The following is a 55,730-nucleotide window of genomic DNA, read 5'->3' on the forward strand; positions in this document are numbered from 1 at the left end:
CGAGGTCGAACAGGCCTACTACGCTGACCTTGATTCAGCCCAGCCGGCGACCGCCGGACAGGGAAACCGATAGGAACGAAACCCAGGGCGAATCACTTCTCGAACCACCTCCTCGCGATCGGCCGGCGACCTTAGGAGGGTGAGTCACGCTGGGCGTGACTCACCCTCCTAGGGTTCTGGGCCTTTACGTGGGATAACTGGAGTGTGGAGGACTCGGGTGTCACCAGCGGTCGAGTAGATGTCTGGGAGCGGGAGCACGCGGCCAGGCTGATGGACGCGCAGCGACGTCAGCAGGATGGTGTGCTCAGCCATGCGCAACTCGCGGCAGGTGGGCTGACGCGCGCTGACATGATCAGGATGCAGCGGCGCAAGGAGATCGTGCGGGTGCATCCGCGGGTGTACGTCGATCACACGGGTCCGCTCACCTGGCACCAGCGCGCCTGGGCAGCCGTCCTCTACGCCGCACCCGCCTACGTGTGCGGCCCGAGTGCGGAGGCGCCCCGCACAGAGCGGCCGATGGTGCCGGGTATGGTCCCCGACCCGATCCATGTCGCCGTCGACCAGACCCGGAGGGTGGCGCCTCAGCCCGGCATCGTGATCCACCGCCTCACCAATCTCGAGACCCATGCCCACGGTGGCGTCCCGCCTCGCCTGAAGCTGGAGGACAACGCGCTGGCGATGGCGCACGACGCCCGCTCGGAAATCGACGCGATCGCCAGTCTTGCCGACGTTGCTGGGCGGGCTCATGTCACCGTCGGCTCGCTCCGTGGGGCGCTGAGTCGTTTCCCGTCCCTGCGCCGCCGTGCCTGGATCGCCAAGATCATCGACGATCTGGAGTCCGGCACGAACTCCGTACTCGAGCATGGCTATCTCACCAAGGTCGAGCGCGTCCACGGGCTGCCACGGTCCGAGCGACAGGCGGTCCGTGCGACGTCGAAGGGCAGTCAGTTCCGGGACGTGGAGTATGCCGCGTACGGGCTGGTCGTCGAGCTCGACGGAGCGTTGGGCCATGACACCTGGCGCGACCAGGCTCGCGATGCCGACCGGGTGCTCGACGACCTCGCCGCCACCGGCACCGTCACCGCGCGACTGCGCTGGCATCAGGTCTTCGAGACGCCCTGCCGGACTGCGCGGAGCATTGCGAGAGTCCTGGCAGCGCGCGGCTGGATGGACTTCCCGACGGCGTGCGGCGACGCCTGCCTCCTAGGGTCATCGAGAACGACGGAGCGGATCACCTGATTCCACCTATCGTTGAACCGTGGAGAGGCCCACCCTCAAGGAGCTCGCCGTCCAGGCGCTGTCGTCGGTGGAGCGCGGCTATGACCTGCTGGCGCCGAAGTTCGACGCGACCCCGTTCCGGACGCCGGACTGGACGCTGGCGGCCACGATCACGGCGCTGCGGGAGTACGGGCCGTTCGAGCGTGGCCTCGACGTGTGCACCGGCACGGGGGCGGGGCTGGAGCTGCTGGCGGAGGCGACCGCGGAGCCGCCGACGGGGGTCGACTTCAGCGTCGGGATGCTCGAGCGGGCCAGAGCCGCTCACCCGGACGCCGATCTGGTGCGGGCGGATGCTCGTGCGCTGCCGTTCGATGCTGCGTACGACCTCGTGGTGAGCTTCGGGGCGCTGGGGCACTTTCTTCCGGAGGAGCGTCCGGCCCTCTTCGAGGGCATCCATCGGGCGCTGCGGCCGGGCGGGATGTTCGCGATGCCGGTCAGTCGGGCGCCGGGGCCGACCCACGCGGCCTACTGGCTGCTCTCCGGCTTCGACCTGGTGATGCGGGTGCGCAACGCGGTGTGGCGGCCGAAGTTCGTCATGTACTACCGCACTCATCCCAGACCAGCGCTGTTCGCCGACCTGGCCGACGCCGGATTCACGGTCGAGACGGCGCCGATGCCCGGTGTCGGCGAGCTGATCATCGCTCGCCGGCCACCGGGCTGAGGTGTGCAGGACCTCAGGCGCGGCGCGGGTTCCGCTCCGCCAGCCGGGCGGCGATGACGGGGACGATCACCACCGCGGCGATGAGGTGGGAGATCACCAGCATGATGTTGGTGGCGTAGGAGTCGGTGACGGCGACCAGGCTGGGCACCAGCGAGAGCGCCGTCAGCGTCCAGGCGGTGCGCTTCCAGGTCGAGCGCGGACGCTTGGCGAAGCGGTCGAGGCAGACGGCGATGACGATGCCGATCAGGCCGAGCTCGGCGACGGCCCAGGCGAGTCCGGTCGCAGGGACCGCGGCGGGTGCGAGGCCGGTGCCGGGTAGCGCGACGTTGAACGGCACCCCGACCGCGCGGGCGAGGAACTCGTAGACGCCGGTGACCAGGGCGCCTGCGACGACGGCGGTGACGCTGACGAGCCAGACCGGCAACCGCCCGGCGAACTGGTGGGTGGTGGTCGTGGTCTGGGTGTAGGTGCTGGTGCTCATGGTGGTGCCTCTCGTGGTGGTCGTCGCGGTCCGTACGACCGCTTCTCACCCTCTCCACGAACGCCTCGACGCCGATACGACAGGTTCCCGGAAAAAAGATTCTGAGGGGTGAAGATCACACCCTCCGGGGCTATCCAACGGAAGCAAGTTAGGTGAGCCTTGGTCGGCATGACCCGCACACCTCGGATCGCGAAGCTGCTGGGCCCGTGATCGGGCTGCTCGGCCTCCTGTTCATCACCAGTGGCGCCGCCACCTACTACCTGGCACACACCCAGCTGAAGGTGCAGGAGATCACCGTCGCCGACGACGCCTCGTTCCTCGCCGGAGACAACGTCGACGGCCCCTTCTCGGCCTATGCCCAGGCGGCCACCGTCGAGAAGCACGCGCTGGGGATCACCAAGGGCAAGACGTACGCCGAGCTGGACCAGGAGGACCCGATCCGCGCCGTTGCCGCGGAGTCGTCGTTCGTACGCGCCTCGCTGCTGACCGCGGTCACCGCCTTCGGTCTCTCCGCGCTGGTCGCGGGCCTGGGCGTGGCACTGCTGTTCGTCGCCTTCGCGCTCGGGTCGCTGGCCCGCGCGGTGGCACAGGCGAAGGAGAAGGCCTCGGCGGGGACCGACGGCCTCGAGCCGGCCACCGCCTGACCCTCACCAATCGTCAACGGGCCCGGGAAGGCATCGCCTTCCCGGGCCCGTTCTCCCGTTCTCAGCCCAGTCGCCGGAATGCGCGGACGGAGAGCGGCACGAAGATCGCCAGCAGGACCGCGGGCCAGGCCAACGCCAGGAGCATCGCATGGTCGGCGAGGACGCCGGAGGTGATCCCGGTCGGGTTGCCGAAGAGGTCGCGGCAGGCGGTCGCAGTCGCCGAGACCGGGTTCCAGGCCGCCAGGAAGCCGAGCCAGCCGGGCATCGTCTCGGGCGAGACGAACAGGGCCGAGCAGAAGCCCAGCGGCCACACCAGCACCTGCACCATCGTCAGGGCACCCTCCATCCGCAGGGTCAGCCCGAGGAAGATGCCCAGCCACAGCATCGCCAGCCGCAACCACAGCAGGAGGCCCACCGCGGCCGCCGCCTCGAGGAACGAGCCCTCGATCCGCCACCCGATCAGCAGACCGCCGAGCATCAGTACGCCCACCTGGACCGCCGAGTTGCCCAGATCGGCGGCCGCGCGCCCCAGCGGCACCGCGAGCCCGCTCATCGGCAGCGACCGGAACCGGTTGGTGACACCGCGCTTGGTGTCCTCGGTGACCACGGCCATGGTGCCGTCGATGCCGAACATCATCGTCAGCGCGAGCACGCCGGGCAGCAGATAGGGCAGGTACGTCCCGCCGCCCGGCATCTCGATCGCACCGCCGAACAGGTAGCCGAAGATCAGCAGCATCATGATCGCGAACAGGATCCCGAACACGGGCCCCCACGGCTCGCGCTGCCAGTGCTTGAGGTCGCGAAGCGTGATCACCCAGGTCTGGGTCGCGGTCTGTCGCAGGGTGGTCATCGGTCGGCTCCTTCGGGTGCGGTCAGGTGGAGGAACACCTCGTCCAGGGTCGGCCGGCGCAGCAGCACGTCGTCGACCGTGATGCCGGCGGAGTCGAGGCTGCGTACGACCTCCACGACCGCGGCGCCGCCGCCGGCCGAGCCGGCCTCGACGGTGACCTCGAGCCGGTCCGGGTCGATGACCGCAGCGGAGCCGAGGATGCCGGCGATCAGGGCGAGGTCGTCCGGCCCGGTCGCGGTGATGATCACCCGATCGCCGCCGAGATCGCTCTTGAGCGCGGACGGTGTGCCCTCGGCGATCACCCGGCCAGCGCCGAGCACGGTGACCATGCCGGCGAGCTGGTCCGCCTCGTCCAGATACTGCGTGGTCAGCAGCACCGTGGTCCCATCGGCGACCACCTGCCGCACCATCTCCCAGACCTCGTGGCGACCGCGTGGATCCAGCCCCGTGGTCGGCTCGTCGAGGAAGAGGATCTGCGGGCGGGTGACCAGGCCGGCGGCGATGTCGAGCCGGCGGCGCATCCCGCCGGAGTAGCCCGAGACCTCCCGGTCGCCGGCCTCGGTGAGGCCGAAGGCGTCGAGGAGGTCGCTGGCGCGGCGTACGGCATCGGGCTTCGAGAGGCCGTGCAGGCGGCCGAACATCACCAGGTTCTCCCGGCCGTGGAGGGCCTCGTCGAGCGCGGCGCTCTGCCCGACCAGGCCGATCGTGGAGCGGACCCGGGCGGGGTGGCGTACGACATCGTGGCCGCCGACGCGCACCTCGCCGGCATCGGGCCGGGTCAGGGTCGCGAAGACGTTCACCGCGGTCGACTTGCCGGCGCCGTTGGGCCCGAGCAGGGCGTGCACGGTGCCGGCGGCGACCTCGAGGTCGAGGCCGTCGAGCGCCTGGGTGTCGCGGTAGCGCTTGCGCACGTTGCGCGCGGACAGGGGAGTCATCGGCCCACCTCGATCCGGAACACGGCGCAGCGGCCGGCGACCGCCTCGAAGGCCTCCGGCGTCACCGCGGTGACCACCCCGGCGTCGGCCATGATCCTCGCCCCGTCCGCCATGCGCTCCGGCCACAGCCGGAGCACGGTCAGTGCCTCGTCCCCCTCGACCTCCACGAGGCTCACCGCCTCGGTGGACCGGCCGACCCGCAGCGTGGCGCGACCGGACGCGGCACGTACGTTGCGGGCCCAGTCGGCTCCCGGGAACCCCTCGAGCAGGTAGCGCCGTCCGTCCAGGTCCAGCACCGAGAGCGGGGTGCTGCGGGGCTTGCCGCTCGTGCGGCCCGGCACGGTGAGCACGGGCAGCTCCTTCATCCCCAGCCCGGTTCTCGACAGGGTCACGAAGACCTTGTTCATCGGCTTGAGCCAGCGCGGTGGCACCGGTTTCGCATCGTTCGGCATCCACGTTCCTCCAATTTCGTACGCTGTACGAAAATGACAACGGAGCGACTCTAGCATTTGTTCCGTACGACGTACGAAATTATTTCTGATGAGGTTACGATGAACGACGTGCCGGATCAGCCAGACCAGTCGGACCCGTCCCTGCGCCTGCTGTGGCGCCATCGGACCGGGGCGCGCGAGGAGCCGAGGGCGAAGCGGGGGCCGAAGCAGAAGGTGAGCGTCGACGAGATCGTCGACGCCGCGATCGATCTCGCCGACGCCGAGGGTCTGGCCGCGGTGACGATGCGCGCCATCGCCCAGCGCTTCGGCCTGGGGGCGATGACGCTCTACTCCTACGTGCCCAACCGCGACGCACTGCTGGTGCTCATGGCCGACCAGGTGACCGGCCGCACCGAGCTCCCGGAGCTGCCCGCGGACCCGCGCAAGCGCCTCGAGCTGGTCGCCAACCTCGCGCACGACGAGCTCCGGGCCCATCCGTGGCTGCTCGAGGTGCAGGACGTACGCCCCTGGCTGGGGCCCAACATGAGCGACCGCTACGAGTGGCAGCTGAGCGCCGTCGACGGGATCGGGCTCACCGACCTGGAGATGGACCAGACGGTCGCCGTGCTGATCGGGTTCGCCGGCAACATCGCCCGCAGCGAGCTGATGAAGCGCCGCGCCGAGCAGGTCACCGGGATGACCGAGTCGCAGTGGTGGGAGGCCAACTACGACACCCTGAGCGAGGTCATGGCGGGCAGCCACTACCCGCTGGCCAACCGGGTCGGCACCGCTGCAGGTGAGGCCTACCAGGCGGCCACCGACCCCGCGCGCGAGCTCGACTACGGGCTGGCCCGGATCATCGACGGCGTCCTCGCGCACGTCGGCCGTTAGCCGAGTCGGCTCGTTCTGACGACAAACGCTGCCGAGTCGGCTCGTTTTGACCGAAGACGTCGCCGAGTCGGCTCGTCAAGACGAGCCGACTCGGCGTTGCGGGGGGTTCAGCCGGCGGTGCGGCGGGCGGGGGTGGCCAAGTGCTGGGAGAGGTGTTCGACCAGGTCGGCGGAGTCGTCGCGGGCGCCGTCGATGTAGGTCGAGCGGCGACGGCGCAGGACGGGCAGGCCGGTGACGTAGAGGCCGGGCAGGTCGGTGATGCCGCCGTGGTGGCGGATCGCGCCCTTGTGGTCGAAGACATCGGCGTCGAGGAAGCCGTGGTCGGGCTTGATACCGGTCGCCCACACCACCGAGCCGATCTCGCCGGAGGTCAGCGAGAGCGACAGCAGCGGCTCGGGCACACGGGTCGGCTCGAGCCGCTCGCCGGTGCCGCCGAAGGTCTGGTCGATGCCGCTCAGCAGCCGGTTGGCCTTGAGGTCGGCCAGCGCCGCCAGGTTGGCCAGCGAGCCGGAGAAGAGCGCGGAACCGTCGCGCAGCCCGGCCAGCTTGCCGACCACGCGGACCCCTGCCTCCTGGAGTGTGTTGAGGTCGAGCGTGGTGGTGCCGCCGACGAGCTGGAAGGAGGAGAGCCGCCGGGCGCGGGTGACGTCCTCGAGCTCGTCCCAGCGCTCGTCGAGGATGCCCGCCTCCTCGATCCAGGCGAAGATGTCGCGCCCGCGGTAGCGGCGCGGCACCCGGACGTGCTCGCCGACGGCGAGGGTGACCTGGCGACCCGAGGCCTGCAGCTCCGCCGCGATCTGTACGCCGCTGGCGGCCGCTCCGACCACCAGCACCCCGCCGGGCGGGAGCCGGGAGGGCCGCCGGTAGTCGATGGCGTGCACCGAGGGCAGGCCGGGCGGCAGGTCGGCGGCGAGGGTGGGCACCACGCCGCGTACGGAACCGGTGGCGAGCACGACGTGCTCCGCCGTCCAGGGACCTGCGGAGGTCTCGACCAGAAAACCGTTCTGACCGGGGGAGACCCGGTAGACCTCGACGTTGTCGTGCACGGGGGCCGCGATCACGTCGGCATAGCCGGCGACCAGCGAGGCGACCTGGGCCGCGGTGAGGAACTCGTCGGCCTCGGCGGGGCCGAGCAGCGGGTCGGCGAGCCCGGGCAGCCGGTTCATCCAGCCCGGGGTGAGCAGGCGGAGCGAGTCCCAGCGCTGCGTACGCCACGAGTGAGCGACCTGCCCGCGCTCGAGGACGACATGGTCGATCCCCTCGGCACCGAGTCGGTGGCTCACCGCGAGGCCGCTGTGCCCCGCCCCGATCACCGCGACCGTGGTGCGGCGAGACGGGACACTCATGGTCACGAGACCGAGACGCTGACCGCGGTCGGGTTGGTGAGGATGTCGAAGACGGCCGAGCGCTTCTGCGACTGCGCGACCAGTGCCTCCACGTCCTCGGGGGAGGCGTCGGCGTCGATCGAGTAGTTCACGCGTACGCCGGTGAAGCCGTTGCGGACGTCGGCGTCGGCGCCGAGGATGCCGCGGATGTCGCGGTCGCCCTCGATCGTCGCGGTGACGGAGTTGAGCTGGATGCCGCGCTGCTGGGCGACGGCGGCGACGCCGGCGGTCAGGCAGCCGCCGAGGGCCACCAGGACCGTCTCGACCGGGGTCGGGCCCTGGTTGTCGGCGGCGAACTGCGGCGGGTGGTCGCCGTCGGACTCGAAGGAGCGCCCGGCCTCCTGCTCCTCGCCGAGGCCGAAGAAGCCCTCGACCTTGCTCTTGGAGTGGGTGCCCTTGACCCAGGTGTTGGTGGCGCGCCAGGTGAACTTGGCGGCCTCCGGGGTCTCCTGCAGCGCGGCCCGCGCGCCGAGCAGGGCTTCGACGTTGACGCCGTTGTCGACGGTGGTCTCTGTCATGGTGATTTCCTCGTTTCGATGGGTGTGGATGGGGCGTGGATGGGTGGTGGGGACTGTCAGGCCAGCGAGACGTTGACCGGGACCGCGCTGTTGAGTGTGTGGCCGACGGGTGAGCTGGCGAGCACCTTGGTGTGGAGCGCCTCCAGCTCCTCGCGAGGCGCCTCGGAGGCGATGGTGACCACGGCGTCGATCGCGTCGAAGCCGGCGTGGCCCTCGGCGAGGCCGAGGAAGACCTTGAGGTCGACGTCGCCCTTGAGGTCGATGCGCAGGTCGTCGAGCTCGATCCCGGCGACCGAGGCGTTGGCCGCGTAGCCGACGGCGAGGCAGTTGCCCAGCGCGCCGAGAAGCTGCTCGACGGGGTTGGCCGCGGCGTCGCCGCCCCCGAGACCCGCGGGCTCGTCGGACTGCGTGGGCTCGAAGGAACGGATCTTCGCCTCGGACGCGAAGGCGCCCTTCCAGGTCACGTGGGCGGCCCAGGTCGTACGTGCCTTGGCGGGATCGTCCTGGATCGCCTGGACGAGGTTGCCGACGGCGGCGAGGTCGACATCGTTGAGCTGTGTCTGTGAATCGATGCTCATGAGAACACTCCGGGGTCGAGGGACTGTCTTACTTGATATAATAGACTAACTAACTCGACTAAGCAGGAGGTCTCATCGCGCGGTCCGGCGTGCCGAGATCACGCCGGTGTCGAAGCCGGCCAGGTGCAGGCCGCCGTGGAACCGGGCGTGCTCGATCTTGAGGCAGCGGTTCTGGGCGACCGTCAGCCCGGCGTCGCGCGCTGTCGACGCGGCCTCGTCGTTGGTCAGCCCGAGCTGGAACCAGACCACCGGCGAGCCCAGTGCGATCACCTCCTCGACGACGGCGGGCAGGTCGCTGGCCCGGCGGAAGACGTCGACGATGTCGGGGGTCTCCGGGAGGTCGGCCAGGCTCGCGTAGACCGGCAGGCCCAGCACCTCGCGGCCCGCGGCGTTCGGGTTGATGAAGTAGAGCCGGTAATCGGTGTCCTGGGCGAGGTAGGTGGCGACGTAGTAGCTCGATCGGGCGGTGTTGGGTGAGAAGCCGACGATCGCGATCGACCTCGCGGCCCGGAGCAGCCCCTGGCGTTCGCGTGCGGTCGGCTCGTGCGGGATCTGGGTGATGGTCATCAGGAGTCCTTCCTGGTCGAAGCGGAGCCCGAGACCGTTGGTACGGCGGCGGTGAGCGCCTGGTCGAGGTCGAAGACGATGTCGTCGGCGTCCTCGATGCCGACGCTGATCCGGACCAGGCCGGGGGAGACGCCGGCCTCGGTCAGCCGCGACTCGCTGAGCTGGCGGTGGGTGGTCGAGGCGGGGTGGATGACCAGGGTCTTGGCGTCGCCGATGTTGGCCAGGTGGCTGGCCAGCTCGACCGACTCGATGAACCGCTCGCCGGCCGCCCGGCCGCCTGCGATGTCGAACGAGAAGACGCTGCCGGGGCCCTGGGGCAGATACTTCTGGGCCCGCTCATGGTGCGGATGAGAGGGCAGCCCGGCCCAGCGGACGTGCTCGACCCGTGGGTCGGCGTCGAGCCACTCGGCGACGATCCGCGCGTTCTCGACGTGGCGCTGGACCCGCAGCGCCAGGGTCTCGACGCCGAGGGCGAGCTGCCATGCCGACTGGGGTGACAAGGTCGCGCCGACGTTGCGCAGGTGCTCGGCGCGGAGCCGGGTGAGGAAGGCGTACTCGCCGAAGTTGCCCCACCACGAGAGCCCGCCGTAGTGCTCGACCGGTTCGTGAAAGAGCGGGAACCGCTCGGGTGAGTACTCGAAGCGGCCGGACTCGACGACGACGCCGCCGAGCGTGGTCCCGTGCCCGCCGAGGAACTTGGTCGCCGAGTGCACCACGATGTCGGCGCCCCACTCGATCGGCCGGGACAGGTACGGCGTCGGGATGGTCGAGTCGACGACCAGCGGCACTCCGTGCGCGTGGGCGACGTCGGCCAGCCCGGCCAGGTCGGCGATGTCGCCCGACGGGTTGGCGACGGTCTCGGCGAAGACCAGCTTGGTCTCGGGGCGGATCGCCGCTGCGTACGCCTCGGGGTCCGAGGAGGACACGAAGGTGGTCGACACCCCGAAGCGGCGCAGGGTGACGTCCAGCTGGGTGACCGAGCCGCCGTAGAGCTGTGCCGAGGCGACGATGTGGTCGCCCGCGCCGGCCAACGAGGCGAAGGTGACGAACTCGGCGGAGAGACCGGACGCGGTGGCGACCGCCCCGATGCCACCTTCCAGGGAGGCCACACGTTCCTCGAACGCGGCGACGGTCGGGTTGCCGACGCGGGTGTAGATGTTGCCGTACTTCTGCAGCGCGAAGCGCGCCGCGGCATCGGCGGTGTCATCGAAGACGAACGACGCCGACTGGTAGATCGGCAGTGCCCGGGCGCCCTGGGCGGCGTCGGGGATGTTGCCGGCATGGATCGCACGGGTGTTGAAGCCGTACGTGTGGTCGGTCATGAATCTCCTAGGCGTTATCGGACAGGAAGGTTCGGACGAGGTCGAGGTAGCCCGGTGGGTCGAGCAGGAACGAGTCGTGGCCCCAGGTCGAGGCGATCTCGTGACGCTCGACGTCGACGCCGGTGCGACGGAGCTCCTTCTCGATCAGGACCGAGTGGGAGGTCCCGAAGCGCCAGTCGGAGTCGAAGGAGATCACCTGGAACCGGGTGTCCCGGATCGCCTTCGCGAAGCCGTCGTCGGCGAAGGGGTCGAAGTAGTCGAGGAGGCGGGAGAGGTAGAGGTAGGAGAGCGCGTCGAAGCGGTCGACGAACGAGCTCGCCTGGTGGTCGAGATAGCTCTCGATCTCGAAGTCGATCCCGAAGCCCGGAGCCGAACCGCCCCGCCGGGAGCGGCCGAACTTCGCCTCCAGTCCGGGCTCGGAGACGTAGGTGACGTGGCCGAGCATCCGCGCCACCGAGAGCCCGTTGACGGGGACGACGCCGTCGTCCGGGTAGCGCCCGCCGCGGAAGTCGGGGTCGCGCAGGATCGCCTGCCGGGCGATGTTCGAGAGCGCGATGTTCTGCGTGCTCAACCGGGCGGAGGCGGCGACCAGGACCGCTCGCTCGATCTGGCCGGGGGCGTCGGCGGCCCACTGCAGGACCTGCATGCCGCCGAGCGACCCGCCGACGGCGGCGTAGAGCTTCTCGATGCCGAGGTGGGCCAGCAGCCGGCGGTGGACGGTGACCAGGTCGGCGACCGAGATCATCGGGAAGCCGAGCCCTCGAGCCCGGCCGGTGGCGGGGTCGGTCGAGGACGGGCCGGTGGTGCCGCGGCAGCCGCCGAGGAGGTTGGCGCAGACCACGAAGAACCGGTCCGTGTCGACCGGCCTGCCCGGCCCCACCATGGTCGGCCACCACTGCGCGGCCTCGGCGTCGCCGGTGAGCGCGTGGGCGATGAAGACGACGTTGTCGCGGGCGGGGGCGAGCTCGCCGTAGGTCGCGTAGGCGACCTCGACGGGCGCCAGCGTGCCGCCGCCGGAGAGGCGCAGCGGGTCGGACTCGTCGAAGAGGGGCGTACGCAGCACCACGCTCATCAACCCCTCTCTCCATTAAGTCGAGTCGTTAACTCCAGAATCTAGCGCGTGAGTCGAGCGCGCGGGCGGATGTCCGGGATCCAGGCGTCGAGTTCTCATGGAGGGCTGGTTGACTAACGCCTGTGACAACCAGTCCTGACACTCCCGAGATCGACCTGACGACCGACGTGGTGACGCTGACCCGGCAGCTGATGGACATCAATTCGGTGAGCCTCGACGAGCTGGAGCTGGCCGACGCGGTGGAGCGGGCGCTGACCGCGTACGACCACCTCGTCGTCGAGCGGCGCGGCAACTCGATCGTGGCGCGCACCGACCTCGGCCTCCCTGAGCGGGTGGTCATCGCGGGTCATCTCGACACCGTGCCGGTCAACGGCAACTTCCCGAGCCGCCTCGACGAGGCCACCGGCATCCTGCACGGCCTCGGCGCCTGCGACATGAAGTCCGGTGACGCGGTCATCCTCAAGCTCGCCGCCACCCTTCAGGCGCCCAACCGCGACGTGACGTACGTCTTCTACGACGCGGAGGAGATCGAAGCCGTCCACAACGGCCTCGGCAAGCTCGCGGCCGGCGAGCCCGACCTTCTCGCCGGAGACTTCGCGATCCTGATGGAGCCCTCCAACGCCGGCGTCGAGGCCGGCTGCCAGGGCACGCTGCGGGTCGAGGTGCGCACCACCGGCGAGCGCTCCCACAGCGCCCGCGCCTGGCGCGGCGTCAACGCCATCCACAAGGCCGGCGAGGTGCTGCGCCGCCTGGAGTCGTACGTCCCGCGCAAGCCGGTCATCGACGGGCTGGAGTACCACGAGGGCCTCAACGCGGTCTTCGTCGCCGGGGGAGTGGCGGGCAACGTCGTCCCCGACGAGTGCGTCGTCACGGTCAACTACCGCTTCGCGCCGGACCGGAGCGAGGAGGAGGCGCTGGCGTTCGTGACCGAGTTCTTCGAGGGCTACGACGTGACCCTGACCGACTCCGCGCCCGGGGCGCTGCCGGGCCTCGACCGGCCGGCGGCCAAGGCCTTCATCGACGCGGTCGGCGGCGAGGTCGGGCCCAAGTTCGGCTGGACCGATGTGGCGCGGTTCACGGTCCTCGGCATACCGGCGGTCAACTATGGTCCAGGTGACCCGATGTTCGCCCACAAGGCCGACGAGCACGTGCGGATCTCCGAGATCACCACCTGCGAGCAGGCCCTTCGTGATTGGTTGACCGCATGACCCGACGCAGCGGCTCCGGCCCGCGCCCCACCAAGTGGCGCCCCGCCGGTAGCACCACCGACCAGCGACTGCTGGACAGCTCCGGCCACGGCGACTGGGTCCACACCGACCCGTGGCGGGTCATGAAGATCCAGGCCGAGTTCGTCGAGGGGTTCAACGACCTCTCCGAGATCGGCCCGGCGATCAGCGTCTTCGGCTCGGCGCGCACACCCCAGGACCACCCGACCTACGCCCAGGCCGAGGCGATCGGCCGCGGCCTGGCCGAGGCCGGCTTCGTGGTGATCACCGGCGGCGGGCCGGGCACGATGGAGGCGGCCAACAAGGGCGCCCTCGAGGCCGGCGGCGAGTCGATCGGCCTCGGTATCGAGCTGCCCTTCGAAGCCAGGCTCAACGACTACGTCAGCTTCGGGCTCAACTTCCGCTACTTCTTCGTGCGGAAGATGATGTTCGTGAAGTACTCCCAGGGCTACGTCGTCATGCCCGGCGGCCTCGGCACCATGGACGAGCTCTTCGAGGCGATGACGCTCTCCCAGACCAAGAAGATCACCCAGTTCCCGATCGTGCTGATGGGCGTGGAGCACTGGCAGGGGCTGCTCGACTGGATGCGCGAGACGATGCTCGCCGACGGCCGGATCAAGCAGAGCGACCTGGACATGATCACGCTCACCGACGACGTGGACGAGGCGGTCGAGCTGATGCTGAAGGCGCGTGACTGAGGCGATGGGTTGGATCTTCGCGGCACTCATCGTGCTGGCTCTCGGCGGAGTCGCCCTCGTAGCCGCCGGGGCGGGCGCGCCGATGGGGGAGGAGTACGGCGACCAGCCCGACGCCCTGGTGCCCCGCGACCGCGTCCTGGAGGCGGCAGACCTGCGCCGCGTACATTTCTCGGTGGCCCTTCGCGGCTACCGGATGGACGAGGTGGACGCGCTGATCGCCCGCCTTGCCGAGGAGGCAGAATGGCGTGAGTCGACCGCGGCCGGCGATGCCGATGCCGAGGTCGGAGTCGGGGGACTCACATCACATACGCCCGAGCCCGATTCGGGCTCGCCCGACGTCTAGGACAGAATCGCTGCCGTGAGCTTCGCTGCCGTACTCGTCTACGCCGTGACCGCCCTGGTCGCGGTGATCGTCGCGCTCACCTACCTGAAGCCGCATCTCCTGCAGCCGCAGGAGCCGGGGCTGCCACCCAAGATCCACCTGTACGCCGGCGCAGCCGGTCTGCTCGTCTGGGTCCTCTTCCTCGTCTCGCCGCCCTCGTTCTTCCTCGGCGGTGACGTCCCGGGGGTGATCGGTCTCTTCGGGATCTGGCTCGCCGCCATCGCGGGCCTCTACCTGCTCGTCCGCCGACTCAAGGAGCAGCGCGCCGCGGCCGGCGTCCACGACGACTACGGCTACGACGAGGGCTACGACGGCTACGGGGATGGCTACGAGGAGGAGTACGCCCAGGGTTATGCCCAGGGATACGCAGAGGACGGCTACGGCTACGACGAGACGGGCTACGCCGACTCGGCCGACTATCCCGAGCTCGACGACCGGTCGGGGTACGCCGACCCGCGCAGACCGGTTCAGCAGCCTGTTCCTCAGCCCGTCGCCCAGCCCGCGGCTCAGCAGGGGCGCGCGGCCGAACGCCGGCCCGAGCCCCGGCGAGCAGCGTCCGGTGTCGAGGAGACCGCCGTGATGGCGCCGGTCGAGCGTGACCCCTCACCTGCTCCGCCGCCCGCTCCGGCTCCCGCACCTGCCCCGGCACCAGCACCTGCTCCCGCCCCGGCCCCGGCCCCGGCCCCGGCACCGGCGCGGGACGGGCAGATCGGTCGACGGGTGGCCGGACGCCAGGCACCGCCGCCGCCCGCACCGCAACCTCAGCCCTCCCAGCAGCGGCCTCCGCGACGGGCAGCCGCACCTCAGCCGCCGGCCCCTCAGCAGCCCGTACGTCACCAGCCCAGGCCCCAGCCCGGACCCCAGCCTGCCCCTGAGGCTCCGGCTCGGCCGCGGCAGGACCGCCCGGCTCCCGTGCGACCCGCACCGGAGCGGCGAGCCCCGGAGAAGCCGATGCGAGAGCGTCCGGCTCCCCAGCGTCCGGCCACTCAGCGTCCGGCCCCGCAGCGCCCCGCTCCCGAGCAGCCTCAGCCGGGTCAGGGCGGGCCGGGCCGCAGCCAGAGCGGCCAGGACCCGTGGGGCCGCCGTCAGGAGCCGCCGCAGCGCCGCTCGCGCGGCTACGACGATCGCTACGACGACCGTCGCAACGACAGCCACGACGAGTTCGCCGACCGCCGGTACCGGCGCGACAGCAGCTACTCGGACTACCCGGGCCAGCAGCAGCCGAACCCGCCGCGCGCGCCGCGTCCGGCACCCCGGCCCGCCCCTCAGCCCGCGCCCCAGGCCCAGCCTCAGCCCGCGCCGGCTCCGGCGCCGAGCCGGCAGTCCGGCCGCCGGGCGGAGCAGCGGCCCGAGACGTACGATCCCTACTCCTTCGAGTCCTACGGCCCGCAGGACCGGGAACGAGCCGAACCCCCTGTCCAGACTCCGCCCGCGCCCGAGGCGCGGCCGCGTCGGCGTCAGCGGGACGCGGGCTACGACGAGGCGGCTCACGCGGGCTATGAGCCGGGATATGAGCCGGGATACGAGGAGGGTTACGACCAGGCGTATGCGCCGGGTTACGACTACCCTCCGGCAGGCTCAGGACATCGCGACGAGGCCTACGACCGCGGCTACGACGAGCGCTACGAAGACGCCTACGACCGGCCCGTCGGAGACGACCCGCGCGACCGCGGTGACGCCTTCCACGAGTCCTCCGGAGCGGTGATCGTGGTGCACCTCACGCTGGTGATCCTCGCGATCTGGCTGACCTGGGCCTATGGGACCTCGGTCATCTGACAGGTTCGAAGGCAGGTCAACCCGCCGAAACTCCCACCTTGCCGTCAGGTCTGCTGACCTGATGAGGGATAATGGACGTGCAAAGCGCGCTCCGAGGCCATCCGGCAGGTGAGCGCCGACACGCGAGACACGGAAGAAGGTGCCGCATGGCGGCGATGAAGCCGCGGACGGGAGACGGTCCGCTGGAGGTCACCAAGGAGGGTCGGGGCATCGTGATGCGGGTCCCGCTCGAGGGTGGTGGCCGGTTGGTCGTCGAACTGAACGCCGAAGAGGCCGCTGCGCTCGGCGAAGAGATCAAAGGTCTTGGGCTGAACGCGTAGATGACCACAACGCTGCCGTCACCGGCTCTGCCGTCCCAGGTCACACCGCCCACCTTCACGCTCAGCCCGCTCGGTCCGGAGAGCCTCGATGCCGAGATCATCGCGCTGCCGGTCATCCCGGGCGAGGATGCATTGGTCATCGGCCCCGGTGCCGCCGACCTCGGCGACCGACACGACCTCCTCGGTCACCTCGAGTACGAAGGTGCCACCGGTAGTGCCGGTGAGGTGACGACGTACGCCGTCACCGGCTCGGGCACCCTGCGTCAGATCCTGCTGATCGGTGTCGGCGCGCAACGGCGCGACGACTTCCGGAGGGCGGGGGCCGCGCTGGCACGCGCTGTGAGGGATCGGTCCGAGGTGGTCACGACCATTCCGGCGGCCGACCCGGAGGTCGGGCTGGAGCCGTTCGTGGTCGGTGCGACGCTGGGGTCCTTCCTCTTCCACTGGCGCTCCGAGGGCGCCCCGTGGACACCGGTGGAGACGATCACGCTGGCCGACCTCGGCGACGACCAGGCGGCAGCGTTGGACCGGGCTCAGGCGATCGCGCGCGCCGGCTGGCGCGCGCGGTTCTTCTCCTCGGTCCCGAGCAACCTCAAGAACCCTGTCTGGCTCGCCGAGCAGGCGACGTCCCTGGCCGCCGAGAGCGCCTTGAAGGTCACCGTCTGGGACGAGAAGGAGCTCGCGGCGGAGGGTTTCGGAGGCATCGTCGCGGTCGGCCAGGGCTCGGTGACCCCGCCGAGGCTGATCCGGCTCGACTACACCCCGCGCAAGACGGGGCGGCTGAACTCGTTGAGGTCGACACCGACGGTGGTGCTGGTCGGCAAGGGCATCACCTTCGACACCGGCGGGCTCAACATCAAGCCCGGTGACGGCATGCTCAACATGAAGCGCGACATGACCGGGGGCGCGGTGGTGCTCGCGGTGATGTCGGCGCTGGCCGAGATCGGCTGCCCGGTCAAGGTGGTCGGGCTCATCGCCTCCGCGGAGAACGCCATCTCCGGCTCGGCGCTGCGCCCCGGCGACGTGATCACCCACTACGGTGGCCGCACCTCCGAGGTCACCAACACCGACGCGGAGGGCCGCCTGGTGCTGGCCGACGCGATGGCGTACGCCGTGGACAAGATCAAACCGGCCGCCCTGGTCGACATCGCCACCCTCACCGGTGCGATGCGGGTCGCGCTCGGGCAGACGATGGCCGGCTACTTCGCCGACGACGACGCGCTCGCCACGCTGCTCGCCGAGGCCTCCGAGGTCTCCGGCGAGACCTTGTGGCGGATGCCGTTGACCGCCGACTACGAGGACAAGCTCGCTTCGAAGGTCGCCGACGCCGACAACGCCCCCGGTGGGCCCGGTGCGATCACCGCCGCGCTCTTCCTGCACCACTTCACCGGTGGCATCCCGTGGGCCCACATCGACGTCGCCTGCGGTGATGCGTACGCCGACGTCCACGAGCTCACTCCCGGCCCCACCGGCTTCGGTGCCCGGGTCCTCCTCACCTGGCTCGCCGACGCCGACCCCCTGGCCGGCGTCGGTTCCTGACGAGCCGTCACCCCCGTCGGCCGAGAGGTCAGTCAGGTCGGCCGAGTTGGCACGTACGTGACCACTCGGCCGACGCGAGTGACGCCTCGGCCGACGTAGGTGACGTCTCGGCTAGATCTTGCGGGCGAGCAGGAGTCCGTCGCCCACCGGGAGCAGCAGCGGGATCAGGTCGTCGTTGTCGGCGACCTGCTGGTTGAGCTCGCGGATGGTGGCGGTCTCCTCGTCGCGTACGGACGGGTCCGCCACGCGGTCGTGCCACAGCGCGTTGTCGAAGGCGACGACGCCGCCCGGCCGGAGCAGACGCAGGGCCTCCTTGAGATAGGCGGCGTACTCCGTCTTGTCGCCGTCGACGAAGACGATGTCGTAGTGGTTGTCCGTCAAGCGGGGGAGGACGTCGAGGGCGGCGCCGGCGATGCATCGGGCCTGCCGCTGACCGAAGCCGGCCTCGGTGAAGCTCTGGCGGGCCAGCCGCTGGTGCTCGGTCTCGATGTCGACGGTGGTCAGGACGCCGTCGGGACGCATGCCGCGCAGCAGCCACAGCCCGGAGACGCCGGTGCCGGTGCCGACCTCGACGACGTTCTTGGCATCGAGGACGGAGGCGAGGAAGCGCAGCGCGGCGCCGCCGCCGGACCCGATCGGCGCGACGCCGACCTCCTCGGCCCGGGAGCGGGCGGCAGCGAGGAGGTCGTCCTCCGCGACGAACTCGTCGGCGTAGGTCCAACTTGCGGTCGAGACAGGGCTGGTCACACCGCAAAACCTAACCTGTTTCGCGTAACGGTGCGGGAACGCCTGATCCAACTCGTGCGTTGGAAGAGCACAGGAAGAGGAAAAATAGGAGCCTCACAGGCAACTCTCAGCCCTTCCGGCCCCAGGCGATCTACCGTAGGAGATGTCAGCGATCAGCGAGACAGTCGACAGGAGCACCATGACCGCGGAACCCACGCAGGCCCCGACCGTAGAGCCGGGAATTCCGACGTGGGACGAGATCGTGGAGAAGCACTCCGACCGGGTCTACCGGCTCGCTTACCGTCTCACCGGCAACCGCCACGACGCCGAGGACCTCACCCAGGAGGTCTTCGTGCGCGTCTTCCGCTCTCTCGACACCTACAGCCCCGGCACCTTCGAGGGCTGGCTGCACCGGATCACCACCAACCTCTTCCTCGACCAGGCCCGTCGCAAGCAGCGGATCCGCTTCGATGCCCTCTCCGACGAGCGCGCCTCGCGCCTGACGAGCAGCGGCCCGACGCCGGACGTGGCCTACACCGACCAGCGCTTCGACGACGACATCGAGCGCGCGCTGGCCACACTGCCGCCCGACTTCCGGGCCGCGGTCGTGCTCTGTGATGTGGAGGGGCTCTCCTATGAGGAGATCTCCGAGATCCTCGGTGCCAAGCTCGGCACCGTCCGCTCGCGTATCCACCGCGGCCGGGCGATGCTCCGTGACGCTCTCGCCCACCGCGCCCCGCGCGGCGGACGCCTGCGTCACTCCGGGCCCAAGGTGTTGTGGGGCGGGGCTTCATGAGCGAGCGCCAGCGAGCGACCAGCCTCAGGCCGGCAGGTCCGTATTCTTCGCTCTCCTCGACGGAGGTGCCGGCATGAGTCTTCTGGGCAACCACCTCGGGGCGCGCACCAGCGCCCTTCTCGACGGCCAGCTCCCGGCGGCGGAGGAGGAGCGGGCCTGGTCGCACGTGCACGAGTGCTGCGCCTGCCGCCGCGCCGTGGAGCGTGAGGGCTGGCTCAAGCGACGCCTGGCGGGTCTCGGAGTCGATCCCGGTGTCACCGCACCGGCCGACCTGAAGGGCTCGCTCCGCGGCGGCGCCCTGGCCGCCTCGGTATGGCCGGCAGACGACCCTTCGACAGGTTCAGGACATCGCCTCGAAGAGCCCTACACCGACCCCCGGTCGATGCGGCGTACGTTGGTGATGGTCGCCGCCGGTGGCGGTGCCGTCGGTGCTGCCGTCTTCGGCATGTTCACCTTCGCCGCCGCGCCCGCCGACGCGCCGGTCCCGAGGAACCTCCCGGTCACCGCGGTCACCCAGCTCCCGGGAACCCCGGGCGCCCCCGTCGTCGCCCACGTACGCCGCTGAGCGTCGGCCCAGCGACACGACACGAGACCCGGGCTGCCCATTGTTGGGGCGAGTGGGAAGAATGGGTGTCGTGACGCAGGAACCACAAGACGACCAGTCGCGGCCGATCTCCCGCTGGGCACCACCGTCCAGCGTGCCTCCGGCCGGACAGTCGTCCCCTGACGACCTTGTCGAGGACGAGCGGGACACGGCCGAGGTGCCGTTGCCGGGGATGCCCCGGCCTGCCGCCGCGCCGGCTCCAGCCGCCGACACCGCTCCGCTGCCGCCGATGGTGCCGCCACCGCCGGGCGGGTCCCTGCCCGGGTTCGAGGGACCGCCTGCGCCGCCACCGTCCTCACTCCGGACCGACTCCTCGCAGCGCCGCCGCGTCCCCGGCCCGATCTGGGCGCTCGCGGCCGCCGTCGCGTTCCTGCTCGGGGTGCTGGGAGGCTATGCGGGCGGAGTGCTCGAGGACCAGGACGACATGTCGAGCCTGGCCGGCGGCGGGCTCGAACCGGGCTCGATCGAGACCGACGCGCCCCTGGCGGGCGACGACGCCAGCATCGTGAAGGTGGCCGCGACGCTGCTGCCCTCGACGGTCCAGATCTTCGCCGAGTACCAGGGTGTGGAGGACGCCGCGACCGGCTCCGGTTTCGTCTTCGACCGAAACGGCCACGTGGTGACCAACAACCACGTGGTCGCCGACGCGGCCAAGGCCAAGGGCAGCATCGAGGTGGTCGACCACAAGGGTCGCCGCTACAAGGCCGACGTGATCGGGCGCAGCGCCGTCTATGACCTCGCGGTCCTCGACGTTCCCGAGGTCAAGGAGCTCGAGCCTGCCTCGCTCGGTAGCACCTCGCGGCTGAGGATCGGTGAGGGCGTCGTCGCCATCGGCTCGCCGCTGGGCCTCAGCTCCACGGTGACCTCGGGCATCGTCAGCGCGCTCCAGCGCCCGGTGAGCACCGGGCAGACCGAGGACGACACCTCCTACATCAACGCCGTCCAGACCGATGCGGCGATCAACCCCGGCAACTCCGGCGGTCCGCTGGTCAACCTGGTCGGCCAGGTCATCGGGGTCAACTCGGCCATCGCGACCGCAGGTGGCGGCGAGGGCGGAGAGGGCGGCAGCATCGGCGTCGGCTTCGCGATCCCGATCGACCAGGTCAAGGTGACCGCCGCGCAGATCCTGAAGACAGGCAAGGCCACCTACCCGATCGTGGGCGCCTCCGTCGACGTGCAGGCCGCCGACCACAACGGAGCACTGATCTCGGTGGTCGAGGCCGGCTCGCCGGCGGCCGCCGGTGGGCTCAAGGACGGCGACCGGGTCACCAAGGTGGGAGACGTCACCGTCACCGACGGGATCGGCATGATCGTCGCCATCCGTGCCCACCAGCCGGGGGAGACGGTCGAGTTCACGGTGATGCGCAACGGCGCCCGCCACCAGCTCAAGATCAAGCTGGAGGCGCAGACCGAGAACCTCGCCTGACGGCAGGGAAAGACGCGAAGAGCTGCTCGGCACATGCCTGGCAGCTCTTCGCGTTGTTGTGGGGAAGGTTTAGTTGTGGGGGGTTGAGGTTGCTTTGACTCAAGAAGCGTCCGGCGTGGCAGCGGGCGTAGCGGCCTCTGCCTCGACGAACGGGTGGTCGGCCACAAAGGCCTTGGTCTGCGAGTACATGTCATCGATGAACTTCTCGAGGACGCTGGACTCAACGCGCCACTGGCCGCGTCCGCCGATCTTGATGGCAGGGAGCTCACCACGGCGGACAAGGGCATAGACCTGTGCGCTCGAGGTGTTGAGCACCTCGGCGACGTCGGCAAGAGTCAGGAAGCGGGGGGTACCAGACATAAGGATCAGTCTCCCAGACTCTGCAAGCGGCCGTAAACCATCGAGCCAACCTGTTAGTCCGCATTAGGTACTGTTGCGCTGCTTTGTGGATGCGAGGTGGGTGAACCGTGAAGCAGCGAGGTGCTAGGCAGCGAAGAGCAGGTACAACCCACCGACAGTGAAGCCGACCATCGTGAGCAGAAGCGGAATCTGCCCGGTCACCAGGTGCTGCTTCGGGAGAACTTGCAGCGCCCGAATGTGGGCAGACCAGACTCCCAGCACGTGTCCGGTGATCACCGCGGCCACCTTGATGACGGCCAGCAGCGTGGCGTGGAAGGCGAAGAAATAGGAGACCGGCAGGTCCGCGGTTCCGAACCAGTCGCTTCCGTTTCCGAACGGATCCGAGGCGTTGCGCAGCGTTGCCAGCCCGCTCTCCCAGAAATAGCTGAGGTAGTGGGCCACGACGTAGCCGACGATGATCGGTACGAGCGAGGGCGCCAGCTCGCCGGGCAGCGCCCGGCGCGGCACGTCACCGACGCCGGTCAGCATCGTTCCCGCGCAGTAGAACCCGGCCACGAGCAGCGGGAACGCGACCAGCGCGATGTTGCTGATCAGATAGGCGGTGCCGGCCGACATCTCCGGGTTCTGCACGAACTGGAGCCACGTCGGCGACTCCCGGTAGGAGTCGTAGACGATGGTGCCGAAGAGCACCGAGACGACCGCGACCAGCCCCGGGGTCGGACGCAGGGTGTCCAGGTTGCCGAGCGGGGTCCGCAGGACCAGGTTGCCGGCCTGCGTACGTCCCCACACCGACAGGCGCGCGGTCAGCGAGGAGTAGACCTCGAACGGGTCGCAGCGCTCCAGGAACTCCTCGCCGAAGAGCACCCCGCCGAGGATCATCACGGCCAGGTAGAGGGCCAGCCACAGGCGTACGGGGCCGAGGTAGTTGTTCTCCGGGTAGACCAGCTCGAGCCAGGCGAAGGCGAGCAGCGCGAACGCTGCCGGCCAGTAGCCGAGACGCTCGGGCAGGCGCAGCGGCGGATCGCCGGCACCGCGCAGCCACGTCAGTCCGGCCACGATCGTGCGCGCCGGGCTGATCGCCCTCCAGACCCGTCCGAAGAGCAGGGAGAACGGGACGAGGCCGACCCACAGCCAGACGTACGTCATCCCGAAGATCGGGTTGTTGGCGTTGTCGGAGCCGGCGAAGGCGACTAGTACGAAGTAGGCGAAGATCAGCAGGCCGACGACGCGCCACAGTGCGATCCAGGCGGGGGAGTCGACGACACGCCCGAGACGAGGCAGCGGCCAGCCGCGTGGGTTGCGGCTCTGCGGACTCTCTGGGCCAACCACCTGGCCCTCGGCGGCGCGCTTGGTGGTCAGCACCAGCAGCCCGAAGGAGACGAGGAGGGCGAGGACGGCGCCCGCGATGACGTACTCGAGTGGCAGGGGGAGGTCCTGGCGACCCCCCACTCCGTGGGTGAGGATCCCCGAGGAATGGTTCACTGCACCTCGAGGGTGACGATGGTCTTGCCGAGAGTGTGTGACTCCACCTCGTACTGACCAGGGATCTCGAACGAGCCCAGGCTGATCCGCGTGGTGCCCACGCCGTAGGCCGCGGACTGCTCGGGGTCGGAGTGCACGTGGATCTCGCCGGCGGCGTCGGCGGTCACGTCGAGCTCGACCCCGTGGCCGACGGGGACGTCGACCTGGCTCCCGTGCGGGTCGACCGAGTCACCGGAGAAGTTGATCTCGACGACCACCGGGTCGCTGTCTTTGCTGGGCTCGGTGGCGACGTCGTTTCCGCAGGCTGTCGCGACGGACGCGATCCCGCAGATTGCTGCCACGACCGCGATGATCCGGGTCGTGAGGCGCATTACTCCCCCGTTTCGTGGGCTAAGTTCAAGCTGGCTTCTGCCACAATCGCACATGAACCAAAGAGGGGGCTGAGAGGGTATGAGCGATCGGTTGGGTGCACGGGATGTGGCCTTCCTGGACGGGGAGACGCTGTCCGTTCCGCATCAGGTGGCGAGCATCGAGCTGATCGAGCCGAGGGCGGAGGGCTTCGACTACGGCGCCTTCCTCGAACACGTCGAGGACCGGCTCGCGTTCGTGCCGCGCTACCGCCAGCGGGTCCGGGTCGTTCCCGGCCGCATCGCCTACCCCATCTGGGCGGATGACGACCGTTTCGACCTGACCTACCACGTACGCCGCTCCGCGCTGCCCCGCCCGGGCTCGATGGATCAGCTCCTCGACCTCGCCGGCAGGATCGTCTCCCGGCCCCTGGACCGCTCCCGGCCGCTGTGGGAGCTGTACGTCATCGAGGGGCTGGCCGGTGACCGGGTCGCGCTGGTCACCAAGACCCACCAGGCGCTGGTGGACGGCGCCGAGACCGTCGATCTGGTGCAGCTGCTGCTCGACGACAGGCCCGAGGTCGGACCGGTCGTACCCGACCTGTGGGAGCCGCCCGAGCCGCAGTCGAGCGCGCGCCTGGTCGCGGGCGCGGTCTTCGACGCGGTCACCTCGGTCGACGGCCTGAGCGGCACGGCGCGCAGCCTGGGTGGCTTCGCGCTCGGGCGGGTCACCGGGGTGGCCAAGGACGTCCAGAACGCCGGCGCAGGCATCGCCCGCGCGCTCACGCGCCGGGCTCCGGAACGGCCGACGCCGCTGAAGGGAACCCTCTCCCAGCAGCGGCTCGTGGTCACGCTCCAGGCCGACCTGGCCGACTTCCGCCGCATCCGGGACACCCACGGCGGCACCGTCAACGACGTCATCCTGGCTGCTGTCACCGGCGGTCTGCGCGCCTGGCTGATGACCCGGCAGCAGTCCCTGGCCGGCGTACGCCAGGTGCCGGCGCTGGTGCCGGTCTCGGTCATCGACGAGGAGCTCGACCCGACCCAGCTCGGCTCCGCGGTGGCGCCCCACTTCGTGGTGCTCCCGGTCGTGGAGCCGTCGCCGGTGGTCCGTCTCCACCAGGTGTCCTACTCCTTCGAGCAGCACCAGGCCAACGCCCGCACGGTCAGTGCGCAGCGGCTGGCCGGGATCAGCGGCTTCGCCCCGGCGACCTTCCACATGGTCGGCTCTCGGGTCGCCGCCGAGAGCGAGCACGACTACCTGCTCTCGGTGTGCAACGTGCCCGGCCCGCAGGAGCCGCGCTACGCGGCGGGCTCGCGGCTGGTGGCCTCCTACCCGATCCACCCGCTGGCCGAGGGGCACACCCTCGCGATCGGGGTGACCTCCTACGACGGCCAGGTCTTCTTCGCGATCACCGCCGACCGCGACCTGGTGCCCGACGCGTCGCTGGTCGGACAGTGCATCACCGAGGCCCTCGACGAGCTGCTCGACACAGCCTCGGGACGCCGCTTCCGTGCGCCCCGAGGTCTGCGCGTCGTCAAGAACACCGGAGAATGACCTCGTGACCCGCATCTACGTACCCGCCACGCTCGAGCTGCTCGCTGACTGGTACGCCGCGGGGGAGCTGCCCGGCACCGCCGACGGCTACGCCGCCCCCGACGACAGCGAGGAGGCCGAGTACGCCGCCCTGATGAGCGCCGCCGACGACTCGGCGAAGCTCCTGGCCGGTCCCGGGCGCAGGGTCGTGGTCGTCGTCGACGCTCCCGCTGCGCTGGGCGACCAGGTCGTGCCGCTCAAGCTCGTCGCCGCGGTCCACGCCGACCTGGCAGATCGCCCGGCCGACGCGGACCCCGATGAGGATCTGGGCTGGTTCGCGACCCAGGAGATCCCGAACCTGATCTAGGTCACTCCTCGTTCCACCAGGTCTCGGTGTCGATGCCCTGGTAGGGCGGGACCTTGACCGTGCGGGCGCCGGCCTTGCCGCCGATGGTGATGGTGCGGTAGCTGACGTTGTTCGACCGGGTCCGCTCGTAGAGGTTGCCGTCGGGGTTGACGGTGACCTTGATCCGGTAGGTGCCGTTCTTGACCTTGCTCAGGTCGAAGGCCTGGGTCTGGGACTGGTTGTAGGTGTCACCCCAGCCCGTCGGCATGCTCTCCCGCAGCCAGAGCGCGGACTTCTCGCCACAAGCCGACTCCAGGCCGGTCTGACCGGGCCGCATCGTCGCGCCGGGCACGGTCAGGTCCACCGGGTCGGTGGGCGCGAGGCACCACGACTGCTTGCCGCTGGTCGAGACGACCTTGTCCTTGGCGTCGACCAGCTCGTACTTGGCGAAGTCGAGGAAGTGCCAGTGGTTGTGCTCGGGGGCCTCGTGGAACTCCATGGTGCCGGTCTTCTTGACCCCGACCTGTTTGCCGTCGCGGTAGAACATCTGGTAGGCGTCCATCACCGGCGTGGTGCCGCGGCGGAAGCCCTCGACGATCATCGGTGCGGGGCCGGCGTTCCACTCGTTGGCGGCGAAGTTGAGGCGGTCGGTGCCGCCCTCGTCGACCTCGGTCGTGATCTGCCACGCGGGCAGCGAGACCAGGTCGGGCAGGGTGTCCTTCGTGGGCTTGCCCGGCTTGATGCTGCCGAGAGCGCCGCCCAGCGGGAGCCGGCCGCGGCCGTTCTCGCCGCCCTCCAGCGACTCTCGCGGCACCACGGTGCGGGCGCCCTGGTCGTCGTCGGCTCCGTGGGCCGAGCGAGCGCCCATCCCGCCCTCGCCCTCGCAGCCGCCCTCCGGGCACCCGTCGACGATGACCAGGTTCTGCTTGGCGCTGCGGCTGGCCTTCGGCAGCCCGAGGAAGTCGGCGACGGGCTTGCTGACGTTCATCGTCATGGTGAGCGCGGTCTCGCCCCTGGTCTCGAACTCGAGGTCGGAGACGGTCGGGACCGCCATGCCCCGCTCGATCCCGTACAGGACGCCCTTGGTGAACCAGTTGCCGCCGCAGAACTCCGGGTAGACCGGTCCGGTGGCCCCGTCGGTCTGCACCCGCTGCCGGTCGTAGCCGCCGGGACACAGCGGTCGCTTCTCGTCGAGGATCACCTTGCCGGCCTTGTTCTTGAGCGTGATCCGGAGGCCGTCCTTGAAGCCCTTCATCCCGTCGACGATCGAGGCGGGCGCGGTCGTGGTGGTGCGCTTCTTGCCGCGGATCACGGTCTTGGTCAGCTTGACCGGCTTGTCGTAGGCCGTCTGACTGGCCCGGAACTCGAAGGCCGCGTCATAGGCGGCCAGCCAGACCGAAGGCTGGACGTACGCCACCCCTTCGTAGGCCTCCACCTGGACCGTGTCGGCAGCAGCGACGAGCTTCAACGTTCCCTTGCCGGTGGTGCCGCTCGCGGCACCGTAGTTCGCCGTCGTGGTGACGACGAGTGCGGCTGCGACCAGCCCGATGCCGGCCGAGACCAGCTGCCGGGCGCGAGTGCGAGGTTTGACCATCGAGTTCCCCTTTGAACGGCCTGGATCCCTCCCGATCCGAGGCGCCGAGTGGCCGGCAAAAGTAGTGCCGGCCGCATAGGGGACGATTGGTTCTCCGGTTCGGTTGCACCGAACCAGAAAGATCAGCGAGAAAGGTACGCCGCGCCGACCGCCTGCTCGAGGTCGAAGGCCTTGAGCATCAGCTCCTCGACGTACTCCTCGAGCTTGGCCCCGACCAGCGGCACGGGCACCTTGATGTTCAGCCGCACGCTCTCGGTGGTGCGTCCGTCGGACTCGGACAGCGAGATGTTGCCGCGCAGGGTGGCCAGGCCGCCGGGGACGGTGATGTCGACGACGGCGACGGTGTCGGAGGACCAGACCTCGCTCTGGCGGACGGTGAGGTCGCCGGAGACGATGCGCTTCGCGAAGGAGGGTACGCCGACGGTCGACTGCACCCGGTCGATCCGGACCTCCCGCGGCGCACCGCCGATGGTCACCCGGCGACGGAGCGCGCCCTGGGCGTCGGCGACGCGCTCGCGGAAGCCCGGATCAGCGAGCATCGCGGACACCTCACCCATGCGGGCGTCGTAGACGAGCTCGTGTTGAAGGGTCGTCGTCATTGCCGAATCCTTTGGGGCTCTTCTGCGGGTTGGGACGGGGATGAGGTCGCTCAGGCGGCGAGCCAGCGGGTGCCTACCTCATGCTCCTTCTCGAGTGCCTTCTTGAAGATCGAGAGGATGAGATCCTCCAGCTTTCCGCTGACCAGGGGCACATTCACCGTAGCGGTCAACGTGACCGTCTCGATGGTCTTCGTGCCGTTCTCGGCCAGCCGGGCGATGCCGGAGAGCGAGCCCGGCTTGCCCGGCAGGGTGAGCTTGAGGTCGCCGGAGGTGAAGTCGGCCGACCAGATCTCGTCCTGGTGCACCTCGATGGTGTCGCCGACGAACTTCTTCGCGAACCCGGGCACCCCGTTGACCTTCTGGGCGTAGCGGATGCTCACCGTCGACCCGGTGATCGCCACGCTCTTGGACAGCGCGTGCTGGGCGTCGCAGACCTGCTCGCGGAACGCCGCGTCGGCAAGCATCCCGGAGACGGCTGCGATCGGGGCGTCGTAGGCGAGGTCGACCGACAGCTTTTTGCTCATGACCACACATCATGACGCCTAGGCGGGCCGGAGTCATCAGTGGAGCGACCGAGAGAACCGACACATTCCCTGGGTATGCTCCGTACCGCGGTGCCGGCGACCGAGCGATCGGCCTATGACTCACATCGGCGATTCCTTCGGTTGAGGACGCCTATCCGGAGCCCTGCCGGGATACCGTGACAGGCGTGTCAACGGAGACGCATATCAATCCTGTCCAAGCTCCGCAGAACGTCCTGCAGAACCGCCTGCCGAGCACCACCTACTTCCGCCACGTAGCCCCCGAGGAGCTCACCGGCCGCAGCGAGACCGATCTCGCCGGCGCGGTGGGATCACATCTGGCGCTGGCGGCCAACCGCCCGCAGGGCACCGCCGCCGTGCGCATCCTCACCCCGACCACCGCCGCAGACGGCTGGTCCGCCGGAGGCCGCAGCGTCGTCGAGATCGTCGTCGACGACATGCCCTATCTCGTGGACTCGGTCAAGACCGAGCTCTACCGTCGTGGCCTCGACGTCCACCTCGTCGTCCACCCCGTCATCGACGTCGCCCGTGACGTGACCGGTGCACTCGAGGGGGTGAACGAAGGTGACATCCGCGAGTCGTGGATGCACATCGAGATCGACCGTCTCGCCCCCGACGCCGCCAAAGAGATCGTCGCGGGTCTGGAGGGAGTCCTCGAGGACGTACGCGAGGTCGTCGAGGACGAGCCGAGGCTGCACCGCCGGCTCGCGGAGATCGCGGCCGGCCTGCGCTACACCCCGCCCAACAGCGTGCCGCGCGAGGAGGCCGCCGAGGCCGCCGAGCTGCTGGCCTGGCTGGCCGAGGACCACTTCCTGCTGACCGGCTACCGCGAGTACCGCCTTGACGGCGACTACCTGCGCGGTCGCTCCGGCACCGGCCTGGGCATCCTGCGCGCCGACCCGCCGCAGACCCCCGACCACGGCAAGATGCCGCCCAAGGTCGCCGCCCACGCGCGCGACAAGGTGATGCTCGTCCTGGCCAAGGCCAACTCCCGCTCGACCGTCGGGGAGCCCGCCTACCTCGACCACGTCGGCATCAAGATCTTCAACGGCGCCGGTGAGGTGATCGGCGAGCACCGCTTTCTCGGCCTCTTCACCACGAAGGCGGCCCGGGAGTCGGTGACCCGGATCCCGGTCGTACGCGGCAAGGTCGCCGCGGTCCTCGACCACACCGGCTACGACACCCGCAGCCACACCGGCAAGGCGATGCTCGACGCGATGGAGTCCTACCCGCGCGAGGAGCTCTTCCACGCCTCCACCGAGGAGCTGACCGCGCTCGCCGAGGCCGCGCTGGGATCGATCGAGCGTCGCATCCTGCGGGTGGCCGTCCGGCCCGACACGTACGGACGCTACGTCTCGGTGCTCGTCTCGCTCCCACGTGACCGCTACAACACGACGGTCCGCGAGCGGTTCTCGAAGGTGCTTCTCGACGCGCTCGGCGGCACCGACCTGGAGTTCACCGTACGCATCAGCGAGTCGACCACCGCCCGGGTGCACTTCGTGGTCCACGGCACCACCGAGTCGCTGGGGAAGGCCCTGGAGACCCCGGGGCTGGTCGACAGCCTCGAGTCGCGGCTGCGCAAGGCCGCGCGGAGCTGGCGCGACGACCTCGTCAGCGCGGTCATCGCCCATGCCGGCGAGGAAGGCGCGGCCCGGCTCTCGCACGTGCTGGACGCGTTCCCGGAGGCCTACAAGGAGGACTTCGACGCCGACACCGGCGCCGCCGACCTGACCCGGCTCGAGATGCTCTCGCACCAGGGCGAGGCGGTCGACTTCTCCTTCTACAAGGACCCGGAGAGTGCCGGCGGGTTCCGGATCAAGATCTTCCGCACCGGTGGTCCGCTCTCGCTGTCCCTGATGCTGCCGATCCTGTCCTCGTTCGGCTTCGAGGTCACCGACGAGCGGCCCTACGACCTCGAGGGCGTCGGTACGTCGGGTTCGGAGGAGTGGTTCATCTACGACTTCGGCCTCGCCTACGCCGGCACCCCGGTGGGCACGCCCACCCAGCTGGTCGCCGCGCTGCACCAGGCCTGGTCCGGCCGCAGCGAGATCGACGGGCTGAACGCGCTCGTCCTCGAGGGGCTCGACCACGGCCAGATCAGCATGCTGCGTGCCTATGGTCGCTACCTGCGCCAGGCCGGCACCCCGAACTCGTTCTTCTCGATCGGCAACGCGCTGTGCACCAACCCGGACATCGCCCGGCAGATCGTGGAGCTGTTCGAGACCCGCTTCGACCCCTCGCTCACCACGCGTGACGAGACCAAGCGGGCCGAGGCGATCATCGAGGCCCTCGAGGACGTGGCGAGCCTGGACCAGGACCGGATCCTGCGCAGCTACGTCACCGCGATCCTGGCGACGACCCGGACCAACTATTACCGCAGGCGTGCCAATGACGGGTACGGCCTCTCGTTCAAGTTCGACCCGCAGCAGCTGCCCGACCTGCCGCTGCCGCGGCCGGCGTACGAGATCTTCGTCTACTCGCCCGACGTCGAGGGCGTGCACCTGCGCTTCGACGCCGTGGCCCGTGGCGGGCTGCGGTGGAGCGACCGGCGCGACGACTTCCGCACCGAGGTGCTCGGGCTCGCGAAGGCGCAGCAGGTCAAGAACACCGTGATCGTGCCGGGTGGCGCGAAGGGCGGCTTCGTCCCCAAGGGGGTGGCCGGTTCGGACGCGTACGTCACGTTCCTGCGTGGCCTCCTCGACATCACCGACAACCGGGTGGACGGCGAAATCGTGCCGCCGGCCGACGTGGTGCGCCACGACGGTGACGACTCCTACCTCGTCGTCGCCGCCGACAAGGGCACCGCGACCTTCTCCGACCTGGCCAACTCGGTCGCGGCGGAGTACGACTTCTGGCTCGGCGACGCGTTCGCCTCCGGCGGCTCGGCGGGCTATGACCACAAGGCGATGGGGATCACCTCGCGTGGCGCCTGGGTCTCGGTGCAGCACCACTTCAAGCGGCTGGGCATCGACCCGCAGACCGACGAGATCACCGCGGTCGGCGTCGGGGACATGTCCGGCGACGTCTTCGGCAACGGCATGCTGCGCTCGGATCGCATCCGGCTCGTCGCCGCCTTCGACCACCGGCACATCTTCATCGACCCGACGCCCGACGCGGCGGTGGGTTTCCAGGAGCGGAAGCGGCTCTTCGAGATGCCCCGGTCGACCTGGGAGTCCTACGACACCTCACTGATCTCGGCGGGCGGCGGCGTGTGGTCGCGGCAGCTGAAGTGGGTGCCGATCAGCCCCGAGGTGCGCCAGGCGCTCGGTCTGGCGACCGACGTCAAGCGGCTGACCCCGCAGGAGCTGATCAGCGCGATCCTGCGTGCGCCGGTCGATCTGCTGTGGAACGGCGGGATCGGGACGTACGTCAAGGCGTCCACCGAGACCGACGCCGACGCCGGTGACCACGCCAACGACGGGGTCCGGGTGGACGCCGCCGAGCTGCGGGTGCGGGTCGTCGGAGAGGGCGGCAACCTGGGCATCACCCAGGCCGGTCGCGTCGAGTTCGCCCGCAAGGGCGGGCTGATCAACACCGACGCGATCGACAACTCCGCCGGCGTCGACACCTCCGACCACGAGGTCAACCTCAAGATTCTGCTGGCCCGGGAGGTGCGCGCGGGCTCGCTGACGCTGGCCGCGCGTGACGAGCTCCTCGAGGAGATGACCGACGAGGTCGCCGCGCTGGTGCTGGCCGACAACGAGGCCCACAACGTGACCCTTACCCGTGCGGTGGCCTCGGCTCCGCAGCTACTGGAGGCTCACGAGCGCCAGATCTCGGAGTGGGTCACGGCCGGCCTGCTCGACCGTGAGGTGGAGGGTCTGCCCTCCGCGACCGAGGTCGCGCGCCGCCTGGAGGCGGGGGAGGGTCTCACCGCCCCCGAGCTCGCCGTCGTGCTCGCCTGGACCAAGATCGAGCGCCGGCGCGAGCTGGTCGCCCAGGGCGTCCCCGACCCCGCCGCGGACCCGGAGATGAGGAAGCGCCTGGTGGCGTACTTCCCCACTCCGATCCGCGAGCGGTTCCCCGAGGCCATCCTGGATCACCCGCTGCGGTGGGAGATCTGGGTGACCTCGGTGGTCAACGAGGAGGTCAACCGCGAGTTCGGGACGCTCGACGCGCTGTCACGGTGAGCACGGTGCCGGCGAGCAAGAGCGAGATGCCGAGCGCGGCGAACACCCACGTCGGGCCACCGGTGTCGGGCAGCGAGCTCTGAGGTGAGGTTTCCGTCGGCGGTCCCGGGTTCGGGGCCGTCGGCGGATTCTCGTCTCCGCCGGGCGTCGGCACGACGGTCGGCTCCGGCGCGGGCTCCGGCGCGGGCTCCGGCGCGGGCTCCGGCGTCGGGGTCGGAGTCGGCGTGGGTGTCGGCGTGGGTGTCGGGGTTGGTGTGGGAGTCGGTGTGGGAGTCGGGGTCGGAGAGGCGATCTCGTCGACCCGGAAGTCCTGCCCACCGCGGATCTCGCCGGCGGAGGTGATCGTGACCGTACGCGAGGCCTCACCCACCACCTGCGTCCCATCGGGCGCGGTGACCGTGATGGTGTAGTCGCCCGGCGGGAGGTCCTCGACGAAGTAGGCACCCGCGTCGTCGGTGGTGGCGGTCGCCGGGCCGTCGGGCCCGTCGACGGTGACGGTCACGCCGGCGACCGGGTCGCCGGTCGAGGCGTCGGTGACCCGTCCGCCGATGGCGCCGGGGCGGGTCAGGTCGAAGTCGACCCCGGTCATGTCGCCGGTGGCCACGGTGACCGGCTGCGTGGTCGGGCCCGTGTAACCCTCGGGCGCGTCGATCTCGGCGGTGTAGTCGCCGGGCGGTACGCCGTCGAACGTGTAGTTGCCGTCACCGTCGGTAACGGTGGTGATCGGGTCGCCGCCACCGGCGGGGATCAGGCGCACCTGGACGCCGCCGAGCCCGTCGCCGCCGCCGGTCACCGTGCCCGAGACGCCGGCCAGCTGGTCGACCACGAAGTCCTGGTCGGTGACCGCGGCGTCGTCGACGGTGATGTCGGAGCGAGTCGTCCCGTCGGGGCCCGCGGAGTAGCCCTCGGGCACCGTCAGGGTCACCGAGTAGCCCGTGCCGGGTGCGTTGTCGTCGAAGAGGTAGCTGCCGTCGGTGCCGGTTGTCGTGGTCGCGGTGGTTCCGTCGGGCCGGTCGAGGGTCACGGTCGCGCCCGGCACCGGAGCACCGGTGTCGTCACGTACGGTGCCGCCGATGGTCTGCGGGATCAGCTGCCGCACCTCGAAGTCGGCGCGCGAGTCGGGGTCGTCGTCGTTGCCGCGGTTGCCGACGGTCGCCTCGGTCTGCCCGACGGTCGCACACCCGTCGGGCTTGCTCAGCCGGACGGTGTAGCCGTCCTGGGTGGCGAACTCGCCGAACGAGTAGGTGCCGTCGGGGGTGGGGCTGGTGGTGGCCAGCGTCTCCCCGTAGGGCGAGACGAGGGTGAGCACCGAGCTCTCGACCGGGCACGATCCGGAGGTGGACACGTCGGTGACCGTGCCGCCGATCGGCCGCGCCCTGCTGACGAACCAGGTCTGGTAGACCGGGAACCCGGCACGGCGGGTGAAGACGAAGCTCAGGCTGGTGAGCCGGACGTCGGGCTCGTACCATCCGCTGGCGCCGTTGGTGTCGGTGGCGGTCGGGTTGCCGGTCAGCGTCGAGGTGGCCGGGTTCCAGGTGGGCTGGTCGGTGGCGCCGGCGTAGTTGAACGCACCCTGGAACCACGAGGAGATCTCCGTCGCCGGAACGGCCTCGCCGTTCTTGTCGGTCGCTTGGATCTGGACCTGGTCGGAGTCGATGTCACCGAGCACGAACGCCCAGCCGGTGTCGGGCGTGGGGTTCTCGAAGGCGTACGTCGTGGTCGAGGCGCCGCTCGGGGTGTCGGTCTTCGGGCGCAGGTTGATGTAGGCCGAACCGCGGCTCGAGCCGTACTTCGCTCCCGGGGGTGTGGTGGTGTCGAGGAACGTGCTCGCGCCGCTCGGCAGGGCGACGTTGGCCCGGGAGTCGCTGGCCATCTGCGCCGCGGGGAAACCCTTCGACCGCTGGGTCATCGTCGTGGAGTAGTCGTTGGACGTCCCCGAGACGGGAGCCCACTCGGCCCACGAGTCGGTCATTGCGTGAGCCGGCGCCGGCGACAGCACCGTGACGAACACTCCGGCCAGAAGCGCCAACGCCAGACAGGCCCGCTTGAACATGGGAGGGGATCCTTTGCTTCCGAGGAGCAAAACGTTGCGTTGGTGGACTTCAGAAGGTTATCCCTGCGGAACTGGGTTTTTACGCGCTGAAGCGCGTGTGTGACCCATGTTGTCGCCATTCGGGGGCAGGTACTGCCAGTCCGTGGGGCGCGGGATCGACCGCACCGACCGGGCGAGGGTCGGGATGAGTGCCGCTGCGGCGGTCAGCGCGGCGACCGCCAGAACCGCCACGGCGCCGTCGACGCCGGCGAGCAGGGCCCCAGCCAGCGCCGGCGCGAGCGGGATCGAGAGCATCGCCACGAACTGCGCGGCGGCCTGCACCCGTCCGATCAGCTCTTGCGGGGTGGTCGCCATCCGATAGGCGGCGATGCCGGCGTTCCCCGCCGGGTTCAGGAAGAGCCCGACCGAGGCGGCCAGCGCCATGACTGCGGGATGCGTCCAGAACGCCAGCGGGATCGAGAGCGGTACGAAGCTCCAGGCGACGAGGATCGTCAGCCAACCGGTCGGCAGCCGGTCGACCAGCCAGGGCGCGGCCAGGGCCCCGAGGATCCCGCAAGCACCGATGGCCGCTTCCGCCAGTCCGATCTGCCATGCCGGGAAACCTGCCTCGACCAGCCGCAGCAGCGCGAGGAAGAAGAGCGCGTTGGCGGCGAGGTTGATGGCGGGGCTGAAGAGGAGCAGCGTACGCAGGAACGGCTGCCGCCAGCTGTAGCCCAGTCCCGCCAGCAGGTCGGCCAGGGGCTTCCGAGCTTCCCGTGTCGTGGTCAGTGGTGCCGAGAGGTCGGCGCGGACACGTGCGAGCAGCAGCCAGCCGGCTCCGTACGCGATGGCGTTCCCGGCGAAGGGCGCCCATCGGGAGATGCCGAGGAGTACGCCGCCCAGCGGTCCGCCGAGCAGGCCGGCGATGTGCTGGCGGGCCTGCTGCTGGGAGAGCGCCGTGGGCAGGTCCTCGGCCGGGACCACCGACCTGATCGCCGAGTTCTCAGCAGGGACGAAGAGTCCGTTGAGCGCGCCGGTGAGCAGGGCGACGAGGAGCAGGTGGGGGAGGGTGAGCGAGCCGAGCAGTCCGGCGATCGCTAGGGAGGCGTACAGCACCGCGCCCGATCCGTGTGCGAGCCGCATGATCCGCAGCCGATGACGGCGGTCGGCGATCACCCCCGCGGGCAGCAGCATGCCGACCATGCCGACGAGGTGGGCCGCCTCGGCCGTGGCCGCCCAGAAGGCCGATCCGGTCATCGCGTAGGCGACCAGCGGCATCGCGAAGATGCTCACCCGGGTGCCGAGCTCGGCGACGGTGGCGCCGACCCACAGAGCGGTGAAGTCGTGGTTGCGGGCGAGAGCGCGATAGGAGGACATATCCGCACCGTATGGTGCGCAACATATATTGCGCAATAGTTCTTGCGCACTAAATGGTGCGAGATTCGGCTAGGGTGACGCCATGGCCATCTACGACGACCCGCGGATCCTGCGTGCGATCGCCCACCCGACGCGTAACCGGGTGCTGCACGAGCTGTCCGCGGCCGGTTCGCTCCGCGCCGCTGACATCGCGAAGCGCACCGGCATCCCGGCCAACCAGGCCAGCTTCCACCTGCGTCAGCTCGCGAAGTACGGCCTGGTCGAGGTCGCTCCCGACGCCGGCCGCGACAAGCGTGACCGCGTCTGGCGACTCGTCGACGACGACATCACCCTCAGTCCCAGGGAGATCGTCGAACAGCCCGGAGGAGAGGCCGCCTACACGGTTTTCCAGCGCAGCTCCGTCGCGTGGGGCCATCACCTGGTCGACCAGGCGTTCCAGCTCTCCACGGAGGACGATGCGGCGAAGCGCATCGTCTCCGAGACGTCGCTGCGGCTGTCCAAGGACGATGCCGAGCAGCTGCAGCGAGACCTGAACGAGGTCGTCGCCCGCTATCGAGAGGCCGGTCGCCGGTCCGACGACGAGCTGGACCTCTACTCGGTCTACCAGCTCATCCAGCCGATGCCCGACCTCGCCGGCGAGGACGACCCGGCCTGACGTGGGTCCTGATCTGGCTCCTGATGTGGGTTACGTCTCAACGCCCTCTGCCCGCAGGCTCCCTACTCGCGAGTCACCGGCGCGTTGGTTTACCGTCCAAATCGCGCCCAGCCCAGGACGCCAGTAGGGAGATACGCGAACGATGAGCACAACCCAGATCGCCGAGAAGCGCGAGGTGCGCGAAGCCAACCGAGTCGAAGGTCACAACGCCAGGTCCTGGCTGCTGGTCTCCGCGATGCGTACCGAGATCTTCGACGACGCGCAGCTGAGCCGAGCCGACCAGATCATCCTCGACATGGAGGACGCGATCGACACCTCGCTCAAGTCGCAGGCACGCGAGAACGTGACGACCTGGCTCAAGGGTGGCGGCCGCGCCTGGGTACGCATCAACGACTGGACCACCGAGGACTGGAGCGAGGACCTCGCAGCGCTGGCCGGGATCGAGACGCTCGCCGGGGTGATGCTCGCGAAGACCGAGTCGCCGGACCAGGTGACCGACACCTTCCAGAGGCTCGGCGGGTCGACCCCGGTGATCCCGCTGCTCGAGTCGGCGCTGGGGATCGAGGACGCCGCGACGATCGCGCGCGCCCGCGGCGCCTACCGGCTCGCGTTCGGCTCCGGTGACTACCGCCGCGACACGGGTGCGGAGAACGACCCGCTCGCGATGGCCTACCCGCGGACCAAGCTCGTCCTCGCCTCGCGGATCGGCGACCTCCCGGGCCCGATCGACGGTCCGACGGTGGGCAGCAGCCACCCGCTGCTCCGCGAGCAGGGCGCGGACGGCGTCACGATGGGTATGACCGGCAAGCTCTGCCTCGACATCGAGCAGCCCTCGGTGATCAACGAGTCGTTCAGCCCGTCCCCGTCCGACGTGACCTGGGCCTACGAGTTCCTCCACAAGTTCGAGGAGGGCGGCCGCGTGATCCGCGACGGCAGCGACAAGCCGCGCCTGGCTCGCGCCGAGACGATCAAGCGCCGTGCCGAGCTGTTCAAGATCAAGCCGGACACCGAGGCGTACGACGCCCCCTCCTCCGGCCCGAGCGTCTACTGACCCACGCCGAGTCGGCTCGAATTGACGAGAGTCGTCGCCGAGTCGGCGCGTCATGACGAGCCGACTCGACGGAGATCGTGGTCAGGATGAGCCGACTCGGTGCCTCGGATGGGACAGATGTGTCGAGCGGGCGGGGCTGGGCTAGCGTTGACGTCGTGGATCTGCAGCAGCGCATCAATGACCGTGCCGGTGAGATTCTTCTGTTCGCCGTCACCCCGCCGAGGGTGACGACGGCGCCCGAGAGGGTGCAGCAGATCGCCGAGATCACGCTCGAGCGGATCCGGCCCCTCGACGTCGACGGGCTGATCCTCTACGACATCGACGACGAGTCCGACCGCAACCCCGAGGAGCGGCCGTTCCCGTTCGTACGCACCCTCGACCCTGCCGAGTTCCTCGAGCGCAACCTCGCCGGCCTCGACGTACCGGCCGTCGTCTACCGGGCCACCGGGAAGTACGAGGAGTCGGCGCTGCGCGACTGGGTCAAGACCCAGGACCCGGCCAAGTCGCTGTCGGTCTTCGTCGGCGCCTCCTCGGGCGAGAAGCGGGTCGCCACCAGCCTGCGCCGCGCGCAGCAGATTCGGAACGAGGCCAACCCCGACCTGCTCCTGGGCGCCGTCGCGATCCCGGAGCGACACACGGCCAAGGGCGACGAGCACCTTCGGCTGATCGCCAAGCAGGAGGCGGGCTGCTCCTACTTCGTCACCCAGGTCGTCTACGACGTCAACGCCGCCAAGAACCTCGTCTCCGACTACCGCTACGAGTGCGAGTCCCGCGGCCTCCAGCCGGTGCCGATCGTGTTCACGTTCTCCGTCTGCGGCTCGATGAGGACCCTCGAGTTCCTCCGCTGGCTCGGCGTCGACGTCCCGCGCTGGATCGAGAACGAACTGCGCCACGCCACCGACACCCTCGACGCCTCGCTCGAGCAGGCCGAGGCCACGGCGATCGAGCTGATGTCCTTCTGCCGCCAGCTCGGCGTACCGTTCGGCATCAACATCGAGTCCGTCTCGATCCGCAAGGTCGAGATCGAGGCCTCCGTACGTCTCGCCGAGCGGCTCCGCGGCAAGCTGGAGCGCTGAGTCGACCGGGATGTTCGTCTAGGTATGCAGCCGAACCGTCACTTCCCGTGCGGAGTTCCGCCAGGGACGTGACGGTTGCCCTGCATACCTAGACGAACAGACTCACAGCCCCGTACGCATCGCCCACAGCTCGGGGAACAGGATGATGTCGAGCTGCTTGCGCAGGTAGGAGACCCCGCTGGTCCCGCCGGTGCCGACCTTGAACCCGATGATCCGCTCGACGGTGGTCACGTGCCGGAACCGCCAGACCCGGAAGGCGGTCTCCAGATCGGTGAGCTCCTCGCCGAGCTCGTAGAGGTCCCAGTGCTTCTCCGGGTCGCGGTAGACCTCGCCCCAGGCGGCCTCGACGGCGTCGGAGGCGGCGTACTCCTGCTTCCAGTCCCGGTCGAGATGGTCGGCCGGGATGTCGAAGCCGCGCCGGGCCAGCAGGCGCAGCGACTCGTCGTAGAGCGAGGGCCGACCGTACGCCGCGAGCACATCCTGCTCGTGCGGCCGTCCCTCGTGGACGCGGAGCGTGTAGGCGGCTTTGTTGCCGAGGGCGAACTCGATGCAGCGGTACTGCCATGACTGGAAGCCCGAGCCGGTGGCCAGGTAGGGGCGGAACTTGTCGTACTCGGTCGGGGTCAGCGTCGAGAGGACGTCCCAGGCGTGCACGAGCTGCTCCATGATCCGTGAGACCCGGGCCAGCCCCTTGAACGCCGGGCGTACCGCATCCTCGGCGAGGAGCCGCTGCGCCTCGGTCAGCTCGTGCAGCGCGAGCCGCATCCACAGCTCCATCGCCTGGTGCTGGACGATGAAGAGCATCTCGTTGTGGTCGCCGGAGAGCGGATGCTGGGCGCCGAGCACCTCCGGCAGGTGGAGGTAGTCGGAGTAGTCCATCGGAAGATCCTGCGTGCTGCTCATGTCACTGCTCCTCGGGTCCAGAAGCGCTCAGCGCGCCATTCGTCGTTGTCCATCACCGAGACCAGGTGGTCGACGGCATCCCAGACGTCGACGTAGCGGGTGTAGAGCGGGGTGACCCCGAAGCGCAGGATGTCCGGCGACCCTGCCCGGAAGTCGCCGACGACACCGCGTCCGATGAGTGCCTGCACGATCGCGTACGCACCCTCCTCGCCGAAGCTCAGCGACAGCTGGCTGCCGCGCCGGGCGTCGTCGAGCGGTGAATCGATCGTGAACCCCGGAAGCCGGGAGGCGACCAGGTCGGCGAAGAGCCGGGTCAGCGCGAGCGACTTCTTCCTGAGCTCTTCGATTCCGCCGTACGCCTCGGCGGCGAGCAGCGTGTCGACGCCGCACTCCAGGGCGGAGATGCCGATGACGGCGGGAGTGCCGGACAGGTAGCGCGAGACCCCCTCGGCCGGCCGGTAGCCCGGTGACATCTCGAACGGCGCCGCGTGCCCCATCCAGCCCGACAGCGGCTGCTCGAAGCGGTCGACGTGGCGCGGGTTGACCCACAGGAACGCCGGCGATCCGGGGCCGCCGTTGAGGAACTTGTAGCCGCAGCCGATAGCGAAGTCGGCGTCGGCGCCTCGGAGGTCGACCGGCACCGCGCCCGCCGAGTGGCACAGGTCCCAGACGGCGAGGACGCCGTGCTCGTGCGCGAGAGCGGTCACCGAGGCCATCGAGTGCAGGTAGCCGGTGCGGTAGTTGACCTCGGTCAGCATCAGCACCGCGGTCCGGTCCAACAGGCCCGGGATCTCGTCGGGGGAGTCGACCAGGACCAGCTCGTAGCCGCGGTCGCGGCACAGCGAGGAGGCGATGTAGAGGTCGGTCGGGAAGTTGCTGCGCTCACTGACCACGACCCGTCGCTCCGGCGAGTCCTGGGCTGCGATCGAGAGCGCCGAGGCGAGCACCTTGTAGACGTTGAGGGAGGTCGAGTCGGCGACCACCACCTCGCCCTGACCTGCGCCGACGATCCGGGCGACCTTGTCGCCGACGCGCTGGGGCAGGGTGATCCAGGAGGCGGTGTTCCAGGACTCGATCAGCCCCTGCCCCCACTCCTGGGTGACCACCTCGGCCACCCGTGCGGCGGTCGCGCGGGGGAGCGCCCCGAGCGAGTTGCCGTCGAGGTAGATCGTCCCCTCGGGCAGGTCGAAGAGGTCCCGCAGCGGAGCCAGTGGATCGGCCTGGTCGAGGGCGACCGCGGCGTCGCGGTTCATGCGTCGATCTCCTTGATCGGCCTGAGCACGGCCCGCACGGGCGCGGCGTCGGCGGTGGTGAGCTTGAGGGGGAGCGCGATCAGCTCGTAGTCGCCGGCGGGGACCTCGTCGAGCAGCAGGTTCTCCAGGATGCGTACGTCATGACGATGGGTCGCGAAGTGCGCCGGAAGATCCTTGGACGAGGACGGGTCCAGGCTGGCCGCGTCGGTGCCGACCAGGCGCACCCCGTTCGCCGCCAAGAGCTCGATCAGCGCAGGGTCGAGCGCGCAGAAGTCGTCGTCCCAGGTCGTCGGCTGGGTGGCGTACGTCCGGAACAGCACCCGCGGCGGCAGGTCGGTGACGTCGATGTGGCCGAGGTGATCGACGGTGACCAGCGGGCGCACCCCGGACACGTCGATCACCCGGCACGGACCGAGGAACGGCTCCAGCGACATCTCACCCGCAGCCACCCCGCCGTCGGCGAAGTGCAGCGGTGCGTCCGCGTGCGCCCCGACGTGCGCCGACACCGAGATCTCGGCGACGTTGACCGGGCAGCCGGGGCCGATCCGAAACGTCCAGCCGACCTCGGTCGCGTGGTCGCCGGGGAAGACCGGCGAGTCTGCGTGAACGGGTGGTGAGATGTCCCACAGTTGCGCCATGCTCCGCAGCCTAGATGACCCGATTCCGCGCCGACTCGGCGCATCGTGACCGGTCATCCCGCCGAGTCGGCGCGTCATGACGAGCCGACTCGGCGCGGGATCGGGTGAAGACGAGCCGACTCGGCGCTCGGTCGCGTCAGGATGAGCCGACTCGGGGCTTCAGGCGGTGAAGAACTCGGCCGCGACAGGGGCCAGGGCATCGGCCTTGACCATGTGGTCCTGCCCGTCGAGGACGACGTAGCGACCGTCGGGAACCGCCTTGGCGATGGCCTGCTGGGCGTTGGTCATATAGGTCGGGCTCTTGCTGCCCGCCGCCGACAGCACAGGCACCGACACGTTCTTGAAGTAGCCGCCCGGCAGCGGCACACCCTGCTGGAACGGGACGCACATGCCCAGGTCGTAGACCAGCGTGTGCGCGATCGTGGTGAGCTTCTTGAACGTCGGGGTCAGCCGCATGATCTTGACCGCGACGAGCGGCATCCCGACGGTGCGCATGAAGAGCTCGACCGCCGCGGCCCGCTTGCCCTTCTCCACCAGCTTCTCGACCTGCTGCGCCAGGTCGGCGTCGTTGGGACGGTGGGTGTCGTCGAGGATCAGCGGAGCCTCGTAGGCCACGATCTTGTCGATCGGCAGCCCGGCCCGAGCGGCTTCCAGGGCGAGGAACGCACCCGAGCTCTGACCCAGCAGATGGGCGTGCCCGCCTGCCGCCTCGATCACCGCGCCCAGGTCGGCGACCTCCTGCTCGACCGCCTCCATGGTGCCGGCGGCAGCCGGCTTGGCGATGTCGCTCTCGCCGCGGCCGCGGCGGTCGTAGCGGTAGACGGTGAAGCGGTCCGAGAGCGCCTCGGCCAGCTCCTTGGACGGTCCGAAGTCGCGGTAGCACATCGCGCCATCGACCAGGACGAGCGCCGGACCGGTGCCGGTGACGTCGTAGGCGATCGTGGTGCCGTCGGCGGAGGTGGTGGTTGTGGTCATGATGGGTACTCCTCGAAAGACTCGGTTGATACTGGCGCGTCGGACGAGACTTCGTCGCTTCGACACGCGGCCGCACGTCTCTCGAGAAACTCTCGTTCCTCGACGTTGGAGGTCAGCGAGGCCGCCTCGTCGAAAGCCTCCGCCGCCTCGAGGTGCCGCCCGGCGCGCTGCAGCAGGTCACCGCGTACGCCGGCAGGCAGATGCGACCCCGGAAGCGCTCCGTCGGGGAGTGCCGCCAGGATCGCCAGCCCGGCGTCGGGGCCGAAGGCACGTCCGTGCGCCACCGCACGGTTGACCTCGATGACGGCGCCCGGGGCACCGGTCGCGAGCATGTCGTAGAGGCGCGCGATCTCGGCCCAGTCGGTCTCCTCCGCCCGCCGGGCCCGGCCGTGACAGGCGGCGATCATCGCCTGCACCAGATAGCTCCCGCCGGGTGTCCCGGAGGAGGCGAGCGCCGTCGCCCGGTCGACCGCGGCCAGGCCGCGCCGCAGCAGCAGCTGGTCCCAGCGGGTCCGGTCCTGGTCCTCGAGCAGCACCGGATGCCCCGCTGCATCGGCCCGGGCCGCGAGCCGCGACCCCTGGATCTCCAACAACCCCTGCAGCGCCTGTGCCTCCGGATCTCCCGGGGCCAGCGCCGCCAGCATCCGCGCCAGCCGCATCGCCTCCAGGCACAGCTCGGGCCGGGTCCACGACGGCCCGGACGTGGCCGCGTAACCCTCGTTGAAGACCAGGTAGATCGTCTGCATCACCTCGCGCATCCGAGCCGCCCGCTCCTCGCCCACGGGAAGCTCGAAGGACGCCCCGACCTCGGCCAGGGTGCGCTTCGCCCGCGAGATCCGCTGTCCGACGGCCGACTCCTTGGCGAAGTAGGCCCGGGCGATCTCGGCGGTCGTCAGCCCGCCCACGAGCCGCAGCGTCAGCACCGTGCGGGAGTCCGGTGCCAGCACCGGATGGCAGGAGAGGAACATCAGCCGCAGCACATCGTCCTCGATGTAGTCGACCGCGGCAGCCAGGTCAGGCATCTCACCCTCCTCCAGTTCGTGGCCCAGCAGGGCGACCTTGCGGCGCTGCACCTCGTCACGGCGGAACCCGTCGATCGCGCGCCGCTTCGCGATCGACATCAGCCACGCCCCGGGGTTGCGAGGGATGCCCTCGCGCGGCCACTGTTCCAGGGCCGCGACGAGAGCATCTTGAGCGAGGTCCTCGGCCAGGTCGAGGTCGTGCGTCATCCGCGCCAGACCGGCGAGGAGACGTACGGACTCGTTGCGCCAGACCGCGACGATCGCGTCTTCGGTGGGCGAGCTCATTCAGCCGGGGTCGGCGGACCGAACAGCGGCCGCATCTCCACGGCCACGTCCTGGCCGGGCCAGAGCTCCTCGTGGAGCTGGATCATCCGGCGGCCGAGCTCGATCGCCTCGTCCTGCGAGCGGACCTCGAAGAGCGAGAACCCACCGGCGACCTCCTTGGCCTCGGCGAACGGTCCGTCGATGTGGGTCACCTCCCCGGCGGTCAGCCGGATCTCCACCGCGGGACCGAGCCCGTCGGCATCGAGCAGGATGCCGTCGGCGTACTGCTGCTTGATCTCGGACTCCACCGCCTCGATCAGCGCGGCCGGGGGCGGCCCGGCGTTCGGGTCCATCTTCACGAACATCATGTAGCGCATCTGCTTCTCCTTGCGGGTCGGCGACGCGTCCGTTGCGCGTCGTCGCCTACGCGTCGAGGAGAGCCTGCCGCTTTCGACACGTCCGCACCAGAGATTTCGGTACGTGTTGCCTCAGGACGCCTTCGACTTCTTCGTCTTCTTCTCCTCGGCCTCCTCGGGGACCTCCTCGCCGCGCGACTTCTTCGCCGCCGCGACCGAGCGCTGCAGGGCGGCGAGCAGGTCGACGACTTCCCCGGAGGTCTTGGTGGAGGTGGGGGTCCGCTCGACCTCGCCACCCTCGATCTTGGCCTTCACCATCTCCTCGACGGCACTGGCGTAGTCGTCGGAGAACTCCTCGGGATGGAAGTCGCCCGCGAGCGTCTCGACGAGCATGTTGGCCATCTTGATCTCGGAGTCCTTGATCTCGCCGGCCTCGACCTTGAAGTCGGGCACCCGGATCTCGTCGGGCCACATCATCGTCTGCAGCACGATCACGTCACCGTTGTCGGTCGGCCGTACCCGCAGCGCCGCGATCGTGGTGCGCTGGCGCAGCGCGACGGTCACCAGCGCGACCCGGTCGGCATCGAGCAGTGCCTGGCGCAGCAGCGCGTACGGCTTGACCCCGGTGTTCTCCGGCTCCAGGTAGTAGCTCTTCTCGAAGAGCATCGGGTCGATCTGGTCGCTCGGCACGAACTTCTCCACCGCGATCTCGCGCGAGGAGGTCGTCGGCAGGTTGGCGAAGTCGTCGTCGGTGAGCACGACCATCTCGCCGTCCTCGGTCTCATACCCCTTCGCGATCTCGGAATAGGGCACCTCCTCGCCGTCGATCGAGCAGATCCGCTGGTAGCGGATCCGGCCCCCGTCGGCCTGGTGCACCTGACGGAAGGAGACGTCGTGGGACTCCGTCGCCGAGTAGAGCTTCACGGGCACGCTGACCAGCCCAAACGAGACCGCGCCCTTCCAGATCGCACGCATCGTGAATCCCCTCATCAAATGGCATCTGCTAAGCCAGTATCTGCCGGTATCCGAATTTGGGGAAGATCATTCCCCTCCGGACGACCATGACGAGCCGCGACAAGCCCGAGGCGTCGGCCACAACACGTCCAACGCACCACAGATTGAGTAGGTCACACAGACTCGCAAGCCTGGTTGGCAGCCCGCCGCCATGATGTGCCGCATGGCGGCAACCCCGAATCTCCCCGCGCGTTATCAGTTGCACGAAATTCTAGGCAGCGGCGGCATGGGTCGCGTCTGGCGCGCCACCGATACGCAGTCTCGGCGTGAGGTCGCGATCAAGGTTCTTGCCGACGGCCACCGACCAGATCAGGTTGCGCGATTCGACCGCGAGGGCCGTGCGGCAGGGATCGACCATGACCATGTCGTCCGAATTCACCACGTCGAACCCGCTGCTCAGGACCTCGATGCTCATATCGTCATGGAGATCCTTCCTGGTCCAACCCTGCGAGGCATGATTGTCAAGCGCGGGGCACTGCCGGCCACTGAAGCGGCAGCGATGTTTGCCCCGGTTGCTGACGCGCTGAGTGTGGTGCACCAAGCGGGCTTCGTGCACCGAGACCTCAAGCCGTCGAACCTGATGTTCGACCGCAAGCGGCGACTCAAACTGCTCGACTTCGGCATTGCCTACCTGACAGCAGAAGAGCATGTCCGGCTGACCGCATCGAACGAGGTCGTGGGGTCTGCTCCGTACATGTCACCCGAGCAGGCCGGCGGCAAGCCGGTGGGGGCAGCAAGCGATATCTACTCCCTTGGCTGCATCTTGTTCGAGGTGCTGTCGGGGCATCAGCCGTTCACTGAGGGAAATCGGTCCGAGATGGTCGTGCAGCGTCTGACTATCGAGGCGCCGTACCTCGGCGAAAGGATCGATGGCCCTACGGAGGCGATCGAGCTCGTCACCGGAATGATGATGCGGCGGCCAGAAGACCGGCCATCCGCCACCGAGGTGAGGGAACGGCTATACGCCATTGCTGCTCGTCAAGCGAGGCCGAGCTACATCGGGGCGGCCGCGAACGAGGCTGCGATGCCACCACCGACGCGGTCGTTCACCCGGCCTCGGCGGCGGCGCACCGGTGTGTTGTCGACGGTGAGATCGGAACCATTCGCGACGGCGTCTGACCGGTTCCGCTACCCGGAGGTGCTTGATGTCGAGGACGTACGCGAGATCCTGGTCTCGTGGGCGGGCCGACGGCGCTGGCTGGCCCAAACTTACTTCGACGAGGTGCCTCTCACCGTAGAGCGGACGGAGCGAGTGTCGCAGTTCAGACTTGCCCAGATCGTCACCAAGGCCACCCGCATACAGCACGCCGAGCCCCGGCTTCCGACATTCGAGACGACCACAGGGAAACCGGCATTGCCACCGCCGACCTCACTCGAGGTAGAGACGCGCCACTTCCTGGTTCAGCCGAGCAGCCAGTCCAGGTGTCGGAAATGCTGGGGTGCGAAGAAGGTCTCGTGCCCGAAGACGGTCGCCTGTGACAGGTGCCATGGATCTGGGCGCAAGGATGGCGACCGCGGTGCCAGAGACCGTCGAGTCGGGGTGTGCCAGAGGTGTGATGGTAGGGGTCGGACCCCGTGCCCCGACTGTGGACAGGAGGGCAAGAAGAGGTGCGATAAGTGCGAGGGCACCGGAAAGCTATTCACATTCACCGAACTTGTCCTCGAGCGCGGGCCGATCTACTCAGCCCCGGCTCGCGTGAGCGCACTCCGGTGGCCGCCGGTCCTCGATCGCCACTTCGGCCCCGAACAACGGGTGCCGGTGACGTACGACAGTGGCCTGACTGAGAATGAGCTAGCAGCGATCGACAACCTCACTCGGCGCGCCCGGCCCGCGGAAGCATGCGCGATTCAGGGCAGGTTCGCGGCGATTACGAAGGCAACCTACGAGTTGAACCACAAGCAACGATCTGCCTGGCTTCTGGGTGACCGGCACGATCCGCGTGTACTGGCGCCGTGGCTGCAGGCTCGACTCCTGGCGTACGACGCAGCAATCGTCGTGGGCCTCATTGCGATCGTGGTGATCGTGAGTCTGCTCAACTCGTAACGAGGAATGCGTGAAAGCTTGCGAAAACGGTGCACATGCGCGGATGTGACGTCGTCGGCAAGGACATGCGCTGCCACTTCCCACACACATGCGCGGAAGTGGCAGATGGAGCTGTCCCCGAAACTGTCCGGGCGATCGTCACCGTCGCAGTTGTCGTGGGCTTCGCCTACAGCGCGTTGATCGTCGGGGCTGCTGCGGGGATCTCGTGGTTGTTCGCGCCGAGGGTCTACTCGGTGGACTCGGCCGTGGAGCGGCAGGTGATGGAGGATCTGGAGCCCTGGTCGGACGAGGTGATGGCGGTTCAAGGGCCGCCGGGCACCACGCTCAATCGGGACGCCGGGGTCGTCGGTTGCGTCTATGACGATTCGATCCAGACGGCCTTTCAACCGCACGCGGGGATCTACTGGCAGGGGCCCGATGACCCTGTTGCCGAGGAGTACGGACCTGGAAGGGCCGCGCGTTCGGAGTTCGCCCTCTTGGCGGATCGCATCGAGACGCTGGGCTGGCGGGTCGAATCGGAGGGACTCGTCGAAGGAGCCGACGAGTTGGAGCCGAATCATATGCAGCCCGTGCTGGTCAGAGGATCCGGTGACGATCTGGTCCGTCTGGAGCTGACCACCTACGGCTGTGACTACAGCGCGGTGCTGACGCTGTCACACGCCCCGGAGGCGTGCCGCGTGGACATCGACTGGCCGGGGTCACCAGACCGAATCTTCCCGGCGCGAGGCCGCCGCCGGGGCAAGATGGACGCATGCGTCCCATGCTGGCCACGCCCGGCGCCCACGTTCCGCCGGGGGAGGAGTGGGTCCACGAGGTCAAGTGGGACGGCATCCGGCTCGTCGGCGAGTCCGAGCCAGGACGTACGCAGACCCGGCTTGCCACGCGTAACGGCAACGACGCCACCCCCGCCTGGCCCGAGATCGCGACGGGGCCGGAACGCGACATCGTCGTCGACGGCGAGGTGATCGCCCTCAACGACGCCGGGCTGCCCGACTTCCGGGTGCTCATGGACCGGATGCACAACCGCGACGCGCGCCGGGCGGCGCGGTTCGCAGAGCGGATCCCGGCGACGTACATGGTCTTCGATCTTCTCCGTCTCGACGGCCGGCTGCTCATCGAGGAGCCGTGGACCGCACGCCGCCGGGTCCTCCAGGATCTCTTCGAGAGCGGTGACCTGTCGAGCTGGCAGGTGCCCCCGACGTACGACGACGGCCGGATGCTCCACGAGGTGACGCGGGCGCAGGGGCTGGAGGGGATCGTGTCCAAGCGGCGCGGCAGCCGCTACCGTCCCGGCGAGCGGAGCAAGGACTGGATCAAGCTGGCCCACCGCTACCGGGCCTCGCTGGTGGTCGGCGGCTGGCGGCCCGAGGTGGGCACCGAAGGCGGCACCGAACGTCTCGGCGCCCTGCTCGTCGGGCAGCCGACCCCCGACGGGCTGGTCTACCGCGGGCGGGTCGGCAGCGGCATCACCGGCAAGCGGGCCCAGCGGCTCGGGGAACTGCTCCGAGAGACTGCCCGGAGTCCCTTCGCCGGCCCCGACGTCGACCCCGACGGGGGAGTGCCGCCGGTGGACGCCCGGGGCACCCACTGGGTCGAGCCGCGCCTCGTCGTCGAGGTGGAGACCCACGGCAGTGCCGTCGCGGCGTCGAGCTACAAGGGCCGGCTGCGGCAGCCGAGCTTCATCGGGATCAGGGACGACGTCTCACCGGAGGATCTGTGATGGTCGAACGAGAAGAGGTACGCGTCGAGGTCGACGGCAGGGTCCTGACCCTGACCAGCCTCAGCAAGGTGCTCTATCCGCGTACGGGGATGACGAAGGGCGAGGTCCTCAACTACTACGCCCAGGTCGCGCCGGCGCTCCTGCCACAGCTCCAGGACCGTGCCGTGACCAGGATCCGCTGGCCGCACGGCATCGGGGACATGTCGTTCTTCGAGAAGAACGCCCCGGCCGGCACCCCCAGCTGGGTACGCACCGTCACCGTCCCGACAACGGGATCGCGAACCGCCGACCACAAAGAGGGAACACTCACCTTTCCGATCCTCGACAGCCTCGCCGCGCTCACCTGGGCCGCGAATCTCTCCGCCCTGGAGCTGCACGTCCACCAGTGGACGGTGGGCGCCGACGGCTCCCCGGCAGGGGCGAACCGGATCGTGATCGACCTCGACCCGGGCGAGCCGGCCGGTCTGCAGGAGTGCTGCGAGGTGGCGCTGCTGGTGCGCGAGGCGCTGGGGGCCCGAGATCTCTCCGCGACCCCGGTGCTGAGCGGGAGCAAGGGCCTGCACCTGTACGCCGCCCTGCCGGAGCCCGTCGAGCCGGACGTCGCCACGGCGCTGGCCAAGGAGGTCGCCGAGGAGCTCCAGAAGGCCCACCCACGCCAGGTCACCGCGACGATGACGAAAAGTCGCAGGTCAGGCAAGGTCTTCCTGGACTGGTCGCAGAACTCGGGGTCGAAGACGACGATCTGCCCTTACTCGCTGCGGGGCAAGGAGATCCCGACGGTCGCGGCCCCGGTCACGTGGGAGGAGGTCACCGAAGGGGCCGAGGATCCGCTCGGTATCGATCAGCTCGGACCTAACAATGTGATCACGCGCTTATCTGAAAGGGGGGATCTCTTCACAAGCCCTACGGGGCTGTAACTATTGTTCTCTTCATGTCGAACTCCGTGCTTGTCGTAGAAGACCAAGAGGACATCGCTGCTCCCCTGGTGCGCACGCTCCAGCGTGAGGGCTATGACGTCACCTGGGTCGACTCCGGCAAGAAGGCGCTGGAGCTGCTGGCCCCTCCGTACGACGCCGAGCTGGTGCTGCTCGACCTCGGCCTTCCGGACATGGACGGGCTCGAGGTCTGCAAGGCCGCCCGCGACAACGGCTACGAGGGCGGGATCATGATCCTCACCGCCCGTGACGCCGAGATCGACCTGGTCGTCGGTCTCGACGCCGGCGCCGACGACTACCTGGCCAAGCCGTTCGCGCTGGCCGTCCTCCAGGCGCGGGTCCGTGCCCTCCTGCGCCGCTCGGGTCCGGTCGAGCCCGGCGCCGATGACGATGCCCTGCGCATCGACGTGGCTGCCCACCGGGTCTACGCCGGCGAGCGCGAGGTGACCCTGACCGGCAAGGAGTTCGCGCTCCTGGCTGTTCTGGCCGCCTCCCGCGACAAGGTCGTCTCCCGTGACCGGCTGATGGCCGAGGTCTGGGACGAGAACTGGTACGGCTCGACCAAGACGCTCGACGTCACCGTCGGACGCCTGCGCCAGAAGCTCGAGGCGGCCGGTGTCCAGGAGAAGGTCGTCGCGGTCCGCGGCGTCGGGTTCCGGCTCGAAGCAGCGGAGTAAACGCAAGTCCGACACGGGGTCATATGCGCGTTCAACGCGTGAGATGACTCACAAACGACGGCAAAAACAAGCGTAACCACGCGGAATGTGCTCGAGAAGCGGGCATTCGGGATTGGATCCGTTCCAGATCGCATGTCACCTTGGATGAGCCGTGCAGAACGCACGACCGGCCCCGGTACACGCCGAATCCTGTCCCTCCGGAAGCCGGCCCCTACTACTGAACCCCCTAACCCTCACACTCAGCAGTACGTATGGGACAGGAGCGGGGGACCCAAGTTCCACGCGACTAACTCGGACGGTCGCTTTGGGGTGAAGCCATCGCACGATGGCCGGGCAACCTTCTAGCCCGAACCCGACAGCTCACCTCGCAGGCGTGGGAAGGAACTCACGCATGTCCAAGTCCGTATCTCCTCCTGCCCATCGAGGCACGGCGCGCCCGTTCCGGGTGCCGAACGTCTCGATCGCCCGGACGATCGCAGGATCCATCAGCGGCCACAGCAAGCTCATCGGCCGCATCACCCTTGCCAGCGGCATCGCCGCCGGCGCCCTGGTGGCGGTGCCCGCCGCCAACGCAGCTCCGGTCTCCCAGGACACGACCACCCTCGAGTCCACCGTCGAGCCGGCCAAGGTGGTGGAGGCTCCGACCCTGGAGGCCTCGGCCACCCCCGCGGCGATGCTCACCGACATCAAGCAGCTCGAACGGGCTGTCGAGGTCCAGGAGCGCAAGGCCGAGGCAGCCCGCAAGGCGGCCGAGGCGAAGCGCAAGGCAGCGATCGCCGCCAAGAAGGCCGCGGAGGCGAAGAAGAAGGCCGAGGCGGAGGCGAAGGCCTTCGCCGCGAGCCGGGAAGGCAAGATCGAGCGCGCGATCAGCGTCGCCTCGGAGCAGATCGGCGACCCGTACGTCTGGGGTGCCACCGGCCCCAGCTCGTTCGACTGCTCCGGCCTGACGCAGTACGCCTTCAGCGCCGCCGGCATCGAGCTTCCCCGGGTCTCGCGGGACCAGGCCGCTGCCCTGCCGACGGTCCCGAACGACCAGATCCAGCGCGGCGACCTGATGTTCTGGGGTAGCCCCGTCTACCACGTCGGCATCTTCCTGCGGTGGGAGAATGGCCAGGCGATCATGCTGCACGCCCCCAAGCCGGGCGCGTCGGTTCGCGAAGAGGCTGCCTGGGACGGCTGGTTCGCTGGCTCGACCCACCAGGCCTGAGGTTTCTCGGGGCCCCACCCCACATATCCCCCTGGCGCTCGCCCTCCGGTTCCCCGTACCGGAGGGCGAGCGCATATTTCGGGGAGGACCAGTGGGCCGGCGAATCGGGTGCGGCACCACGCGTCAAGTAACCTGTAGGACGTGGCAGGCCCCGAATTCGACACCGAGATCAAGCAGCTCCAGGCAACGATGCAGACCATCGGTCAGGTGCTGGACCTGGACGCGATGCGCAAGGAGATCGCCGACCTCGGCGAGCAGGTCGCCGCGCCCGACCTCTGGGACGATCAGGACAACGCCACCCGCGTCACCGGCCGTCTGTCCCTGCTGCAGGGTGAGCTCAACAAGTTCACCGAGCTCAACACCCGCATCGAGGACCTCGGCCTGATGGTCGAGATGGCTCAGGAGGAGGGCGACGCCGACACGCTCGCCGAGTCCGAGGCCGAGCTCGGCCGCGTCAAGAAGGCCGTCGAGAGCCTGGAGATCCGCACCCTGCTCTCGGGGGAGTACGACTCCCGCGAGGCCCTGGTCACGATCCGCTCCGGCGCCGGTGGCGTCGACGCCGCCGACTTCGCCGAGATGCTGATGCGGATGTACGTCCGCTGGGCCGAGCGCAACAAGTACCCGGTCGAGGTCTTCGACACCTCCTACGCCGAGGAGGCCGGGATCAAGTCCGCCACCTTCGCGATCCACGCTCCCTACGCCTACGGCACGCTCTCCGTCGAGGCCGGCACCCACCGCCTGGTGCGGATCAGCCCGTTCGACAACCAGGGGCGTCGCCAGACGTCCTTCGCCGCGGTCGAGGTCGTGCCCGTGCTGGAGCAGACCGACGAGATCGAGCTCGACGAGAACGACATCAAGGTCGACGTCTACCGCTCCTCGGGCCCCGGTGGCCAGTCGGTCAACACCACCGACTCGGCGGTCCGGCTGACCCACATCCCCACTGGCACCGTGGTCTCCTGCCAGAACGAGAAGTCGCAGCTGCAGAACAAGGCCGCCGCGATGATCGTCCTCAAGGCCAAGCTGCTCGCGCTGAAGAAGGCTGAGGAGGAGGCGCACCTCAAGGAGCTCAAGGGCGACGTCGCCGCATCCTGGGGCGACCAGATGCGCAACTACGTCCTCAACCCCTACCAGATCGTCAAGGACCTGCGTACGACCTACGAGGTCGGCAACCCGCAGGCGGTCTTCGACGGCGACATCGACGGGTTCCTCGAGGCCGGCATCCGGTGGCGCCGCGGCGCTGAGAAGGCCGAACAGAACTGACTCGATGGTTGCGCTGACGCGCACCAGGCTTCCACTCCCGGGCCGCGGGGCGGCGTACGTCTATGACGCGTACGGCCCCGAGGACGGGGTGCCGATGGTGCTGTTGCACGAGCTCGGGGGCAGTGCGAAGAGGTGGCAGGGGGTGGTGCCGCCGTTCGCGGTCGGCCACCGGGTCCACGCCTTCGACCTGCGTGGTCACGGGGACTCGGACTGGGCCTCGGAGTACTCCCACCGGCTCATCGCCGATGACGTCATCGCGGCGATGGACGCGCTCGGGATCTCGGGTGCCGTGGTCGTCGGCCACTCGACCGGCGGCAACGTCGCCCTCCTGGTCGCGATGCACCGACCCGACCTGGTCTCCCGGCTCGTCATCGAGGACGTGGTGCCGCCCGCGCCGCGCGAGCGCAGGTCGCCCGGGCGCGCGATCAGGCCGATGCCCCACGACTGGGAGTGCATCGCGTCCCTGCTGGTCGAGGCGACCAGGTACGACGCGTGGATGTGGGAGCAGCTCGAGCTGCTGCCCATGCCGACCCTGATCGTGGCCGGTGGTGGCAACAGTCACATCCCGCCCGCGGACCTCGAGAAGGTCGCCCGGCGGATCCCGAAGGCCGATCTCGTCCACTTCGACGTGGGTCACTTCGTGCATCGCAACCAGCCCGCCGAGTTCGCCGACACCGTCCTGGCCTGGCTCGCGTCGCGGTGCGGATGCGACGCCTCCCGCGTCGCCGCGCTGGATGCGATGCGTCCCGCGTCGCGGGTGGGGTCCCCATCCCTAAGGACCCCACCCGCTCTCGCCAGCCGGCTCTGCTCTGACTCAGTGCCCGCGGCGGCGCACGCCGCCCGGTGAGGTGCCTACCCGGCCCGAGCGACTAAGTCGATTAAAGCACTCGACTTTGGGCCGATGCAAACGACGCGCCGGGATCGGGGCTCCGATCGGAGGCTGCAGGAGTCAGGCGGCGGCCGCGTTGGCCGTCACCAGGCACCAACGGGAGGCGCGCTTCTGCAGCGTCGCGGTCGACTCGCCGGCCTTGCCGGTGAGCTCGCAGGAGAGCCAGGCGTCACCGAAGAGGCCGCGGTAGACGACCTTCGGCTGCTTCTTCGCGTCGGTGCAGGTCAGGGCGACCGACGGCTTCCCGTACGCCGGTGTCGAGGCGGCCTTGCAGCCCTTGGGCACGCTCTTGGTCATCTGCGTTGCCCAGTCCAGGGTCACCGGCGGGGCGAAGACCCAGGCTCGGGCCGAGGTCGCCGAGCCCTCCGGGCCGGTCCAGATGCAGCCGTACTCCTGGGCGACGTCGTCGACCTCGCCCGAGATGGTGGTCTGGTCGCCGTCGCCGTAGGCCTTCTTCTCGCTCGCCGCGCCGCCGAGGGCCTCGGTCGCGTCCTCGGCCGGGACGCGGTCGCAGAACGCGCCGCGGCGTACGTGCATCGTGGTGGTGTCTGCGGTGCTGAGGTCGCCCTTCACCTCGGGGGCCTCGGGCTCGTCGTCTTTCAGGGTGAGCACGCCGACCCCGACCGCGATCGCGGTGAGGACTACGGCACCGATGAGAATCCGGACTGCAGAGCGCACGCCGTCAGAGTACAGGGGCAGGTATCTCAGAGCCGAAGTGTTGAGCCCACCCACCGTTGCACTACCCTCGGTGCGGTGATCCGCTTCGAGAAGGTCAGCAAGGCCTACCCAGGGCAGGCGCGCCCCGCCCTCAACAGCCTTTCGATCGACATCCAGAAGGGGGAGTTCGTCTTCCTCGTGGGCCAATCGGGCTCGGGGAAGTCGACGGCGCTCAAGCTGATGCTGCGCGAGCAGCGCCCGACCACCGGTCGGGTCTATGTCGCCGGCAAGGAGATCAACCGGCTCGCCGGCTGGAAGGTGCCGCGGCTGCGCCGCCAGGTCGGCACGATCTTCCAGGACTTCCGCCTGCTGGCCAACAAGAACGTCGCCGAGAACGTCGCCTTCGCGATGCAGGTGACCGGTCACTCCAACCGCGAGATCCAGCAGCGTGTCCCGGAGACGCTCGAGCTGGTCGGTCTCGACGGCAAGGGCGACCGGATGCCCGACGAGCTCTCCGGTGGTGAGCAGCAGCGGGTGGCCGTCGCCCGCGCGTTCATCAACCGGCCGATGATCCTGATCGCCGACGAGCCCACCGGAAACCTCGACCCCGGCAACACCGTCGGCATCATGCGCCTGCTCGACCGGATCAACCGGTCCGGCACCACCATCGTGATGGCGACCCACGACGTCCAGATGGTCGACCAGATGCGCAAGCGCGTCATCGAGCTCGAGCACGGCCACCTCGTACGCGACCAGGTCCAGGGCGGCTACGGGGCCCAGTTCTAGGCTTCGGCTCCGAGCCGGACCCCCTCGCCTCCGCCCAGGTTCACGACCAGAAAAGGTTTCTCGACCCGCCATGCAGCTGCGCTATGTATTCACCGAGCTCCGCCAGGGGCTACGCCGCAACCTGTCGATGCACGTCGCGGTGGCCCTGACGCTGCTCGTCTCGCTCACCCTCGCCGGCGTCGGCCTGCTGCTTCGTGAGCAGGCCCAGCTGACCGAGGAGGTCTGGGGCGACGAGCTGCAGATCACCTTCTACATGTGCAACGGCGCCAACGACCGCAACCCGCAGTGCGCCGGCGCCGTCGACGACAGCCAGAAGAAGGTCATCACCGCCGCCCTCGACGACAACCGGTACGTCGACAAGATCGAGGAGGAGAGCCAGGAGCAGGCCTACAAGCGGCTGCAGGCTCTCGACGTCGAAGGCGTCAGCGGTCCGGACCCGGTGGTGAAGTCCAGCGACATGTGGGAGTCCTACTGGGTCACGATGACCGACCCGCACCATTCCGCCGAGATCATCGAGGCGGTCGCCGGCCTGGACGGCATCGACCACGTCGGTGACGTCCACGAGGTCACCGGACCCATCCTGGCCGCTGTCGACGGGCTGCAGAGCGCGGCCCTGGTCGGCGCGATCGTGCTGGTGATCGCGGCGCTGCTGCTGGTCGCCAACACCATCCGGCTGGCCGCGTTCGCCCGCCGGCGTGAGATCGGGATCATGCGACTGGTCGGTGCCTCGACCCTCTACATCGCGCTGCCGTTCCTCCTGGAGTCGCTCGTCGTGGCCCTGGTCGGGATCGGGCTGTCCGGGATCGCGCTGGCCGCGGTGATGTACTTCGGCGTCGAGCAGCGGCTCTCGTCCACCGCCGTGACCCAGTGGGTCGGCTGGGAGGAGTTCTTCAGCT

55 protein-coding genes and 1 riboswitch (1 of these 56 running past the window's edge) are annotated in these 55,730 nt (G+C 69.4%); of the genes, 28 read left to right on the forward strand and 27 right to left on the reverse strand.

Annotation, left to right across the window (positions count from 1 at the left end):
* Positions 1–348 precede the first annotated feature (348 nt).
* Together ABZ796_RS18805 and ABZ796_RS18810 are read left to right on the forward strand one after the other, a co-directional pair.
* On the forward strand, positions 349–1,239 hold the full coding sequence (locus ABZ796_RS18805; protein ID WP_357338832.1) for a hypothetical protein: 891 nt from the start codon (positions 349–351) through the stop codon (positions 1,237–1,239).
* A gap of 19 nt (positions 1,240–1,258) precedes the next feature.
* Positions 1,259–1,939 (forward strand): methyltransferase domain-containing protein, encoded by a 681-nt coding sequence (locus tag ABZ796_RS18810; RefSeq protein WP_357338834.1) that lies wholly within the window; start codon positions 1,259–1,261, stop codon positions 1,937–1,939.
* A gap of 13 nt (positions 1,940–1,952) precedes the next feature.
* On the opposite strand, the gene ABZ796_RS18815 is transcribed toward ABZ796_RS18810, so the two are convergent.
* Positions 1,953–2,420 carry a DUF6069 family protein gene (locus tag ABZ796_RS18815; protein WP_357338836.1) on the reverse strand — a complete coding sequence of 156 codons (468 nt, stop codon included), beginning with the start codon at positions 2,418–2,420 and terminating at the stop codon, positions 1,953–1,955.
* A gap of 206 nt (positions 2,421–2,626) precedes the next feature.
* On the opposite strand from ABZ796_RS18815, the gene ABZ796_RS18820 reads away from it, so the two are divergent.
* Entirely contained in the window at positions 2,627–3,064 is a 438-nt protein-coding gene (locus tag ABZ796_RS18820; RefSeq protein ID WP_357338837.1) for an aromatic ring-opening dioxygenase LigA, read from the forward strand.
* Between the two features lie 61 nt (positions 3,065–3,125).
* Here ABZ796_RS18820 and ABZ796_RS18825 read toward each other — a convergent pair whose 3' ends face one another.
* From ABZ796_RS18825 to ABZ796_RS18835, 3 genes are read right to left on the reverse strand one after another with little or no spacing between them, the layout of a single operon-like run.
* On the reverse strand, positions 3,126–3,914 hold the full coding sequence (locus ABZ796_RS18825) for an ABC transporter permease (RefSeq protein WP_357338839.1): 789 nt from the start codon (positions 3,912–3,914) through the stop codon (positions 3,126–3,128).
* Positions 3,911–4,849 (reverse strand): ATP-binding cassette domain-containing protein, encoded by a 939-nt coding sequence (locus ABZ796_RS18830; protein ID WP_357338840.1) that lies wholly within the window; start codon positions 4,847–4,849, stop codon positions 3,911–3,913. Before ABZ796_RS18830 ends, ABZ796_RS18825 begins: the two co-directional genes overlap by 4 nt.
* A complete protein-coding gene (locus ABZ796_RS18835) occupies positions 4,846–5,301 on the reverse strand; it encodes a nitroreductase/quinone reductase family protein (protein WP_357338841.1) in 456 nt (151 codons plus the stop codon). Before ABZ796_RS18835 ends, ABZ796_RS18830 begins: the two co-directional genes overlap by 4 nt.
* A gap of 99 nt (positions 5,302–5,400) precedes the next feature.
* On the opposite strand from ABZ796_RS18835, the gene ABZ796_RS18840 reads away from it, so the two are divergent.
* Positions 5,401–6,171 (forward strand): TetR/AcrR family transcriptional regulator, encoded by a 771-nt coding sequence (locus tag ABZ796_RS18840; RefSeq protein ID WP_357338842.1) that lies wholly within the window; start codon positions 5,401–5,403, stop codon positions 6,169–6,171.
* A gap of 107 nt (positions 6,172–6,278) precedes the next feature.
* On the opposite strand, the gene ABZ796_RS18845 is transcribed toward ABZ796_RS18840, so the two are convergent.
* The 6 genes from ABZ796_RS18845 to ABZ796_RS18870 all read right to left on the reverse strand — a co-directional run bounded on the left by ABZ796_RS18845 (position 6,279) and on the right by ABZ796_RS18870 (position 11,613).
* Positions 6,279–7,517 carry an NAD(P)-binding domain-containing protein gene (locus ABZ796_RS18845; RefSeq protein WP_357338843.1) on the reverse strand — a complete coding sequence of 413 codons (1,239 nt, stop codon included), beginning with the start codon at positions 7,515–7,517 and terminating at the stop codon, positions 6,279–6,281.
* Between the two features lie 2 nt (positions 7,518–7,519).
* Positions 7,520–8,074 carry an OsmC family protein gene (locus ABZ796_RS18850; RefSeq protein ID WP_357338844.1) on the reverse strand — a complete coding sequence of 185 codons (555 nt, stop codon included), beginning with the start codon at positions 8,072–8,074 and terminating at the stop codon, positions 7,520–7,522.
* 56 nt (positions 8,075–8,130) lie between these two features.
* Positions 8,131–8,652 (reverse strand): OsmC family protein, encoded by a 522-nt coding sequence (locus ABZ796_RS18855; protein WP_357338845.1) that lies wholly within the window; start codon positions 8,650–8,652, stop codon positions 8,131–8,133.
* Positions 8,653–8,724: 72 nt separating this feature from the next.
* Positions 8,725–9,219 carry a CoA-binding protein gene (locus tag ABZ796_RS18860; RefSeq protein WP_357338846.1) on the reverse strand — a complete coding sequence of 165 codons (495 nt, stop codon included), beginning with the start codon at positions 9,217–9,219 and terminating at the stop codon, positions 8,725–8,727.
* A complete protein-coding gene (locus tag ABZ796_RS18865; protein WP_357338847.1) occupies positions 9,219–10,541 on the reverse strand; it encodes an O-acetylhomoserine aminocarboxypropyltransferase/cysteine synthase family protein in 1,323 nt (440 codons plus the stop codon). Before ABZ796_RS18865 ends, ABZ796_RS18860 begins: the two co-directional genes overlap by 1 nt.
* A 7-nt stretch (positions 10,542–10,548) precedes the next feature.
* Positions 10,549–11,613 (reverse strand): homoserine O-acetyltransferase, encoded by a 1,065-nt coding sequence (locus ABZ796_RS18870; protein WP_357338848.1) that lies wholly within the window; start codon positions 11,611–11,613, stop codon positions 10,549–10,551.
* A gap of 122 nt (positions 11,614–11,735) precedes the next feature.
* Between ABZ796_RS18870 and dapE the strand changes: the two genes are divergently transcribed.
* The 6 genes from dapE to ABZ796_RS18900 all read left to right on the forward strand — a co-directional run bounded on the left by dapE (position 11,736) and on the right by ABZ796_RS18900 (position 17,554).
* On the forward strand, positions 11,736–12,821 hold the full coding sequence (gene dapE, locus ABZ796_RS18875) for a succinyl-diaminopimelate desuccinylase (protein WP_357338849.1): 1,086 nt from the start codon (positions 11,736–11,738) through the stop codon (positions 12,819–12,821).
* The gene (locus ABZ796_RS18880) at positions 12,818–13,537 is read left to right on the forward strand and encodes a TIGR00730 family Rossman fold protein (RefSeq protein ID WP_357338850.1); all 720 of its coding nucleotides are present in this window, start codon (positions 12,818–12,820) and stop codon (positions 13,535–13,537) included. The genes dapE and ABZ796_RS18880 overlap by 4 nt, the downstream gene beginning before the upstream one ends.
* Positions 13,530–13,880, forward strand: coding sequence for a DivIVA domain-containing protein (locus ABZ796_RS18885; protein ID WP_357338851.1), 351 nt, complete (start codon positions 13,530–13,532; stop codon positions 13,878–13,880). Before ABZ796_RS18880 ends, ABZ796_RS18885 begins: the two co-directional genes overlap by 8 nt.
* Before the next feature lie 15 nt (positions 13,881–13,895).
* Positions 13,896–15,695: a hypothetical protein gene (locus ABZ796_RS18890; protein ID WP_357338852.1), complete on the forward strand. Its 1,800-nt coding sequence runs from the start codon at positions 13,896–13,898 to the stop codon at positions 15,693–15,695.
* Between the two features lie 146 nt (positions 15,696–15,841).
* Complete coding sequence (locus ABZ796_RS18895; RefSeq protein WP_008358749.1) at positions 15,842–16,015, forward strand: DUF3117 domain-containing protein; 174 nt, start codon at positions 15,842–15,844, stop codon at positions 16,013–16,015.
* Positions 16,016–17,554 (forward strand): leucyl aminopeptidase family protein, encoded by a 1,539-nt coding sequence (locus ABZ796_RS18900; RefSeq protein ID WP_357338853.1) that lies wholly within the window; start codon positions 16,016–16,018, stop codon positions 17,552–17,554.
* A gap of 111 nt (positions 17,555–17,665) precedes the next feature.
* Here the strand turns inward: ABZ796_RS18900 and ABZ796_RS18905 are convergent, their stop codons facing one another.
* Complete coding sequence (locus ABZ796_RS18905) at positions 17,666–18,301, reverse strand: O-methyltransferase (RefSeq protein ID WP_357338854.1); 636 nt, start codon at positions 18,299–18,301, stop codon at positions 17,666–17,668.
* A 142-nt stretch (positions 18,302–18,443) separates the two neighbouring features.
* On the opposite strand from ABZ796_RS18905, the gene sigE reads away from it, so the two are divergent.
* From sigE to ABZ796_RS18920, 3 genes are all read left to right on the forward strand, one after another.
* Positions 18,444–19,076 (forward strand): RNA polymerase sigma factor SigE, encoded by a 633-nt coding sequence (gene sigE, locus ABZ796_RS18910; RefSeq protein ID WP_357338855.1) that lies wholly within the window; start codon positions 18,444–18,446, stop codon positions 19,074–19,076.
* A 73-nt stretch (positions 19,077–19,149) separates the two neighbouring features.
* Positions 19,150–19,641, forward strand: a complete 492-nt coding sequence (locus ABZ796_RS18915) for a hypothetical protein (RefSeq protein WP_357338856.1) — start codon at positions 19,150–19,152, stop codon at positions 19,639–19,641.
* Between the two features lie 70 nt (positions 19,642–19,711).
* The gene (locus ABZ796_RS18920; RefSeq protein ID WP_357338857.1) at positions 19,712–21,106 is read left to right on the forward strand and encodes a trypsin-like peptidase domain-containing protein; all 1,395 of its coding nucleotides are present in this window, start codon (positions 19,712–19,714) and stop codon (positions 21,104–21,106) included.
* A 99-nt stretch (positions 21,107–21,205) separates the two neighbouring features.
* On the opposite strand, the gene ABZ796_RS18925 is transcribed toward ABZ796_RS18920, so the two are convergent.
* The 3 genes from ABZ796_RS18925 to ABZ796_RS18935 form a co-directional block, all read right to left on the reverse strand.
* Entirely contained in the window at positions 21,206–21,466 is a 261-nt protein-coding gene (locus tag ABZ796_RS18925; protein ID WP_357338858.1) for a helix-turn-helix domain-containing protein, read from the reverse strand.
* A 123-nt stretch (positions 21,467–21,589) separates the two neighbouring features.
* Positions 21,590–22,948, reverse strand: coding sequence for a hypothetical protein (locus ABZ796_RS18930; RefSeq protein ID WP_357338859.1), 1,359 nt, complete (start codon positions 22,946–22,948; stop codon positions 21,590–21,592).
* Entirely contained in the window at positions 22,945–23,319 is a 375-nt protein-coding gene (locus tag ABZ796_RS18935; protein WP_357338860.1) for a hypothetical protein, read from the reverse strand. The genes ABZ796_RS18930 and ABZ796_RS18935 overlap by 4 nt, the downstream gene beginning before the upstream one ends.
* Positions 23,320–23,398: 79 nt before the next feature.
* On the opposite strand from ABZ796_RS18935, the gene ABZ796_RS18940 reads away from it, so the two are divergent.
* Positions 23,399–24,853, forward strand: coding sequence for a wax ester/triacylglycerol synthase family O-acyltransferase (locus ABZ796_RS18940; protein ID WP_357338861.1), 1,455 nt, complete (start codon positions 23,399–23,401; stop codon positions 24,851–24,853).
* A 4-nt stretch (positions 24,854–24,857) separates the two neighbouring features.
* Positions 24,858–25,199, forward strand: a complete 342-nt coding sequence (locus ABZ796_RS18945; RefSeq protein WP_357338863.1) for a hypothetical protein — start codon at positions 24,858–24,860, stop codon at positions 25,197–25,199.
* 1 nt (position 25,200) lies between these two features.
* Here the strand turns inward: ABZ796_RS18945 and ABZ796_RS18950 are convergent, their stop codons facing one another.
* The 3 genes from ABZ796_RS18950 to ABZ796_RS18960 form a co-directional block, all read right to left on the reverse strand.
* The gene (locus tag ABZ796_RS18950; RefSeq protein WP_357338864.1) at positions 25,201–26,772 is read right to left on the reverse strand and encodes a lysyl oxidase family protein; all 1,572 of its coding nucleotides are present in this window, start codon (positions 26,770–26,772) and stop codon (positions 25,201–25,203) included.
* 122 nt (positions 26,773–26,894) lie between these two features.
* Positions 26,895–27,371, reverse strand: coding sequence for a DUF2505 domain-containing protein (locus ABZ796_RS18955; protein WP_357338866.1), 477 nt, complete (start codon positions 27,369–27,371; stop codon positions 26,895–26,897).
* 50 nt (positions 27,372–27,421) lie between these two features.
* A complete protein-coding gene (locus tag ABZ796_RS18960) occupies positions 27,422–27,895 on the reverse strand; it encodes a DUF2505 domain-containing protein (protein ID WP_357338868.1) in 474 nt (157 codons plus the stop codon).
* A gap of 185 nt (positions 27,896–28,080) precedes the next feature.
* Here ABZ796_RS18960 and ABZ796_RS18965 point away from each other — a divergent pair, with 185 nt between their 5' ends.
* Entirely contained in the window at positions 28,081–32,043 is a 3,963-nt protein-coding gene (locus ABZ796_RS18965) for an NAD-glutamate dehydrogenase (RefSeq protein WP_357338870.1), read from the forward strand.
* Here ABZ796_RS18965 and ABZ796_RS18970 read toward each other — a convergent pair.
* Together ABZ796_RS18970 and ABZ796_RS18975 are read right to left on the reverse strand one after the other, a co-directional pair.
* Positions 32,003–34,015, reverse strand: a complete 2,013-nt coding sequence (locus ABZ796_RS18970; protein WP_357338872.1) for a carboxypeptidase-like regulatory domain-containing protein — start codon at positions 34,013–34,015, stop codon at positions 32,003–32,005. The genes ABZ796_RS18965 and ABZ796_RS18970 overlap by 41 nt on opposite strands.
* Positions 34,016–34,153: 138 nt before the next feature.
* Positions 34,154–35,452: an MFS transporter gene (locus ABZ796_RS18975; protein ID WP_357338874.1), complete on the reverse strand. Its 1,299-nt coding sequence runs from the start codon at positions 35,450–35,452 to the stop codon at positions 34,154–34,156.
* 82 nt (positions 35,453–35,534) lie between these two features.
* On the opposite strand from ABZ796_RS18975, the gene ABZ796_RS18980 reads away from it, so the two are divergent.
* The 3 genes from ABZ796_RS18980 (at position 35,535) to ABZ796_RS18990 (ending at position 38,234) form a co-directional block, all read left to right on the forward strand.
* Positions 35,535–36,107, forward strand: coding sequence for a helix-turn-helix domain-containing protein (locus ABZ796_RS18980; protein WP_357338875.1), 573 nt, complete (start codon positions 35,535–35,537; stop codon positions 36,105–36,107).
* Between the two features lie 142 nt (positions 36,108–36,249).
* On the forward strand, positions 36,250–37,158 hold the full coding sequence (locus ABZ796_RS18985) for a CoA ester lyase (RefSeq protein WP_357338876.1): 909 nt from the start codon (positions 36,250–36,252) through the stop codon (positions 37,156–37,158).
* Positions 37,159–37,313: 155 nt separating this feature from the next.
* Positions 37,314–38,234, forward strand: coding sequence for a methylenetetrahydrofolate reductase (locus ABZ796_RS18990; RefSeq protein ID WP_357338877.1), 921 nt, complete (start codon positions 37,314–37,316; stop codon positions 38,232–38,234).
* A gap of 102 nt (positions 38,235–38,336) precedes the next feature.
* Here the strand turns inward: ABZ796_RS18990 and kynA are convergent, their stop codons facing one another.
* From kynA to ABZ796_RS19025, 7 genes are all read right to left on the reverse strand, one after another.
* Positions 38,337–39,137: a tryptophan 2,3-dioxygenase gene (kynA, locus tag ABZ796_RS18995; RefSeq protein ID WP_357338878.1), complete on the reverse strand. Its 801-nt coding sequence runs from the start codon at positions 39,135–39,137 to the stop codon at positions 38,337–38,339.
* The gene (gene kynU, locus ABZ796_RS19000) at positions 39,134–40,390 is read right to left on the reverse strand and encodes a kynureninase (RefSeq protein ID WP_357338879.1); all 1,257 of its coding nucleotides are present in this window, start codon (positions 40,388–40,390) and stop codon (positions 39,134–39,136) included. Before kynU ends, kynA begins: the two co-directional genes overlap by 4 nt.
* Positions 40,387–41,028 (reverse strand): arylformamidase, encoded by a 642-nt coding sequence (gene kynB, locus ABZ796_RS19005; protein ID WP_357338880.1) that lies wholly within the window; start codon positions 41,026–41,028, stop codon positions 40,387–40,389. The genes kynU and kynB overlap by 4 nt, the downstream gene beginning before the upstream one ends.
* A 159-nt stretch (positions 41,029–41,187) precedes the next feature.
* The gene (locus ABZ796_RS19010) at positions 41,188–42,003 is read right to left on the reverse strand and encodes an alpha/beta fold hydrolase (protein WP_357338881.1); all 816 of its coding nucleotides are present in this window, start codon (positions 42,001–42,003) and stop codon (positions 41,188–41,190) included.
* The gene (locus ABZ796_RS19015) at positions 42,000–43,310 is read right to left on the reverse strand and encodes an RNA polymerase sigma factor (RefSeq protein WP_357338882.1); all 1,311 of its coding nucleotides are present in this window, start codon (positions 43,308–43,310) and stop codon (positions 42,000–42,002) included. The genes ABZ796_RS19010 and ABZ796_RS19015 overlap by 4 nt, the downstream gene beginning before the upstream one ends.
* A complete protein-coding gene (locus ABZ796_RS19020) occupies positions 43,307–43,666 on the reverse strand; it encodes a YciI family protein (RefSeq protein WP_357338883.1) in 360 nt (119 codons plus the stop codon). Before ABZ796_RS19020 ends, ABZ796_RS19015 begins: the two co-directional genes overlap by 4 nt.
* Positions 43,667–43,777: 111 nt before the next feature.
* Positions 43,778–44,620, reverse strand: a complete 843-nt coding sequence (locus ABZ796_RS19025; protein ID WP_357338884.1) for a Ku protein — start codon at positions 44,618–44,620, stop codon at positions 43,778–43,780.
* Positions 44,621–44,885: 265 nt separating this feature from the next.
* Here ABZ796_RS19025 and ABZ796_RS19030 point away from each other — a divergent pair, with 265 nt between their 5' ends.
* From ABZ796_RS19030 to ABZ796_RS19060, 7 genes are all read left to right on the forward strand, one after another.
* The gene (locus ABZ796_RS19030) at positions 44,886–46,703 is read left to right on the forward strand and encodes a protein kinase (protein WP_357338935.1); all 1,818 of its coding nucleotides are present in this window, start codon (positions 44,886–44,888) and stop codon (positions 46,701–46,703) included.
* A 751-nt stretch (positions 46,704–47,454) separates the two neighbouring features.
* On the forward strand, positions 47,455–48,423 hold the full coding sequence (locus ABZ796_RS19035) for a DNA ligase (protein ID WP_357338885.1): 969 nt from the start codon (positions 47,455–47,457) through the stop codon (positions 48,421–48,423).
* The gene (gene ligD / locus ABZ796_RS19040; RefSeq protein WP_357338886.1) at positions 48,423–49,340 is read left to right on the forward strand and encodes a non-homologous end-joining DNA ligase; all 918 of its coding nucleotides are present in this window, start codon (positions 48,423–48,425) and stop codon (positions 49,338–49,340) included. The genes ABZ796_RS19035 and ligD overlap by 1 nt, the downstream gene beginning before the upstream one ends.
* A 14-nt stretch (positions 49,341–49,354) precedes the next feature.
* On the forward strand, positions 49,355–50,035 hold the full coding sequence (locus ABZ796_RS19045; RefSeq protein ID WP_176884042.1) for a response regulator transcription factor: 681 nt from the start codon (positions 49,355–49,357) through the stop codon (positions 50,033–50,035).
* A 213-nt stretch (positions 50,036–50,248) separates the two neighbouring features.
* Positions 50,249–50,421, forward strand: a riboswitch (cyclic di-AMP (ydaO/yuaA leader).
* A gap of 5 nt (positions 50,422–50,426) precedes the next feature.
* Entirely contained in the window at positions 50,427–51,242 is an 816-nt protein-coding gene (locus tag ABZ796_RS19050; protein ID WP_357338887.1) for a C40 family peptidase, read from the forward strand.
* 141 nt (positions 51,243–51,383) lie between these two features.
* Positions 51,384–52,502: a peptide chain release factor 2 gene (gene prfB / locus ABZ796_RS19055; protein ID WP_357338888.1), complete on the forward strand. Its 1,119-nt coding sequence runs from the start codon at positions 51,384–51,386 to the stop codon at positions 52,500–52,502.
* A gap of 4 nt (positions 52,503–52,506) precedes the next feature.
* Complete coding sequence (locus ABZ796_RS19060; RefSeq protein WP_357338889.1) at positions 52,507–53,349, forward strand: alpha/beta hydrolase; 843 nt, start codon at positions 52,507–52,509, stop codon at positions 53,347–53,349.
* A gap of 102 nt (positions 53,350–53,451) precedes the next feature.
* Here the strand turns inward: ABZ796_RS19060 and ABZ796_RS19065 are convergent, their stop codons facing one another.
* Entirely contained in the window at positions 53,452–54,069 is a 618-nt protein-coding gene (locus ABZ796_RS19065; RefSeq protein WP_357338890.1) for a hypothetical protein, read from the reverse strand.
* 75 nt (positions 54,070–54,144) lie between these two features.
* On the opposite strand from ABZ796_RS19065, the gene ftsE reads away from it, so the two are divergent.
* Together ftsE and ftsX are read left to right on the forward strand one after the other, a co-directional pair.
* The gene (ftsE, locus tag ABZ796_RS19070) at positions 54,145–54,834 is read left to right on the forward strand and encodes a cell division ATP-binding protein FtsE (protein ID WP_357338891.1); all 690 of its coding nucleotides are present in this window, start codon (positions 54,145–54,147) and stop codon (positions 54,832–54,834) included.
* A gap of 70 nt (positions 54,835–54,904) precedes the next feature.
* Positions 54,905–55,730 carry the 5' portion of a permease-like cell division protein FtsX gene (gene ftsX / locus ABZ796_RS19075; RefSeq protein ID WP_357338892.1) on the forward strand. The gene runs 83 nt beyond the window's last position, so only the first 826 of its 909 coding nucleotides appear in the window; it begins with the start codon at positions 54,905–54,907; its stop codon lies off the right edge, out of view.

This window comes from Nocardioides sp. NPDC047086 (assembly GCF_040643685.1).
In the GTDB taxonomy this organism is placed as follows: Bacteria; Actinomycetota; Actinomycetes; order Propionibacteriales; family Nocardioidaceae; genus Nocardioides.

Excerpts from the sequence above, each read along its gene's own strand:
- ABZ796_RS19010 (WP_357338881.1), bottom strand. The coding sequence starts at position 42,003 with ATGACCACAACCACCACCTCCGCCGACGGCACCACGATCGCCTACGAC.
- ABZ796_RS18835 (WP_357338841.1), bottom strand. The coding sequence starts at position 5,301 with ATGCCGAACGATGCGAAACCGGTGCCACCGCGCTGGCTCAAGCCGATG.
- ABZ796_RS19020 (WP_357338883.1), bottom strand. The coding sequence starts at position 43,666 with ATGCGCTACATGATGTTCGTGAAGATGGACCCGAACGCCGGGCCGCCC.
- ABZ796_RS18880 (WP_357338850.1), top strand. The coding sequence starts at position 12,818 with ATGACCCGACGCAGCGGCTCCGGCCCGCGCCCCACCAAGTGGCGCCCC.
- kynU (WP_357338879.1), bottom strand. The coding sequence starts at position 40,390 with ATGAACCGCGACGCCGCGGTCGCCCTCGACCAGGCCGATCCACTGGCT.
- ABZ796_RS18850 (WP_357338844.1), bottom strand. The coding sequence starts at position 8,074 with ATGACAGAGACCACCGTCGACAACGGCGTCAACGTCGAAGCCCTGCTC.
- ligD (WP_357338886.1), top strand. The coding sequence starts at position 48,423 with ATGGTCGAACGAGAAGAGGTACGCGTCGAGGTCGACGGCAGGGTCCTG.
- ABZ796_RS18845 (WP_357338843.1), bottom strand. The coding sequence starts at position 7,517 with ATGAGTGTCCCGTCTCGCCGCACCACGGTCGCGGTGATCGGGGCGGGG.
- ABZ796_RS18825 (WP_357338839.1), bottom strand. The coding sequence starts at position 3,914 with ATGACCACCCTGCGACAGACCGCGACCCAGACCTGGGTGATCACGCTT.
- ABZ796_RS18925 (WP_357338858.1), bottom strand. The coding sequence starts at position 21,466 with ATGTCTGGTACCCCCCGCTTCCTGACTCTTGCCGACGTCGCCGAGGTG.
- ABZ796_RS19025 (WP_357338884.1), bottom strand. The coding sequence starts at position 44,620 with ATGCGTGCGATCTGGAAGGGCGCGGTCTCGTTTGGGCTGGTCAGCGTG.
- ABZ796_RS18865 (WP_357338847.1), bottom strand. The coding sequence starts at position 10,541 with ATGACCGACCACACGTACGGCTTCAACACCCGTGCGATCCATGCCGGC.
- ABZ796_RS18870 (WP_357338848.1), bottom strand. The coding sequence starts at position 11,613 with ATGAGCGTGGTGCTGCGTACGCCCCTCTTCGACGAGTCCGACCCGCTG.
- ABZ796_RS18815 (WP_357338836.1), bottom strand. The coding sequence starts at position 2,420 with ATGAGCACCAGCACCTACACCCAGACCACGACCACCACCCACCAGTTC.
- sigE (WP_357338855.1), top strand. The coding sequence starts at position 18,444 with ATGTCAGCGATCAGCGAGACAGTCGACAGGAGCACCATGACCGCGGAA.
- ABZ796_RS19045 (WP_176884042.1), top strand. The coding sequence starts at position 49,355 with ATGTCGAACTCCGTGCTTGTCGTAGAAGACCAAGAGGACATCGCTGCT.
- ABZ796_RS18935 (WP_357338860.1), bottom strand. The coding sequence starts at position 23,319 with ATGCGCCTCACGACCCGGATCATCGCGGTCGTGGCAGCAATCTGCGGG.
- ABZ796_RS18950 (WP_357338864.1), bottom strand. The coding sequence starts at position 26,772 with ATGGTCAAACCTCGCACTCGCGCCCGGCAGCTGGTCTCGGCCGGCATC.
- ABZ796_RS19050 (WP_357338887.1), top strand. The coding sequence starts at position 50,427 with ATGTCCAAGTCCGTATCTCCTCCTGCCCATCGAGGCACGGCGCGCCCG.
- ABZ796_RS18855 (WP_357338845.1), bottom strand. The coding sequence starts at position 8,652 with ATGAGCATCGATTCACAGACACAGCTCAACGATGTCGACCTCGCCGCC.
- ABZ796_RS18960 (WP_357338868.1), bottom strand. The coding sequence starts at position 27,895 with ATGAGCAAAAAGCTGTCGGTCGACCTCGCCTACGACGCCCCGATCGCA.
- kynA (WP_357338878.1), bottom strand. The coding sequence starts at position 39,137 with ATGAGCAGCACGCAGGATCTTCCGATGGACTACTCCGACTACCTCCAC.
- ABZ796_RS19060 (WP_357338889.1), top strand. The coding sequence starts at position 52,507 with ATGGTTGCGCTGACGCGCACCAGGCTTCCACTCCCGGGCCGCGGGGCG.
- ABZ796_RS18895 (WP_008358749.1), top strand. The coding sequence starts at position 15,842 with ATGGCGGCGATGAAGCCGCGGACGGGAGACGGTCCGCTGGAGGTCACC.
- ABZ796_RS18805 (WP_357338832.1), top strand. The coding sequence starts at position 349 with ATGATCAGGATGCAGCGGCGCAAGGAGATCGTGCGGGTGCATCCGCGG.
- ABZ796_RS18830 (WP_357338840.1), bottom strand. The coding sequence starts at position 4,849 with ATGACTCCCCTGTCCGCGCGCAACGTGCGCAAGCGCTACCGCGACACC.
- ABZ796_RS19015 (WP_357338882.1), bottom strand. The coding sequence starts at position 43,310 with ATGAGCTCGCCCACCGAAGACGCGATCGTCGCGGTCTGGCGCAACGAG.
- ABZ796_RS19030 (WP_357338935.1), top strand. The coding sequence starts at position 44,886 with ATGGGTCGCGTCTGGCGCGCCACCGATACGCAGTCTCGGCGTGAGGTC.
- ABZ796_RS18975 (WP_357338874.1), bottom strand. The coding sequence starts at position 35,452 with ATGTCCTCCTATCGCGCTCTCGCCCGCAACCACGACTTCACCGCTCTG.
- ABZ796_RS18970 (WP_357338872.1), bottom strand. The coding sequence starts at position 34,015 with ATGACCGACTCGTGGGCCGAGTGGGCTCCCGTCTCGGGGACGTCCAAC.
- ABZ796_RS18840 (WP_357338842.1), top strand. The coding sequence starts at position 5,401 with ATGAACGACGTGCCGGATCAGCCAGACCAGTCGGACCCGTCCCTGCGC.
- ABZ796_RS18915 (WP_357338856.1), top strand. The coding sequence starts at position 19,150 with ATGAGTCTTCTGGGCAACCACCTCGGGGCGCGCACCAGCGCCCTTCTC.
- ABZ796_RS18860 (WP_357338846.1), bottom strand. The coding sequence starts at position 9,219 with ATGACCATCACCCAGATCCCGCACGAGCCGACCGCACGCGAACGCCAG.
- ABZ796_RS18955 (WP_357338866.1), bottom strand. The coding sequence starts at position 27,371 with ATGACGACGACCCTTCAACACGAGCTCGTCTACGACGCCCGCATGGGT.
- ABZ796_RS18900 (WP_357338853.1), top strand. The coding sequence starts at position 16,016 with ATGACCACAACGCTGCCGTCACCGGCTCTGCCGTCCCAGGTCACACCG.
- kynB (WP_357338880.1), bottom strand. The coding sequence starts at position 41,028 with ATGGCGCAACTGTGGGACATCTCACCACCCGTTCACGCAGACTCGCCG.
- ABZ796_RS19035 (WP_357338885.1), top strand. The coding sequence starts at position 47,455 with ATGCGTCCCATGCTGGCCACGCCCGGCGCCCACGTTCCGCCGGGGGAG.
- ABZ796_RS18940 (WP_357338861.1), top strand. The coding sequence starts at position 23,399 with ATGAGCGATCGGTTGGGTGCACGGGATGTGGCCTTCCTGGACGGGGAG.
- ABZ796_RS18980 (WP_357338875.1), top strand. The coding sequence starts at position 35,535 with ATGGCCATCTACGACGACCCGCGGATCCTGCGTGCGATCGCCCACCCG.
- ABZ796_RS18985 (WP_357338876.1), top strand. The coding sequence starts at position 36,250 with ATGAGCACAACCCAGATCGCCGAGAAGCGCGAGGTGCGCGAAGCCAAC.